At 71.6% G+C, this 55,739-nt stretch carries 53 protein-coding genes and 1 tRNA gene (1 of these 54 running past the window's edge); 27 read left to right on the top strand and 27 right to left on the bottom strand.

Going from position 1 to position 55,739, the window contains the following annotated elements; genetic code table 11:
* The 5 genes from ACVJ1F_RS12055 to ACVJ1F_RS12035 form a co-directional block, all read left to right on the top strand.
* A protein-coding gene (locus ACVJ1F_RS12055; protein ID WP_456886459.1) for a helicase-associated domain-containing protein crosses the window boundary here: on the top strand, positions 1 to 1,483 show its 3' portion. It extends 377 nt beyond the left edge of the window; the window shows 1,483 of its 1,860 coding nt (coding positions 378-1,860); its start codon lies off the left edge, out of view; it ends in the stop codon at positions 1,481 to 1,483.
* Positions 1,484 to 1,591: 108 nt separating this feature from the next.
* Complete coding sequence (locus tag ACVJ1F_RS12050) at positions 1,592 to 3,226, top strand: DNA repair helicase XPB (RefSeq protein WP_056043095.1); 1,635 nt, start codon at positions 1,592 to 1,594, stop codon at positions 3,224 to 3,226.
* Positions 3,223 to 3,786 carry a hypothetical protein gene (locus ACVJ1F_RS12045; RefSeq protein ID WP_056043098.1) on the top strand — a complete coding sequence of 188 codons (564 nt, stop codon included), beginning with the start codon at positions 3,223 to 3,225 and terminating at the stop codon, positions 3,784 to 3,786. The genes ACVJ1F_RS12050 and ACVJ1F_RS12045 overlap by 4 nt, the downstream gene beginning before the upstream one ends.
* Before the next feature lie 126 nt (positions 3,787 to 3,912).
* Positions 3,913 to 4,605, top strand: coding sequence for a response regulator transcription factor (locus ACVJ1F_RS12040; RefSeq protein WP_043593521.1), 693 nt, complete (start codon positions 3,913 to 3,915; stop codon positions 4,603 to 4,605).
* Positions 4,606 to 4,721: 116 nt separating this feature from the next.
* Positions 4,722 to 6,482 (top strand): sensor histidine kinase, encoded by a 1,761-nt coding sequence (locus tag ACVJ1F_RS12035; RefSeq protein WP_456886456.1) that lies wholly within the window; start codon positions 4,722 to 4,724, stop codon positions 6,480 to 6,482.
* Between the two features lie 230 nt (positions 6,483 to 6,712).
* On the opposite strand, the gene groL is transcribed toward ACVJ1F_RS12035, so the two are convergent.
* From groL to ACVJ1F_RS12010, 5 genes are all read right to left on the bottom strand, one after another.
* Entirely contained in the window at positions 6,713 to 8,332 is a 1,620-nt protein-coding gene (gene groL, locus ACVJ1F_RS12030; RefSeq protein WP_043593524.1) for a chaperonin GroEL, read from the bottom strand.
* 199 nt (positions 8,333 to 8,531) lie between these two features.
* A complete protein-coding gene (locus ACVJ1F_RS12025; protein WP_054146828.1) occupies positions 8,532 to 8,735 on the bottom strand; it encodes a cold-shock protein in 204 nt (67 codons plus the stop codon).
* A gap of 308 nt (positions 8,736 to 9,043) precedes the next feature.
* Positions 9,044 to 9,616, bottom strand: a complete 573-nt coding sequence (locus ACVJ1F_RS12020; RefSeq protein ID WP_123571693.1) for a LytR C-terminal domain-containing protein — start codon at positions 9,614 to 9,616, stop codon at positions 9,044 to 9,046.
* Positions 9,617 to 9,633: 17 nt separating this feature from the next.
* Positions 9,634 to 9,921: a DUF3263 domain-containing protein gene (locus ACVJ1F_RS12015; RefSeq protein ID WP_056043106.1), complete on the bottom strand. Its 288-nt coding sequence runs from the start codon at positions 9,919 to 9,921 to the stop codon at positions 9,634 to 9,636.
* A 27-nt stretch (positions 9,922 to 9,948) separates the two neighbouring features.
* Positions 9,949 to 11,031: a DUF2332 family protein gene (locus ACVJ1F_RS12010; RefSeq protein WP_456886453.1), complete on the bottom strand. Its 1,083-nt coding sequence runs from the start codon at positions 11,029 to 11,031 to the stop codon at positions 9,949 to 9,951.
* A gap of 91 nt (positions 11,032 to 11,122) precedes the next feature.
* Here ACVJ1F_RS12010 and msrB point away from each other — a divergent pair, with 91 nt between their 5' ends.
* Together msrB and ACVJ1F_RS12000 are read left to right on the top strand one after the other, a co-directional pair.
* Positions 11,123 to 11,524, top strand: coding sequence for a peptide-methionine (R)-S-oxide reductase MsrB (gene msrB / locus ACVJ1F_RS12005; RefSeq protein WP_043593533.1), 402 nt, complete (start codon positions 11,123 to 11,125; stop codon positions 11,522 to 11,524).
* Entirely contained in the window at positions 11,524 to 12,069 is a 546-nt protein-coding gene (locus ACVJ1F_RS12000; RefSeq protein ID WP_159827598.1) for a nitroreductase family protein, read from the top strand. Before msrB ends, ACVJ1F_RS12000 begins: the two co-directional genes overlap by 1 nt.
* Positions 12,070 to 12,115: 46 nt before the next feature.
* Here ACVJ1F_RS12000 and ACVJ1F_RS11995 read toward each other — a convergent pair whose 3' ends face one another.
* Entirely contained in the window at positions 12,116 to 12,298 is a 183-nt protein-coding gene (locus tag ACVJ1F_RS11995; RefSeq protein WP_055974590.1) for a hypothetical protein, read from the bottom strand.
* A 145-nt stretch (positions 12,299 to 12,443) separates the two neighbouring features.
* Here ACVJ1F_RS11995 and ACVJ1F_RS11990 point away from each other — a divergent pair.
* Positions 12,444 to 12,516: transfer RNA gene (locus tag ACVJ1F_RS11990), tRNA-Thr, on the top strand.
* Between the two features lie 11 nt (positions 12,517 to 12,527).
* Here the strand turns inward: ACVJ1F_RS11990 and ACVJ1F_RS11985 are convergent.
* The 3 genes from ACVJ1F_RS11985 to ACVJ1F_RS11975 are packed head-to-tail and all read right to left on the bottom strand — an operon-like array spanning position 12,528 to position 15,114.
* Positions 12,528 to 13,634 (bottom strand): acyltransferase family protein, encoded by a 1,107-nt coding sequence (locus ACVJ1F_RS11985; RefSeq protein WP_456886450.1) that lies wholly within the window; start codon positions 13,632 to 13,634, stop codon positions 12,528 to 12,530.
* Positions 13,635 to 13,683: 49 nt separating this feature from the next.
* Positions 13,684 to 14,559 carry a serine aminopeptidase domain-containing protein gene (locus ACVJ1F_RS11980; RefSeq protein ID WP_456886448.1) on the bottom strand — a complete coding sequence of 292 codons (876 nt, stop codon included), beginning with the start codon at positions 14,557 to 14,559 and terminating at the stop codon, positions 13,684 to 13,686.
* A 57-nt stretch (positions 14,560 to 14,616) separates the two neighbouring features.
* Positions 14,617 to 15,114, bottom strand: a complete 498-nt coding sequence (locus ACVJ1F_RS11975) for a MarR family winged helix-turn-helix transcriptional regulator (RefSeq protein ID WP_456886446.1) — start codon at positions 15,112 to 15,114, stop codon at positions 14,617 to 14,619.
* A 226-nt stretch (positions 15,115 to 15,340) separates the two neighbouring features.
* Between ACVJ1F_RS11975 and ACVJ1F_RS11970 the strand changes: the two genes are divergently transcribed.
* Positions 15,341 to 16,294 (top strand): FUSC family protein, encoded by a 954-nt coding sequence (locus ACVJ1F_RS11970; protein WP_456886444.1) that lies wholly within the window; start codon positions 15,341 to 15,343, stop codon positions 16,292 to 16,294.
* A 31-nt stretch (positions 16,295 to 16,325) separates the two neighbouring features.
* On the opposite strand, the gene ACVJ1F_RS11965 is transcribed toward ACVJ1F_RS11970, so the two are convergent.
* Positions 16,326 to 16,571 carry a hypothetical protein gene (locus ACVJ1F_RS11965; RefSeq protein WP_056043121.1) on the bottom strand — a complete coding sequence of 82 codons (246 nt, stop codon included), beginning with the start codon at positions 16,569 to 16,571 and terminating at the stop codon, positions 16,326 to 16,328.
* 64 nt (positions 16,572 to 16,635) lie between these two features.
* On the opposite strand from ACVJ1F_RS11965, the gene ACVJ1F_RS11960 reads away from it, so the two are divergent.
* The 5 genes from ACVJ1F_RS11960 (at position 16,636) to ACVJ1F_RS11940 (ending at position 23,320) form a co-directional block, all read left to right on the top strand.
* Entirely contained in the window at positions 16,636 to 16,917 is a 282-nt protein-coding gene (locus tag ACVJ1F_RS11960) for a hypothetical protein (RefSeq protein ID WP_056043124.1), read from the top strand.
* 183 nt (positions 16,918 to 17,100) lie between these two features.
* Positions 17,101 to 18,123 carry a 3-oxoacyl-ACP synthase III gene (locus ACVJ1F_RS11955; protein ID WP_056043127.1) on the top strand — a complete coding sequence of 341 codons (1,023 nt, stop codon included), beginning with the start codon at positions 17,101 to 17,103 and terminating at the stop codon, positions 18,121 to 18,123.
* A complete protein-coding gene (locus tag ACVJ1F_RS11950) occupies positions 18,120 to 20,897 on the top strand; it encodes an alpha/beta fold hydrolase (RefSeq protein ID WP_456886441.1) in 2,778 nt (925 codons plus the stop codon). Before ACVJ1F_RS11955 ends, ACVJ1F_RS11950 begins: the two co-directional genes overlap by 4 nt.
* On the top strand, positions 20,894 to 21,877 hold the full coding sequence (locus ACVJ1F_RS11945; RefSeq protein WP_456886439.1) for an NAD-dependent epimerase/dehydratase family protein: 984 nt from the start codon (positions 20,894 to 20,896) through the stop codon (positions 21,875 to 21,877). Before ACVJ1F_RS11950 ends, ACVJ1F_RS11945 begins: the two co-directional genes overlap by 4 nt.
* Positions 21,878 to 22,111: 234 nt before the next feature.
* The gene (locus ACVJ1F_RS11940) at positions 22,112 to 23,320 is read left to right on the top strand and encodes an alcohol dehydrogenase catalytic domain-containing protein (protein ID WP_456886437.1); all 1,209 of its coding nucleotides are present in this window, start codon (positions 22,112 to 22,114) and stop codon (positions 23,318 to 23,320) included.
* Between the two features lie 121 nt (positions 23,321 to 23,441).
* Here ACVJ1F_RS11940 and ACVJ1F_RS11935 read toward each other — a convergent pair whose 3' ends face one another.
* Positions 23,442 to 26,942 carry a bifunctional proline dehydrogenase/L-glutamate gamma-semialdehyde dehydrogenase gene (locus ACVJ1F_RS11935; protein ID WP_456886435.1) on the bottom strand — a complete coding sequence of 1,167 codons (3,501 nt, stop codon included), beginning with the start codon at positions 26,940 to 26,942 and terminating at the stop codon, positions 23,442 to 23,444.
* Positions 26,943 to 27,147: 205 nt separating this feature from the next.
* Between ACVJ1F_RS11935 and ACVJ1F_RS11930 the strand changes: the two genes are divergently transcribed.
* Complete coding sequence (locus tag ACVJ1F_RS11930) at positions 27,148 to 28,197, top strand: ATP-binding cassette domain-containing protein (RefSeq protein ID WP_456886433.1); 1,050 nt, start codon at positions 27,148 to 27,150, stop codon at positions 28,195 to 28,197.
* The gene (locus ACVJ1F_RS11925) at positions 28,194 to 29,048 is read left to right on the top strand and encodes an ABC transporter permease (protein WP_123571703.1); all 855 of its coding nucleotides are present in this window, start codon (positions 28,194 to 28,196) and stop codon (positions 29,046 to 29,048) included. The genes ACVJ1F_RS11930 and ACVJ1F_RS11925 overlap by 4 nt, the downstream gene beginning before the upstream one ends.
* Before the next feature lie 60 nt (positions 29,049 to 29,108).
* Here ACVJ1F_RS11925 and ACVJ1F_RS11920 read toward each other — a convergent pair whose 3' ends face one another.
* On the bottom strand, positions 29,109 to 29,801 hold the full coding sequence (locus tag ACVJ1F_RS11920) for a TetR/AcrR family transcriptional regulator (RefSeq protein WP_456886431.1): 693 nt from the start codon (positions 29,799 to 29,801) through the stop codon (positions 29,109 to 29,111).
* Positions 29,802 to 29,887: 86 nt separating this feature from the next.
* Between ACVJ1F_RS11920 and ACVJ1F_RS11915 the strand changes: the two genes are divergently transcribed.
* Positions 29,888 to 31,135: an MFS transporter gene (locus ACVJ1F_RS11915; RefSeq protein ID WP_456886429.1), complete on the top strand. Its 1,248-nt coding sequence runs from the start codon at positions 29,888 to 29,890 to the stop codon at positions 31,133 to 31,135.
* Here ACVJ1F_RS11915 and ACVJ1F_RS11910 read toward each other — a convergent pair.
* From ACVJ1F_RS11910 to ACVJ1F_RS11895, 4 genes are all read right to left on the bottom strand, one after another.
* Positions 31,128 to 31,364, bottom strand: coding sequence for a hypothetical protein (locus ACVJ1F_RS11910; RefSeq protein WP_043597179.1), 237 nt, complete (start codon positions 31,362 to 31,364; stop codon positions 31,128 to 31,130). The two genes, ACVJ1F_RS11915 and ACVJ1F_RS11910, sit on opposite strands and share 8 nt — an antisense overlap.
* 49 nt (positions 31,365 to 31,413) lie before the next feature.
* A complete protein-coding gene (locus ACVJ1F_RS11905; protein ID WP_456886426.1) occupies positions 31,414 to 31,623 on the bottom strand; it encodes a DUF2945 domain-containing protein in 210 nt (69 codons plus the stop codon).
* Positions 31,624 to 31,770: 147 nt separating this feature from the next.
* On the bottom strand, positions 31,771 to 32,535 hold the full coding sequence (locus tag ACVJ1F_RS11900) for an SDR family oxidoreductase (RefSeq protein WP_456886424.1): 765 nt from the start codon (positions 32,533 to 32,535) through the stop codon (positions 31,771 to 31,773).
* Positions 32,536 to 32,594: 59 nt separating this feature from the next.
* Positions 32,595 to 33,320, bottom strand: a complete 726-nt coding sequence (locus ACVJ1F_RS11895; protein WP_456886422.1) for a LysR substrate-binding domain-containing protein — start codon at positions 33,318 to 33,320, stop codon at positions 32,595 to 32,597.
* Positions 33,321 to 33,353: 33 nt separating this feature from the next.
* Here ACVJ1F_RS11895 and ACVJ1F_RS11890 point away from each other — a divergent pair, with 33 nt between their 5' ends.
* The 3 genes from ACVJ1F_RS11890 to ACVJ1F_RS11880 all read left to right on the top strand — a co-directional run bounded on the left by ACVJ1F_RS11890 (position 33,354) and on the right by ACVJ1F_RS11880 (position 35,896).
* A complete protein-coding gene (locus ACVJ1F_RS11890; RefSeq protein WP_123571708.1) occupies positions 33,354 to 33,791 on the top strand; it encodes a DUF5997 family protein in 438 nt (145 codons plus the stop codon).
* 27 nt (positions 33,792 to 33,818) lie between these two features.
* Positions 33,819 to 34,721 (top strand): KPN_02809 family neutral zinc metallopeptidase, encoded by a 903-nt coding sequence (gene ypfJ / locus ACVJ1F_RS11885; protein WP_192122889.1) that lies wholly within the window; start codon positions 33,819 to 33,821, stop codon positions 34,719 to 34,721.
* A gap of 167 nt (positions 34,722 to 34,888) precedes the next feature.
* Positions 34,889 to 35,896 (top strand): NADP-dependent oxidoreductase, encoded by a 1,008-nt coding sequence (locus tag ACVJ1F_RS11880; protein ID WP_456886420.1) that lies wholly within the window; start codon positions 34,889 to 34,891, stop codon positions 35,894 to 35,896.
* Between the two features lie 68 nt (positions 35,897 to 35,964).
* Here the strand turns inward: ACVJ1F_RS11880 and ACVJ1F_RS11875 are convergent, their stop codons facing one another.
* Complete coding sequence (locus ACVJ1F_RS11875; RefSeq protein ID WP_456886418.1) at positions 35,965 to 36,888, bottom strand: carbohydrate kinase family protein; 924 nt, start codon at positions 36,886 to 36,888, stop codon at positions 35,965 to 35,967.
* Positions 36,889 to 36,970: 82 nt separating this feature from the next.
* Between ACVJ1F_RS11875 and ACVJ1F_RS11870 the strand changes: the two genes are divergently transcribed.
* Both ACVJ1F_RS11870 and ACVJ1F_RS11865 read left to right on the top strand, forming a co-directional pair.
* Positions 36,971 to 37,912: an ROK family protein gene (locus tag ACVJ1F_RS11870; protein ID WP_456886416.1), complete on the top strand. Its 942-nt coding sequence runs from the start codon at positions 36,971 to 36,973 to the stop codon at positions 37,910 to 37,912.
* Positions 37,913 to 38,083: 171 nt separating this feature from the next.
* Positions 38,084 to 39,127 (top strand): NAD(P)-dependent alcohol dehydrogenase, encoded by a 1,044-nt coding sequence (locus ACVJ1F_RS11865; RefSeq protein ID WP_056043170.1) that lies wholly within the window; start codon positions 38,084 to 38,086, stop codon positions 39,125 to 39,127.
* 87 nt (positions 39,128 to 39,214) lie between these two features.
* Here the strand turns inward: ACVJ1F_RS11865 and ACVJ1F_RS11860 are convergent, their stop codons facing one another.
* The 3 genes from ACVJ1F_RS11860 to ACVJ1F_RS11850 all read right to left on the bottom strand — a co-directional run bounded on the left by ACVJ1F_RS11860 (position 39,215) and on the right by ACVJ1F_RS11850 (position 43,120).
* Complete coding sequence (locus tag ACVJ1F_RS11860; RefSeq protein WP_173153175.1) at positions 39,215 to 39,796, bottom strand: MarR family winged helix-turn-helix transcriptional regulator; 582 nt, start codon at positions 39,794 to 39,796, stop codon at positions 39,215 to 39,217.
* Entirely contained in the window at positions 39,777 to 41,684 is a 1,908-nt protein-coding gene (locus ACVJ1F_RS11855) for an MDR family MFS transporter (RefSeq protein ID WP_456886413.1), read from the bottom strand. The genes ACVJ1F_RS11860 and ACVJ1F_RS11855 overlap by 20 nt, the downstream gene beginning before the upstream one ends.
* A gap of 302 nt (positions 41,685 to 41,986) precedes the next feature.
* Entirely contained in the window at positions 41,987 to 43,120 is a 1,134-nt protein-coding gene (locus ACVJ1F_RS11850) for an AI-2E family transporter (RefSeq protein ID WP_159827634.1), read from the bottom strand.
* Between the two features lie 194 nt (positions 43,121 to 43,314).
* Between ACVJ1F_RS11850 and ACVJ1F_RS11845 the strand changes: the two genes are divergently transcribed.
* Positions 43,315 to 43,866, top strand: coding sequence for a metallophosphoesterase family protein (locus tag ACVJ1F_RS11845; protein WP_456886410.1), 552 nt, complete (start codon positions 43,315 to 43,317; stop codon positions 43,864 to 43,866).
* On the opposite strand, the gene ACVJ1F_RS11840 is transcribed toward ACVJ1F_RS11845, so the two are convergent.
* On the bottom strand, positions 43,863 to 44,825 hold the full coding sequence (locus tag ACVJ1F_RS11840) for a DsbA family protein (RefSeq protein WP_159827640.1): 963 nt from the start codon (positions 44,823 to 44,825) through the stop codon (positions 43,863 to 43,865). The two genes, ACVJ1F_RS11845 and ACVJ1F_RS11840, sit on opposite strands and share 4 nt — an antisense overlap.
* A 273-nt stretch (positions 44,826 to 45,098) precedes the next feature.
* Here ACVJ1F_RS11840 and ACVJ1F_RS11835 point away from each other — a divergent pair, with 273 nt between their 5' ends.
* Positions 45,099 to 46,199, top strand: coding sequence for an ABC transporter ATP-binding protein (locus ACVJ1F_RS11835; RefSeq protein WP_043597318.1), 1,101 nt, complete (start codon positions 45,099 to 45,101; stop codon positions 46,197 to 46,199).
* 143 nt (positions 46,200 to 46,342) lie between these two features.
* Positions 46,343 to 47,635: a DUF4032 domain-containing protein gene (locus tag ACVJ1F_RS11830; RefSeq protein WP_456886409.1), complete on the top strand. Its 1,293-nt coding sequence runs from the start codon at positions 46,343 to 46,345 to the stop codon at positions 47,633 to 47,635.
* A gap of 74 nt (positions 47,636 to 47,709) precedes the next feature.
* Here ACVJ1F_RS11830 and rlmB read toward each other — a convergent pair whose 3' ends face one another.
* Genes rlmB through ACVJ1F_RS11810 form a run of 4 tightly spaced genes read right to left on the bottom strand, consistent with a single transcriptional unit; the run spans position 47,710 to position 51,968 of the window.
* On the bottom strand, positions 47,710 to 48,756 hold the full coding sequence (gene rlmB / locus ACVJ1F_RS11825; protein ID WP_056043187.1) for a 23S rRNA (guanosine(2251)-2'-O)-methyltransferase RlmB: 1,047 nt from the start codon (positions 48,754 to 48,756) through the stop codon (positions 47,710 to 47,712).
* Positions 48,753 to 50,171 carry a cysteine--tRNA ligase gene (cysS, locus tag ACVJ1F_RS11820; RefSeq protein WP_173153182.1) on the bottom strand — a complete coding sequence of 473 codons (1,419 nt, stop codon included), beginning with the start codon at positions 50,169 to 50,171 and terminating at the stop codon, positions 48,753 to 48,755. The genes rlmB and cysS overlap by 4 nt, the downstream gene beginning before the upstream one ends.
* On the bottom strand, positions 50,168 to 51,496 hold the full coding sequence (gene ispD, locus ACVJ1F_RS11815) for a 2-C-methyl-D-erythritol 4-phosphate cytidylyltransferase (RefSeq protein ID WP_456886407.1): 1,329 nt from the start codon (positions 51,494 to 51,496) through the stop codon (positions 50,168 to 50,170). Before ispD ends, cysS begins: the two co-directional genes overlap by 4 nt.
* The gene (locus tag ACVJ1F_RS11810; RefSeq protein ID WP_043597211.1) at positions 51,486 to 51,968 is read right to left on the bottom strand and encodes a CarD family transcriptional regulator; all 483 of its coding nucleotides are present in this window, start codon (positions 51,966 to 51,968) and stop codon (positions 51,486 to 51,488) included. The genes ispD and ACVJ1F_RS11810 overlap by 11 nt, the downstream gene beginning before the upstream one ends.
* Positions 51,969 to 52,104: 136 nt before the next feature.
* Here ACVJ1F_RS11810 and ACVJ1F_RS11805 point away from each other — a divergent pair, with 136 nt between their 5' ends.
* Positions 52,105 to 52,701 carry a hypothetical protein gene (locus ACVJ1F_RS11805; protein ID WP_456886405.1) on the top strand — a complete coding sequence of 199 codons (597 nt, stop codon included), beginning with the start codon at positions 52,105 to 52,107 and terminating at the stop codon, positions 52,699 to 52,701.
* 129 nt (positions 52,702 to 52,830) lie between these two features.
* Here the strand turns inward: ACVJ1F_RS11805 and ACVJ1F_RS11800 are convergent, their stop codons facing one another.
* Together ACVJ1F_RS11800 and ACVJ1F_RS11795 are read right to left on the bottom strand one after the other, a co-directional pair.
* The gene (locus tag ACVJ1F_RS11800) at positions 52,831 to 53,511 is read right to left on the bottom strand and encodes a response regulator transcription factor (protein WP_056043202.1); all 681 of its coding nucleotides are present in this window, start codon (positions 53,509 to 53,511) and stop codon (positions 52,831 to 52,833) included.
* Positions 53,512 to 53,524: 13 nt separating this feature from the next.
* Complete coding sequence (locus tag ACVJ1F_RS11795; RefSeq protein ID WP_056044479.1) at positions 53,525 to 54,718, bottom strand: sensor histidine kinase; 1,194 nt, start codon at positions 54,716 to 54,718, stop codon at positions 53,525 to 53,527.
* Between the two features lie 238 nt (positions 54,719 to 54,956).
* Here ACVJ1F_RS11795 and phoU point away from each other — a divergent pair, with 238 nt between their 5' ends.
* A complete protein-coding gene (phoU, locus tag ACVJ1F_RS11790; RefSeq protein ID WP_043597221.1) occupies positions 54,957 to 55,610 on the top strand; it encodes a phosphate signaling complex protein PhoU in 654 nt (217 codons plus the stop codon).
* Positions 55,611 to 55,739: the final 129 nt, after the last annotated feature.

Raw genomic sequence — 55,739 nt, 5'->3', positions numbered from 1 at the left:
CCTGGCCCTCGAGGTCCTGACCTCCGAGCGACCGCCGGTCGTGCTCGAGACCGTCCTCGACCAGGCCCGCGACGACGCCGACGCCCGCTCGGCCGAGCGGCTGTACGCCGTCGTCATCGAGGTCGCCGAGATCCTCCGTGCCCTCGAGCAGTCACCTGCCCGCGAGCTCGCGAAAGGGGGCCTGGCCCTGCCCGAGTCGAGGCGCCTCGCCGAGGCCGCCCGCATCGACGTCGACGACGTCGCGACCGTGCTCGCCATCGCCGTGCGGGCCGGGTTGGCCGCGCCGAGCCCGGACGGCTGGGTCGTGGCCGCCGACGCGACCGACTGGCTCCGCGCCTCCTGGCCCGACCGGTGGCAGACGCTGACGCGGGCCTGGCTCGCATCGCTGCCGACCGAGATCCTCGCGGTGCTCGAGCAACGCGTCGACACGTCGTGGGGACTGCCGCTGCGCGAGTTCTCCGACTGGTCCTACCCGGCCGGCGGCAGCTGGATCACCGAGCGCATCGCCGCGTTCTCACGCAGCGCCGAGGTGCTGGGCCTGACCTCCGACGACACCCCCACCTCGGCGGCCGTCGCCCTGTTCCGCGACGGTCCGGCCGCCGCCCGCACCCGGGTCGCCGCCCTGCTGCCCGACGCGGTCGAGCAGGTCTACCTGCAGCACGACCTCAGCGTCGTGTCGCCCGGGCCCCTGTCGCCCGCCATCGACGCCCGGCTCCGCGTCATCGCGGTGGTCGAGAGCGCAGGCCTCGCGGCCACCTACCGCATCACCGAGGGCGGACTGCAACGGGCCCTGAGCGAGGGCGAGTCCGCCGATTCGCTGCGCGAGTTCCTCGGCGGCATCTCGTCGACGGGCATCCCCCAGCCGCTCGACTACCTGATCCAGCAGAGCGCCGAACGACACGGGCGCTACCGCGTCCGCGCGATCGCGCCGGGCGGCGCCCCCGCGGGCGTGCCGGGCGACGCACTGTCGCTCGTGGTCGCGGACGACCGCGCGAGCCTCGACACCCTCGAGGTCGACCAGTCGCTCTCACCCCTGGCCCTGACCCGGGTCGACGCGACGACCGTGGCGAGCCGGTTCGAACGCGACACCGTCTTCTGGTCGTTGAGCGACGAGCGCTACCCCGTCGTCGTGGTCGACGAGGGCGGTGCCGAGGTCGTCCCGCCGTCCCGACGCCGACCCCGACGGCCGGCCCCGGTCGAGACGCGTGACCCGCTCCGCGAACTCGTCCAGCGTCTGCACACCGACCCCGGCTCCGGTGACGAGTCCACCGACCGTGCCTGGATCGCCCGCCAGCTCGACGCCGCCGTGAAGGGCCGTCTGACGGTCACCGTGACGGTCGCGATGCCCGACGGCAGCACCACCACCCTCGACATGGAGCCCACCGGCATCGGCGGCGGACGCGTCCGCGGTCGCGACAAGAAGTCCGACGTCGAGCGCACGCTGCCGCTGAAGAACGTGGTGGCGGTCGCGAGTCGCGACTGAGGCGGGCGCCCCTCGTCGGCCGAGCCGCGCCTCCTCGTCCTGCCGGGTGGGCGCCGACCGGTGCCCGGCTGTGAGAGTCGAGACCGGGCGCGCCTAGACTCGACCCTCATGACCGGACCCCTGATCGTGCAGAGCGATCGCACCGTCCTGCTCGAGGTCGCGCACGAGCAGGCGGAGGACGCGCGGCACGACCTGAGCGTCTTCGCCGAGCTCGAGCGCGCTCCCGAGCACGTGCACACCTACCGCATCACTCGCCTCGGACTGTGGAACGCACGGGCGGCCGGGCACAGTGCCGACGACATGCTCGGCACGCTCGAGAAGTACAGCAAGTTCCCGGTGCCGCAGAGCGTCAGCGTCGACATCGCCGAGACCGTCGCCCGCTACGGCCGCATCGTCATCGAGCGCGACGGCGACCAGTTGCTGCTGCGCGGCACCGACAGCTCCGTGCTGAGCGAGGTGACCCGGGCCAAGAAGGTCGGCGAGCTGCTCGGCGTCAAGCGGGCCGACGACCTGTGGGAGCTCCTGCCGTGGGCGCGCGGCGAGGTCAAGCAGCAGCTCGTCAAGCTCGGCTGGCCCGCCGAGGACCACGCCGGTTACACGCCCGGCACCCCGCACGCCATCGACCTCGACGAGAGCGACTGGCACCTGCGCGACTACCAGCAGAAGGCGATCGACAACTTCTTCGAGGGCGGCTCGGGCGTCGTCGTGCTGCCGTGCGGCGCCGGCAAGACCCTCGTCGGGGCCGGGGCCATGGCGGCCGCCGGCACCACCACGCTGATCCTCGTCACGAACACCGTCTCCGCGCGACAGTGGCGGGACGAACTGCTCAAGCGCACCTCCCTGACCGAGGACGAGATCGGCGAGTACTCCGGCTCGGTGAAAGAGGTCAAGCCGGTCACCATCGCCACCTACCAGATCCTCACGGCCCGCCGCGGGGGCAAGTACACCCACCTCTCGTTGCTCGACGCGCTCGACTGGGGCCTGGTCGTCTACGACGAGGTGCACCTCCTGCCCGCGCCGGTCTTCAAGCTGACGGCCGAGCTGCAGGCCCGCAGGCGCCTCGGCCTCACCGCCACGCTGGTCCGCGAGGACGGCCGCGAGAGCGACGTCTTCAGCCTGATCGGCCCCAAGCGCTTCGACGCCCCGTGGAAGGAGATCGAGGCCCAGGGCTTCATCTCGCCGGCCTCGTGCTACGAGGTGCGGGTCGACCTCCCCCAGGAGGCGCGGCTCGAGTACGCGGCCTCCCCCGACGACGAGCGCTACCGGTTGGCCGCGACGGCCCCGGCCAAGCTCGACGTGGTCAAGCACCTCGTGGCCCGGCACGACGGCGAGCAGATCCTCGTCATCGGCCAGTACCTCGACCAGCTCGACGAGCTCGCCGCGGTGCTCGACGCCCCCACGCTGACCGGCAGCACCGCCATCGACGAGCGCGAGCGCCTCTACCAGCGCTTCCGCGACGGCGACCTCAAGGTGCTCGTCGTCTCGAAGGTGGCCAACTTCTCGGTCGACCTGCCCGAGGCGACCGTGGCGATCCAGGTCAGCGGCTCGTACGGGTCGCGGCAAGAAGAGGCACAGCGACTCGGCCGCCTGCTGCGGCCGAAGAAGTCGGGGTTGCCGGCCTCGTTCTACACGCTCGTCAGCCGCGACACGGTCGACCAGGACTTCGCCCAGAACCGTCAGCGGTTCCTGGCCGAACAGGGTTACAGCTACACGATCCTCGACTCGCCGGTGGTCGCCGCTTGAGCGACGCCACGGACGCCGACCTCCCCCTGGGCGACGACGAGCTCTGGCGCGACAGCCTGCGAAGGGTGTTCGCGGCCGACCAGGCCCCGTTCGCGACGTTCGGTCCGCTCGTGGCCTCCCTCGACCACGACGCCATGGAGTTCCGCGGCCAGGTCGCCCGGTTCGCCGAGTGGGACCCGTCCGTCGTCGTGTCGGTCGCCCGCACCTACGAGGTGCAGGGCGGCCTCCACGCGGGCGCGACCCTCAGCATCGTGACCTGGAGCCCCGACCCCGAGGTGATCGAACGCAGCGACCTGCTCGCCGGGTCGCCGGTCAAGGACCACCTGTTCGCCGGCCTCACCGCGATCGGCGCCACCGACGACGCCTCCGAGGCTCAGGTCGTCGCCGCGTCGGTCGAGGAGTTCCCGGGGTGGCAGATCACCCGGGCCTCGGGCTACACCGCGGTGCTCGAGCGGCGCGAGGGCGTCGACTTCACGCTGGCCGTGCCCGACGAGCTGCTCGAGCTGACGACGCGCGTCGCCCTGGTGCCCAACGTCGAGTGGTCCGCCCCCGACGCCTGAGCGTCCGCCTCCACGATCATGCGTCCCGCTGTCTCGGCCACCTGAGGGCTGCCGCTCCGGCAGCGTGCGGGTGGCGTGCCTCCGGCTCACAGGAAACACCGAGGAGGCGCGCAGATACTTGGGCGCATGAGTGACGGCCCCAAGATCCTGATCGTCGACGACGAACCGAACATCCGCGACCTGTTGACCACCAGCCTGCGTTTCGCCGGCTTCGCCGTCCGTGCGGTCGGCAACGGCGCGCAGGCGATCTCGGCGGTCCTCGAAGAAGAACCCGACCTGATCATCCTCGACGTGATGCTGCCCGACATGAACGGGTTCGGCGTCACCAAGCGCCTCCGCTCGTCGGGCTACACCTCGCCGATCCTCTTCCTCACGGCGAAGGACGACACCGAGGACAAGATCACGGGCCTCACGGTCGGCGGCGACGACTACGTCACCAAGCCGTTCAGCCTCGACGAGATCGTCGCGCGCATCAAGGCGATCCTGCGTCGCACGATGAACGAGGACGAAGACGCCATCATCCGTGCCGGTGAGCTGACGATGGACCAGGACACCCACGAGGTCACCATCGGCGAGACGGCCATCGAGCTCAGCCCGACCGAGTTCAAGCTGCTCCGGTACCTCATGCTCAACCCGAACCGCGTGCTGTCGAAGGCCCAGATCCTCGACCACGTGTGGGAGTACGACTTCAACGGCGACGCCGGCATCGTCGAGAGCTACATCTCGTACCTGCGTCGCAAGCTCGACCAGTTCTCGACGGAGCCCATCATCCAGACCAAGCGGGGCTTCGGCTACATGCTCAAGGCCACGAAGGCCTGACCACCAGCCCTGGTGCGTGAACACGACGACGCCCGACCGCCCCGAGCGGTCGGGCGTCGTCGTGCGTGCTCCGACGGGCGGGGTGCGCCCAGCCGGTTCCGCTAGCGTCTGACCTCATGCACGCTCGCCTCTCGCAGTGGTGGAACGAGATCTCCATCCGCACCAAGATCACCGGCATCACGGTGACCCTGGTCACCCTCGGCCTCGTCGTCGCCGGCCTGGGCACGATGACCGTCCTCAGCACCTATCTCATGGGTCAGGTCGACACGTCCCTGCGGAACTCGGCGACCAACTTCACCAGCGCCTCGTTCGACCAGGCGGACTCCCGTTCGTGCACCGTGAACTTCGCGGGCCTGACCAGCAGCTACGTCGCGATCCTCGACGACGAGGGCGATCTCATCTGCGACACCCGCTCGCAGCTGTCGAGTGCCACCGACGCCCCCGACCTCACGGGCGTCGGCGTCGCCGGCGCTCCCCTCGACGAGGCCTTCAACCGGTACAACTCGAGCCGCGACAACGAGTGGCGCCTCTTCGCCCACGCGGCCGCCCTGCGCTCGACCGACGCCCAGGGCAGCGTGACGACCGTGCCCGCCGTCATCGTGGCCGGAACGAACCTGGCGGGCACCAATGCGACGATCGGGCGCTTCGGCGGCATCTTCCTGGGCTTCGGCCTCTCGGTCGTCGTGCTCGGCGCCGCCCTCACCCGCCTGCTCGTCACGTCGACCTTCGCGCCGCTGCGTGACGTCGAGGCCACGGCGGCCCGCTTCGCCGACGGCGACTTCACCCAGCGGCTCGACTCGACGACGCCGAACACCGAGGTCGGGCGTCTCAACCGATCCCTCAACACGATGCTCAACCGGATCGACAGCGCCTTCGACGACCGGGCCAAGACGATCGACCAGATGCGCCGCTTCGTCGGCGACGCCAGTCACGAGCTCCGGACGCCGCTCGTCTCCCTCCGCGGCTACGCCGAGCTCTACCGCATGGGTGCCCTGACGAAACCCGAGGACGTGGCCCAGGCCATGGACAGGATCGAGAAGGAGGCCATCCGCATGGGCGTCCTGGTGCAGGACCTGCTCGCCCTCGCCCGTCTCGACGAGTCCAAGCCGCTCGAGCTCGGCCCCGTCGACCTCGTCCAGCTCGCCCGCGACTCGGCCCTCGACACCATGGCGTCGAACCCCGATCGCGACATCGACGTGATCGTGCTCGAGCCCGTCCTCGCGCCGTCGCCCACCCCCGCCGACGGCGACGAGACCCCGGCCGACGGACGTTCCCCCGAAACGGCCTCGCTCGCCGCGAACACCCCCGCGACGGGCACGGCGCTCACGGGCGCAGCCGTCGGCGCGACGAGCCCGATCTCGTTCGCGGGCGCGACCCTCGCGCGCCTCCGCAGCCTGAGGGCTCGGGCCGTCCGCAACGGCGACACGGCGACGGCCGCCCAGCTGCAGGACGAGGTGCAGAGGTTCGAGGCCCCGGCCATCGTGCACGGCGAAGAGAACAAGATCCGTCAGGTGATCACCAACCTGATGGGCAACGCCATGCGGTTCACCGAGCCGGACAGCCCGATCGAACTCGTGGTGCAGTCCGACCCCGGACGCGGTGTGGCCACCGTCGCCATCGTCGACCACGGCGAGGGCATCCCGCCGCAGATCCGCGAGAAGATCTTCCAGCGGTTCTGGCGTGCCGACTCGTCCCGCACGCGCGACACCGGTGGCAGCGGCCTCGGCCTGGCCATCGTCTCGGGCATCGTCGCGGCCCACGGCGGCTCGGTGGACGTCGACGACACCGCCGGCGGTGGAGCCACCTTCCGTGTCGCCCTGCCGCTGATGCCCGCCGACGCCGTCATCGCGGCCGAGCCCGCCGGCGTGACCGCCTAGCCCGACCGGCACGGCCCGCACCCCGCGCCCTGGACACGACGCCACGACGTGGGCACTGCACCATGTTTTCTCGTGGCGTCGCGACCACCTCCTGGCGTGTTCCACGGACGCGGAAGCGGCCGAACCACCGAGCACGAGGCGCGCCTCTCCCCCGGCGACGCCGAAGGGCGGCTCCCCCGGAGGGGAACCGCCCTTGAGCGAGTGCGCGGCGTGAGCCGCGCGGCTGCGGACTAGAAGTCCATGCCACCCGAGGGGTCGCCGGCCGGGGCCGGGTTCTTCTCGGGCTTGTCGGCGACGACGGCCTCGGTCGTGAGGAACAGACCGGCGATCGACGCGGCGTTCTGCAGAGCCGAGCGCGTGACCTTGGCGGGGTCGATGATGCCGGCGGCCAGCATGTCGACGTACTCGCCGGTCGCGGCGTTGAGGCCCCAACCGATGTCGAGCCCGCGGACCTTGTCGGCCACGACGCCGGGCTCCATGCCGGCGTTGAAGGCGATCTGCTTCAGGGGAGCGTCGATCGCGACGCGGACGATGTTCGCACCCGTCGCCTCGTCGCCCTCGAGCTGCAGGTTGGCCAGAGCGGTCTTGCCGGCCTGGATGAGGGCGACGCCACCACCGGCGACGATGCCCTCTTCGACGGCGGCCTTCGCGTTGCGCACGGCGTCCTCGATGCGGTGCTTGCGCTCTTTCAGCTCGACCTCGGTCGCGGCACCCGCCTTGATGACGGCGACGCCACCGGCGAGCTTCGCGAGGCGCTCCTGGAGCTTCTCACGGTCGTAGTCGCTGTCGGTCGCCTCGATCTCGCTGCGGATCTGACGGACGCGGCCGGCGATCTGCTCGTCGTCGCCGGCACCCTCGACGATGGTCGTCTCGTCCTTGGTGATGATGACCTTGCGGGCACGGCCGAGCAGGTCGAGCGTCGCGTTCTCGAGCTTGAGACCGACCTCTTCGGCGATGACCTGACCACCGGTGAGGATGGCGATGTCCTGGAGCTGAGCCTTGCGACGGTCACCGAAGCCGGGGGCCTTGACGGCGACCGACTTGAAGATGCCGCGGATCTTGTTCACGACGAGCGTGGCCAGGGCCTCACCGTCGACGTCCTCCGCGATGATCAGCAGCTGCTTGCCCGACTGGATCACCTTGTCGACGATCGGCAGCAGGTCCTTGATGTTCGAGATCTTCGAGTTGACGATGAGCACGTAGGCGTCTTCGAAGACGGCCTCCTGACGCTCGGGGTCGGTGACGAAGTACTGCGACAGGTAGCCCTTGTCGAAGCGCATGCCCTCGGTGAGCTCGAGCTCGGTGCCGAAGGTGTTGCTCTCCTCGACGGTGACGACGCCCTCTTTGCCGACCTTGTCGATCGCCTCGGCGATGAGCGCACCGATGGTGGGGTCGGCGGCCGAGATCGAGGCCGTGGCAGCGATCTGCTCTTTGGTCTCGATGTCCTTCGCGTCGGCGAGCAGCTGGTCGGAGACGGCCTGGGCGGCCTTCTCGATGCCGCGCTTCAGCGAGATGGGGTCGGCACCGGCCGCGACGTTGCGCAGACCTTCGCGGACGAGGGCCTGGGCCAGCACCGTCGCGGTGGTCGTGCCGTCACCGGCGACGTCGTCGGTCTTCTTCGCGACCTCTTTGACGAGCTCGGCACCGATCTTCTCGAAGGGGTCGTCGAGCTCGATCTCTTTGGCGATGGAGACGCCGTCGTTCGTGATGGTGGGGGCGCCCCACTTCTTCTCGAGCACGACGTTGCGACCACGCGGGCCGAGCGTGACCTTCACCGCGTCGGCCAGGATGTTCAGGCCACGCTCGAGGCCACGACGGGCCTCTTCGTCAAAAGCAATGATCTTAGCCATGTGTGTTTTTCGTCCCTCCCGGACGTCATGAAGCAGAAGCATTGGCACTCACGTGTCGCGAGTGCCAGCAACGATTCTGGCACTCGCCCGATGAGAGTGCAAGTGACGTGACGGGGCCCGGACGCACGAGCACGCCGCCACGGTGGACCGTGACGGCGTGCGACGTGGGAGTGGGCGCGGCGAGGCGCTCCGGCGGGCCTCAGGCGAGCCGGACGGACTCCGCCTGCGGCCCCTTGTCGCCCGTGCCGACCTCGAACACGACGGCCTGGCCCTCTTCGAGCACCTTGTACCCGCTCATGTCGATGGCCGAGTAGTGCACGAAGACGTCCTGGCCGTCACCCTCGACGGTGATGAAGCCGTAGCCCTTCTCCGCGTTGAACCATTTCACGGTCCCGTTTGCCATGGTGTCGCTCCCCTTTTGCTGTGGTGGTACGGCGCGTGCGGTGCTGCAGGGCCGGGTCGTCGACGCAGCGACCTGCGAACCCGGACGGGACAGCGTCACTCGTGCAGAACACCAGGTCGGCGAGCCGTGAGGGGCGACCAATTCCAGATGGTAACCACGGGAAAAGCGGAAAAGCGCGCCCCGACCCAGAAACACCCGCAGAAAACGAGGATTTCACCGGTTATTAAACGTGGGCGTAACACGGGAGGTGCGGTGAGGGCCCGACGGGACCCGCGCCTCCTCGGATCGATGCCGCGGGAGCGGCGCCTTCAGGCGCTGTAGTCGGCCCCGAGGACGACGGTGACCGCTGCCCCGGGGAACGCCTCGGTGAGCTCGACGTCCGAGATGCCGAGCTGCTGGGCGAGCCCGAGCGCCACGGCCTCGTCGACGGCCGCCGAGTAGTAGACGGTCGACGTCGCGACGCGCTCGCTGGCGTTGCCCTGGGTGCCGACGACCCAGCCGGCGGTCTCGAGCCGCTCGGAGGCCGAACCCGCGAGCCCGGCCGTGGCGGTGCCGTTCAGGACGGTGATGGTCGTCACCGAGGGGTCGACCTGTGAGGGGTCGGTGAGGGGGGTGACCGACGGCGTGGCCGTCGGGGTCGGCGTGTCGCTCTCGGGAGCCCCGGCCTCGGCGGTGCTCGACGACGAGGGGTTGACGAACTGGAAGCTGTTGTTCGCGACGCCGAGGTAGACCACGCCGGCACCGACCAGGACGCCGACGGCCAGCGCGGCCCAGGCGAAGGCGATCCAGCCGCTGCCGGGGCGCTTCTCGGCCCGGTGGGCTCCGACCCGGTCGAGGTCGGCGGGGACGTCGTCGAACCGGTCTCGGTCGAATTTCGGCATGCGTGGTCTCTCGTGGGTCAGCGGGTCGGACCGAACGAACGGGTCGATCGGGCGTCGCGGCGGGCGACTCGCAGGCGCTGCAGGCGGCCGACGAGCATGGGTGCGTAGGCCAGTGCAGCGGGTCGGTCTATGAGCGAGTTGAGCAGTTGCTGGTAGCGGACGATCCCGAGGCCGAACTCGCGACGGACGGCGGCCTCCCGGGCACCGGCGGCGGCCGGGGCGTGCTGCTCGAAGTCCAGGACGGCACGGTCGAGCTCGGACAACGCGCTCGAGCGCACGTCGTCACCTGTCGCCTTCTCGTCCATCGTCGAGGCCCTCCCCTGGGTTCCGGGTCATCCTATGGGCGGCGCCCCGACCGATCGCGGAGGCCGGGGGCGTGGTCCGACAACCCGTCCACCCGCTCGGGGAACCGCCGGGTGTCGCGAGCTCCCGACCCGCGGTAAGGCAGTGAGGTGCAGCCGCGTGCCGTGGGCGTCCCCCACGCCCAGCACCCGGCCGTCGAGGGCGAGGGCCGCGAACGCGTCGTCGGGAGACACCCCCGTCGGCACCTCGGCGACCACGTCGCTCAGCAGGTCTCGTCGTTCGTACGAGATCCACCGCGCGCCCAGCCGGCCGACCTCGTCGACGAAGGCCTGACGTCGGCGACCCGGCAGGTAGACGAGCGTGCCCGTCGAGACGACGACGAGCGTGACGCCCGTCGGGGCCTCGGCCGCGAGCGGGGCGAGACCGTCGACGGCGTCCGCCGCCACGAGACGAGGAGGCGCGGTGCGGGCGAGCGCGACGGCCCGCCCCAGCAGGTCCCGCCGATCGGCGCGCTCGGGGGGCAGCAGCGTCGCGAGCCAGGCGACCTGGTCGGGGTCGCGGACGTCGACCGGGTCGAGGTCGATCCCCGCCCGCCAGACGATCTCGGGAAGCGGGGCCGTCGGCAGCTCCGCCTCGGACCGGGCCGCGCCCTCGACGACGACGTCGATCCCGAGCTGCACCGTGCTCGACGGATCGCCCCAGCTCCGGTCACCCGAGCGGTAGCCGTAGCGGTCGACACCGAGGCAGAGCCCGGCCGAGGCGCCGACCTCGATCAGGGCGATCGGGCCCGGCACGCGGGCCAGCGCGATCGACAGCGGCGCGCAGCGGCGCACGTCGTTGGTCTGGGTGAGCCGTCGGCCGAGTTCGGCCACGACGTCGTCGGAGCGGGCGAGCAGCCAGGGCCGCAGCACCGACCAGGGGCCGTGCGGCGCACCCAGCCACCGGCAGACCGCGAGGACGAGGACGGGCTGGCGCCGCGCCTCCTCGGCTCGATCGACGACGGCGAGCGCCGCCGGATCACCCGCGACGCCCTGCGCGAGTTCTGCCTGCGACGGCGACCCCTCGCGGTCGAAGGCGAGGGCCGCGGCCAGGAAGCGGTCGGAGGTGCGCACGAACAGGAGTCTGACAGCCCGGTGGGGGCCGGGGAATCGTGCACCGGTCGACCGTGTTGAATGAGGAGTCCCGACAAGCAAGGAGATCATCGTGGCGTACAAGATCGAGAAGACCGACGAGCAGTGGCGCGAAGAGCTCGACGCCGAGCAGTACTCCGTCCTGCGGGAGGCCGCCACCGAGCGCCCGTGGACGGGTGAGCTGCTCGACGAGAGCCGTGCCGGCGTCTACGCCTGTGCGGCGTGCAGCGCCGAACTGTTCAAGAGCGGCACCAAGTTCGACAGTGGCTGCGGCTGGCCCAGCTTCTACGAGTCGGTGAACCCGGACGCGGTCCAGCTGATCGAGGACAACTCGCTCGGCATGACCCGCACCGAGGTCCGGTGCGCGAACTGCGGTTCGCACCTCGGCCACGTGTTCCCCGACGGTTTCGGCACGCCGACCGGCGACCGTTACTGCATGAACAGCATCTCGCTCGACTTCAAGGCCGCCGAGTAGTGAGCGCCGTCGCCGACGCCGCCCGGCGTCGTCGGTCGCGGTCGAAGGTCACCGACGTCGCGCCGACGCACGAGCAGTTGCTCGACGCGGTGCGGTCGGCGGCGACGGTGGCGGACCACTCCGAGCTGAGGCCCTGGCGCCTGATCGAGTTCCGCGGGGACGACCGGCTCGTCGTGGGTCGGTCTCTGGCCGACGCGGGTGGGGCCGAGGGCCACGCCCGCGACAAGCTCACGCAGAAGGCGCTGCGGGCGCCGCTGATCGTCGCGGTGGTCGTCTCGCCCCGCGACAGCCGCAAGGTGCCCTACTGGGAGCAGGAATCGGTCGCCTCGGGCGTCGCGCACCTGCTGTCCCTCGTGCTCGACGACGAGGGCTGGGGCGTGTTCTGGCGCACGGGCGTCCTGACCCGGGCTCCCGAGGTGGCGGCTGCACACGGCCTGCGTGAGGGCGAGCAGTTGCTGGGCTGGCTCTACGTGGGCGGACGCGACGGTGACGACGCCAAGCCTCGCAAGCTGCTCGACCCCGAGCAGTTCGTCAGCACGCCGTAGCGGGTCGACCGCCCTCGGCGGCACCCGGTCGCGGGTGCCGCGCCGGTCACCAGGTCTTGTGGCTGTTGCCGATCACCGTGATGGGCAGCCAGAACGACCCGGTCATCAGGACGATGCCCCCGAAGAAGACGAAGGCGTTGGGCTCGCCCGAGCCGAACGAGTAGGCGAACAGGGCGAAGCTGACGAAGAGCATGGCGAGCGAACCGAGCGCGGTCAAGATCGTGGACAAGGGGGCTCCTCAGGTCGGTGCGTCCGGCGGGCGCGGTGCGCTGCCTCTACTTCACCACTTCTCGGCCTCGGAACGCCAATCCTGCACCGACCGCATGCACCACGCCGGGTGAGGAGGCGCGGGCTGGGTAAGATGGGCGAGCCTCGCCGGCCTGGCGCAATTGGTAGCGCATCCGACTTGTAATCGGAAGGTTACGGGTTCGAGTCCCGTGGCCGGCTCTGAGGGGACGTCAGTCGACGATGTCGCTGCTGACGAGCGTCTTCGGGCTCGAACTCGCCCGTCGTCGCCCGCGGGCGGGCACCGTCGACTCGAACCTCGTCTTGAGCTTCAGGGCCGGCGCCTCGATCAGGTGCCAGGACGCGACCGAGAGGGCCGCGGTCACGGCGACGACGATCACCAGGTTCACGGTGAGGCTCCGCACTCCGATCGTCGCGAAGACCATCTGCTGGACCGGGAACGCGTAGATGTACATCCCGTACGAGAAGTCACCGAAACGGGACGCCCGACGGATGATCGGCGAGGACGCGAGCCCGACGGCCAGCACGGCGTAGGGCAGGACGACCCACATCACGACGTGGCCGAGAGACGGTCGGACCGCTTCGACGACGGTGAGGGCGAACAGGCCGAGCAGTGCGGCGTCGAGCCGGAAGAGGTGACGCTCGAGGAGGAGCGCACAGAGCATGCCTCCGGCGAAGAAGACCCACGGCTCGGCCGCCGTCACGAGCAGGTAGAAGCCGAAGACGTTCTGGGCGGGCGTCGCGAAGAAGACGGCGGCGACGCAGGCGAGGCCGAAGACGACCACCACCGGGACGCGGGCCCGACGGGGGACCACCATCATCAACGGGACGAACAGGTAGCAGGAGAACTCGATGGGGAGCGTCCAGAGCGAACCGTTCACCACGTTCGGGTACGGGACGGTCGTGAACACGCCCGACAGACCGAAGACGGGTTGCAGGAAGAGGTTCCGGAGGTACAGCCACGTGTTCGGATCGGTGAAGTAGGCGTGCAGGTCGATGACTGTGAAGACGGGCCCGAGGACGAAGACCGAGAGCAGCACGGCGACGATCAGCGCCGGGAAGATGCGGAGCGACCGCGCGGCCAGGTAGCTCTTCCACTGCGGTCGTCGCAGCCAGCTCTTGGTGATCAGGTAGCCGCTGATGATGAAGAAGACGAAGACGCCGAGGGTGTGGATCGGCACGTCGAAGATGACCGGCGGGGCGACGGGTTTGCCCGAGAGCACGTACGAGTGCCCGAGGACGACCATCAGCGCACCGCCCAGGCGGATGGCGTCGAGGTTGTTCCGCCGGCGGGCCAGCTCGGTCGACGCGTCACTCACAGGACGAGCATAGTCATCGCCGAGGAGACCTCATGGACCGGTCCTCCGTTCAGCGATGTGCGTCGAAGAACGCGGTGACGGAGGCACCGTCGAAGTTCGACGCGTCGCCGTGCTCGCCCACCGTGGACGTGAAGACGCCCGACACCCGCTCGGTGCAGGACCGACCGTTCGCCTCGGCGTCGACGATGGTGTCGTCGGGAGACGCCCAGGTGGCCACCGGCACGTCCGGCCACGAGAGGGGCGAGAACCGAGCAGGCGGGTCGGTGCCGTGGACCGAGCGGATCTGCGCCCGGAGGCCGGGTTCCGAGATGGTCGACAGGTCGCAGACCGGATAGATCGCGACCCAGGCCGCCACGTCGGCGCGTCCGGCGACCTGTGCCGCCGCGACCGCACCCATGGACTCGGCGACCAGGAAGATCCGTGCACCCGGCGACGAGCGCTGAAGATCGCCGACGAGGTCGAGGTAGTCCCGCACGCTCGGCCCGTCACCCCACGAGTTGCCGCCCGCGTCTCGGGCCGCGACCGTGTAGCCGTCCGCCACCAACTCGTCGACCAGCCCGCTCGTCTCGGGATCGTCGACGATCGTCGACGCGGTCTGGCCGGCACCGTGGAAGTACACGACCACGTCGCCGCGGGGGCGCTGGGGTCTGACGACGACCGTGCCGTCCGACGTCTCGACCGTCGAGCCCGCGACCGCGCCCGGGCCGACGGTGGGCTGCCCGGCGGACGGGGAGTTCGAGGGAACGGGTGTGACCGACGGAACCGAGGCCTGTGGCGGCACGGGTCCCCCGGCGGCCAACCCGAGGGCGACCAGCGCCGCGGAGCCCCACAGCCCGGCCGTCATCACGGCGAACCTGCGCCATCGGGTCTTCTCGTCGCGGCGGCCCACGCCCGTGGAGCTCTGCCGGGTCGTCGTCGGTCGCACGTCAGGAGCGTATCCAGGGTCGACCGACCATCCGCCGAGAGCTCCGGCCCCCCGAGGTCACCCCTCGAGGGCGACGAGCAGGTGACGCAGGCCGTCCGCGACAGCTGGGCGCGCCTCCTCGGGCAGGGCGGCGAGCACGGCCCGCTCGTCCGCGAGCTGGACCTCGAGCACGCGGTCGATCAGACGGCGCCCGGCCGCGGTCGGCGCGACGAAGTAGCCACGGTGGTCGGCGGGGTTCGCCGAGCGGTCGACGAGGCCCGCCCCGAGCAGCCCCTTGACGCGCTTCGTCACGGCCGGCGGTGAGAGCAGGGTCTCGTCCGCCAACTGCGTCGGACTCATCGGTCCGCCGCGGCGCGTCAGGGCGGCGAGCAGGTCGAAGTCCGCGCGCCCCAGGCCGAACTGGGCCAGCAGGTCGTCGCTGCGACGCTGCACGATGCGGGCGAGCCGGTTCACTCGGCCGACGACCGGGATCGCCGAGACGTCGAGGTCGGGCCGGAGTTCGCGCCATCGGTCGTGGACGTCGTCCATCACGTCTCGGAGCCCGGGATCGGTCATGCCCTTGAGCCTAGCGATGCTTCACGAGTAAAGTAATGAACGGATCATTCACCCGTGAAGCAGTTCGACGACGAGCGCCCACGCCGCGCCGACCAGAGGACCGCCCATCACGACCACGACCTCCCCCCACCGCCTGCTGCCGCACCCTCGCGACCTGGTCCGCTTCGGCCCGCACGACGGCGCCCACCGACCGGCAGCCCGCGTCGCCGCGTCCGTCCTGGCACCGATGGTCGTGCTGGCCCTGATCGGCCACGTGGAGTGGACGCCCTACGCGGTGTTCGGGGCCTTCGCCTCGGCTTTCGGCCGGGGGCTGCCCCGCTTCCAGCGGCTCGAGATGCAGCTCGAGGCCGGGCTCGTCCTCGTCGCCTGCGTGGTGCTGGGCACCGCGCTGGCCGCCTCGGCGGCCCCGGTCTGGCTGCTCGTCGTCACGATCGGCGTCGTGGCCGGCATCACCTCGGCCCTCTCCGACCTGCGCCGCTGGAGCCCGCCCGGGCCGCTCTTCTTCGTCTTCGGCCTGGGCGTCACCGCGTTCGTGCCCGCGACCGGGTCGACCGTCGCCGTCGCGGCCGTGGTCGCCCCGGCGAGCCTCGCCCTCGCCCTGCTCGCGTCGCTCGCGGGCGTGCTGCTGCCCGCCGGTCGTCGCGCGCTCGCGACCGTCGACGGACGCCGATGGAGGCGCGGGCCCCGTCCCCTGGACGGCCGGCGGACGGTCGTCCACGCCGCCGTCTGCCTGGTCGCGTCGATCGCGGCCGGGCTGATCAGCCTCGGTCTCGGCGTGCAGAGCCCGTACTGGGCCATGGTGTCGGCCGTGGTACCCGTCGCGGGGACCGCGACGGCGGGCCAGCTCGTGCGGGCCGGGCACCGCCTCCTCGGCACCCTCGTCGGGGTGGGCCTCGCCGCTCTGCTGCTGGCGTGGCACCCCGGGGTCACGGCCCTGATCGTCGCCTTCGGCGTGCTCCAGTTCGCGACCGAGCTGCTGATCGTCCGCAACTACGGGCTCGCGCTGGTCACCATCACGCCCATGGCGCTCGGCATGCGGGCACTCGGCGGCGCACCCGTCGACGTGGGAGCCCTCGTGGCGGCCCGGACGGCCGACACCGCCATCGGGGTGGGCGTGGTGGTCGTCGTGCTGCTCGCGACGCACCGGCTGCGGAGGCCCCGGCCGGAGGCGTCCGTCTGACCCGAGGGGCCGGGTGGCCCCGGCCGAGCGGTCAGGCCTGGCGCGCCCTCGCCCGGCGGCCGTCCTTGCTCCACCAGATCAGGTCGGCCACGCCCTGCGCGACGAGCAGCACGGCGACGATAAGGATGATGACGGTGATCGCCTGGACCGGCACCCCCGAGGCGATGTTGAGCACCTGCACGACGAGGCCGAACAAGCCGATCAGCACCTCGAACACGGCGGGCACAACGGCACCCGTCTTCGTCAGGGTGAACCAGGGTCGCCGCAGGTCGCTCATGCACCCGAGGGTACAAGGTGCGCGGGCTACGATCGCCGGGACCCCGATCCGCCGAGGAGGCACCGTGCGACGACGCGACGTCCACGTCGATCCCGACGTGCCGAACTGGCTGCTCACCAAACGCGGCGGCCTCGCCCTGCCGCTCGTCACGTCGTTCTGCGCGCTCGTCGTGATCGCGAGCATCGTCGCCGCCCTGACGGTCGGCGGCGGCCACGTCACCGTCGTCACCGTCGTCGTCGTCGCCGCCGGCCTGGGTGCCGTCACCTGGGCGGTGGCCGACCTCGTCTGGTGGACGCGCGACGACCGCCGCCGCATCGTCCGGCTGCCCCGCGACCCCGGGGCCTGACGCCGGAACCCCCGGTCACATGCCGTTCAGGGCATGGACGTGCCCCGTCAACCTGGCAACCACCCAGCGTGCGCCGCCGTAAACTGACTGATGCACCGAACCGGTGCCCACGACGTTCGGCTCCGCTCGCGACCCCGCGCGCGCGTGCAGCCCCACCCCGCCACAACTCGACAGGGAGTTCCGTTGAACGGAAACGCTACGACCCGGCACAGCAACGTCGCGTTGCTGTCGGTCACCAGCACCATGGCCGACCGGGTCACCACCTCCGAGAGCATCGACGAGAAGCTCGGCCCCGTACTCAAGCGCCTCAAGCTGCCCACGGGCCTGCTGCAGCGCGTCGCCGGCGTGTACGAGCGCCGCAACTGGAGCACCGAGCAGAGCTTCGACGCGGCGGCCATCGACGCCGGCAAGCGTGCGTTGGCCGAGGCCGGCATCCGCCCCGACCAGGTCGGCCTGCTGATCAACACGTCGGTCACGCGCCCCCACCTCGAGCCCTCGGTCGCCGTGCGCCTGCACCACGGCCTCGGCCTGCCCTCGTCGGCCACGAACTTCGACATCGCCAACGCCTGCCTCGGCTTCGTCAACGGCATGACCCTCGCCGCCCAGCTGATCGACGCGGGTCAGATCGACTACGCCGTCATCATCGACGGCGAGGACGCCGACGACGTCCAGGTCAACACGATCGACCGCCTCCTCACCAAGGGCTACGGCCGCGACGACTTCATGAGCGAGTTCGCCAGCCTCACCCTGGGCTCCGGGGCCGCCGCCGCCGTCATCGGCCGCGCCGACCTCCACCCCGAGGGCCACCGCATCGTCGGCGGCGTCACCCGCGCCGCCACCGAGAACTACGACCTCTGCGTCGGCAGCGTCGACGGCATGTTCACCGACGCCAAGGCCCTGCTCAAGCGCGGCATGGAACTCGTCGTCTCGGCCTGGAAAGAGGCCAAGCGCGACTGGAACTGGCAGCGCATGGACCGCTACATCATGCACCAGGTCAGCGACGTGCACACGGGTGCCTTCGTCAAGGCCGCCGGCATCGACAAGAAGCTCGTCCCGCTCACCTACCCGACCCTCGGCAACGTGGGCCCGGCGTCGATCCCGATCACGCTGGTCGAAGAGAGCAAGACCCTCAGCAAGGGCGACCGCGTCCTGTTGATGGGCGTCGGCTCGGGCATCAACACCGCGATGATGGAGCTCGCCTGGTGAGTCGGCTCCCGCGGTCCGCCTCCGCCACGGCGCCGGCGTCACGTCCCCCCGCGGGTCTCGACGGGCTCGACCCGTCGTGGTCGCGTCTCGTCGACGTGCCGTACGGGCTCGGCGCACACCGCGCCTCCCGCACCTGGCACGTCCTCGACAACGCCGAGGCGCTGGCCGAGGTCGGCGCCGAACCGGTCGGCACCATCCTCTGCGTGCACGGCAACCCGACCTGGTCGTACCTCTGGCGCCGCCTCGTCGCCCGCACGGTCGAGACGGCCGTCGCCGGGGGGCCCGCGTGGCGCGTCGTCGCGGTCGACCAGCTCGACATGGGCTTCTCCGAGCGCACGGGCTCGCCGCAGACGCTGGCCCGCCGCGTCGCCGACCTGGGCGACCTCACCGACGCCCTCGAGGTCACCGGGCCCGTCGTCACCCTCGGCCACGACTGGGGCGGCGTCGTTTCGATGGGCTGGGCGGTCGACCACCCCGACCAGCTGGCCGGGCTCATGCTGCTCAACACCGCGATCCACCAGCCCGAGGGCGAGAAGATCCCCGCTCCCCTGCGCCTCACCCTCGCCCGCGGCGTGCTGGGCCGGGCGACCGTCGGCACCACCGGGTTCCTCGACGTGACCCTCGGCCTCGCCCACCCGCCGCTCTCGCCCGAGGTGAAGGCCGGCTTCCGCGCTCCGTACCGCCAGGCCGACCGCCGCGGCGGCATCGGTGGCTTCGTGGCCGACATCCCGGTCGACGACGGGCACGTCAGCAGCCCCGAGCTCGACCGCATCGCCGAGGGCCTGCGCGCACTCACCGTCCCGGCCCTGATGCTCTGGGGCCCGCGCGATCCGATCTTCTCCGACCGGTACCTCGACGACCTGGTCGGCCGCCTGCCGCACGCCGACGTGCACCGCTTCGAGGGTGCGGGCCACCTCGTCGCCGAGGACGTCGACTACGCCGGAGCCGTGCTCACCTGGCTGGGCGACCGGCTGCCCGGCGGGACGGCCGCCGTCGACGCCCCGGCCCGAGCCGCCACCGAGGCCCGAGTCGCCGCCCCGGTCGGAACCGAGGAGGCGCGGGTCGCCTCCCCGCAGGACCGCCCCCTCTGGTCGTACCTTGACTCCCTGGCCGACAGCCCGGCCACCGCGCTCGTCGAGATGGCACCCGCGGGTGCCGACGGCCCGCGTTCGATCAGCTGGAGCCTGCTCGCCCGTCGCGTCCACGAGATCGCGCTCGGTCTGCGGAAGCACGGCGTGCGCCCCGGCGACCGCGTCTCGCTGCTCGTCCAGCCCGGTGCCGACCTGACCGCGGTGCTCTACGCCTGCGTCCGCCTCGGTGCCGTCGTGGTCGTGGCCGACGCCGGTCTCGGCGTGCGCGGCCTGACCCGCGCCGTCCGCGGCGCGTGGCCCGACCACGTGATCGGCCAGCTCCCGGGACTCACGGCGGCCACCGCCCTCGGTTGGCCGGGCCGCAAGATCTCGACGACGAGGTTGTCGCCGGTCGCCGCCCGGGCACTCGGCGTCGAGGCCTCGCTGCCCGAGATCGCCGCCCTCGGCCGCCGCGCCCGCGGTGCCCTCGCCGAGCTGCCCGACGCCCCCACGGCCGACGCCGAGGCCGCCATCCTGTTCACCTCGGGCTCGACCGGACCCGCGAAGGGCGTCGTCTACCGGCACGGCCAGCTGACGGCCCTGCGCGACGCCCTGGCCGAGCAGTACGACGTCGGTCCGGGCACGGGCCTGGTGGCCGGCTTCGCCCCGTTCGCCCTGCTGGGCCCCGCCCTCGGGGCGACGAGCGTCACCCCCGACATGGACGTCACGAGGCCGCGCACCCTCACCGCCCGGGCCGTCGCGGCCGCCACGGCGGCGGTGGACGCCACCGTGGTGTTCCTCTCCCCTGCCGCGCTCACCAACGTCGTCGCGACGTCGGACGACCTCGACGACGCGGACCACCGCGCGCTGGCCGGCGTCGAGACCTTCCTGTCGGCGGGCGCGCCCGTCTCCGAGGCGCTGCTGGCGGCGGCCGGCGACCTCATGCCGAACGCGACGCCCCACACGCCCTACGGCATGACCGAGGGCCTGCTGATGACCGACGTCACGCTCGAGGGCGTGCGCTCCGCGGCCGCCGACCGCGAGGCAGCCGTCGCCGCGGGTGCGCCCGACGCCGGCGGGGTCTGCGTCGGGCTGCCCGGCGCGACCACGACGGTGCGGATCGCTCCCCTCGACGACGGGGGCCGCGCCTCCTCGGCGTTCACCGACGCCCCCGGCGTCACGGGCGAGATCGTCGTCTCGGCGCCCCACGTCGAGGACCACTACGACCGCCTCTGGCTGACGCACCGCCTCAGCCGCCTGGGCTCGACCGCCGAGACCCGCTGGCACCGCACCGGCGACGTCGGGCACCTCGACGCGCAGGGTCGACTCTGGGTCGAGGGCCGCCTGCCCCACGTGATCACGACGTCGACGGGCGTGCTGACGCCGGTGGCGTCCGAACAGGCCGTGGAGGCGCGGGCCGCCATCGCGCGCGCCGCCGTCGTCGGCGTCGGTCCGGCCGGCACCCAGCAGGTCGTCGTCGTGGCCGAGACCGTCCCCCCGGCTCGTCGCCCGGGGCTGGCGTCCGCGGCCCTGGCGGCTTCGGTCCGCTCGGCCGTCCGGTCGGCGTCGGGTCGACCCGTGGCCGCGGTGCTCGTCGTGCCGCAGCTGCCGACCGACGTGCGGCACAACAGCAAGATCGACCGCACGGGCCTGGCCGCGTGGGCGACGTCCGTGCTGTCCGGCGGCCGGATGCGTCGCCCGTGAGGGTGCTGGTCACCGGCGCGAGCGGCCTGCTCGGCGGTGCCGTCGCCCGCGCCGTCACCGACGCCGGACACGAGGTCACGACCTTCCAGCGTCGGCCCTCGGGCGTGCCCGGTGGCCGCGACGTGCTCGGGTCGATGACGAACCCCCGGGCCGTCGCCACCGCCGTCCGCGACCAGGACGCCGTCGTCCACCTCGCGGCCAAGGTGTCGCTCACCGGTGAACCGGCCGAGTTCGAGGCCGTCAACGTCGGGGGCACGCGCTCCCTGGTCGAGGCGATGCGCGCCTCCTCGGTGCCCCGGCTGGTCTTCGTCTCGTCGCCGTCCGTGGCTCACGCCGGATCGTCGATCGTCGGTGACGACGCCCTGCCCGCCTCGCCCGGACACGCTCGAGGCGACTACGCCCGCACCAAGGCCGCGGCCGAGCGGGTCGCCCTCGGGGCCGCCGACGCCGACCTGCGAGTGGTGGCCGTCCGCCCCCACCTCGTCTGGGGACCGGGCGACACGCAGCTCGTCGAGCGCATCGTCGACCGTGCGCGCTCCGGCCGCCTGCCGCTGCTCGACCACGGCGCCGCCCTGATCGACTCCACCTACGTGGACAACGCGGCGTCCGGCATCGCCGCCGCGCTCGAACGCGTCGACGAGGTCAGCGGCGAGTCGTACGTGATCAGCAACGGCGAGCCCCGCACCGTCGCCGACCTGATGGCCGGCATCTGCGCGGCCGCCGGCGTGCCCGCGCCTCGTCTGCGGGTGCCGGCCGGGATCGCCCGTGCCGCGGGGTCGTTGGTCGAGCGCGTCTGGGCCGTGCGGCCGGGCACCGACGAACCACCCATGACGAGGTTCCTCGCCGAGCAGCTGTCCACGGCGCACTGGTTCGACCAGCGGCGCACCCAGCGCGACCTGCGGTGGACACCGGCCGTGAGCGTCGACGAGGGCCTGAGTCGTCTCGCCGCCTGGTACGCCGCCGGGCAGCCCGCCGTCTGAGGCCCGCCGCCCGGCCACACTCGGGTCGGCGGGTTCCCGTCGTGCCCGGCGGGTCGGCGATGACCCGCCCGGGGTGACGGGAGCCCGCCGACTCCCCCGGGCGGAGGGAACCAGGGCGAGGCGGCGTCCCCCGTTCTCTGTGTGAGGGCACACGTCGCTCCGGCATCGTGCCGCCTACCGTCGCACGGGTACGGGGCAGCTCCGGTGCCCAGGGCTCAACGGAAGGACCATCCCATGAAGGCAGTCGTCTGGCACGGCATCGGCGACATCCGACTCGACGAGGTCGCCGACCCCACGGTCGTCGACCCGACCGATGCGGTCGTCCGCATCACCCGGAGCGCGATCTGCGGCACCGACCTGCACTTCGTGCGCGGCACGATGGCGCCCATGGCCGAGGGCACGATCCTCGGTCACGAGGCGGTGGGCGTCGTCACCGCGGTCGGCGACGACGTGCGCGGCTTCAGTGCCGGTGACCGGGTCGTCATCAACTCGACGGTGTCGTGTGGCACCTGCCGTTACTGCCGCCGGGGCCAGACCGCTCAATGCGACGTGGCGAACCCCAACGGCCCCGACGCCGGCACCTGCTTCTTCGGCGGCCCGGCCTCGACCGGCCCGGTGAACGGCCTGCAGGCCGAGCAGGTGCGCGTCCCGTTCGCGCAGAACACCATGCACCGCCTGCCCGACACGGTCAGCGACGAGCAGGCCATCCTGTTGAGCGACATCTTCCCCACCGGCTGGTTCGGCGCCGAACTCGCCGGGGTCACCCGCGGCGACGTGGTCGCCGTCTTCGGTGCGGGGGTGGTGGGCCAGTTCGCGATCGCCTCGGCCTTCAAGCAGGGCGCGAGCCGCGTGATCGTGGTCGACCGCGAGGAGACCCGCCTGGCGCAGGCGCTCGCCCAGAACGCCGAGATCGTGAACTTCGACGAGGAGGACCCGGTCGAGACCATCAAGCGCCTCACCGGTGGCGCCGGTGTGGACGCCGTCATCGACGCGGTCGGCGTGGACGCACAGCACGCGAGCCACGGTCCCGCCGCCCCTGACGCCGACACGGCCGCCGAGTTCGCCGCCGAGGTCGAGCAGGTCGCCCCCGACGCGAACCCGCAGGGCGACCAGTGGGTGCCCGGCAACGCGCCGACCCAGGCCCTGCGCTGGGCCGTCGAGGTCGTGGCGAAGTACGGCCGCATCGGAGTCATCGGCGTCTACTCGCCGACCGTGACGTCGTTCCCCTTCGGTGAGGCGATGCTGAAGAACCTCACCATCCGCATGGGCAACTGCGACCACCACTCGGTGACCCCGCCGCTGATCGACCTGGTCGCGTCCGGCCAGTTCGACCCCACGGCGTTCATCACCGAGCACGAGGGCATCGGCTCGGCCATCGAGGCCTACGAGGCGTTCGACCGCCGGGAGCCCGGCTGGACCAAGGTCGAGGTCGTCCCCGGCTAGGGCCTCGGGCCGGCGGTTCCCGTCGCTCCCGGCGGGCCGTCGCCGGACCACCGTGGACGACACGAACCCGCCGGTTCCCGAAGGGTCCGGCGGGTTCGGGCGTCTGCGTGCGCCGGCGGGGTCAGATGACCGAGGCGCTCCAGTCGTCGGGGTTGCCGAAGCGGTGGGCCGTGATGGCGACGGCCTGCTCGCGCAGGAACGGCAGCAATTCGAGGCGGCCGGTCGGCGTGACCGGGGCCGCGAACACGGCCACCGCCGGGTCGCCGCCCAGGGCGTCCGCCAGGGCCGAGGAGGCGCGGGTCGCGTCACCGGCGCCGGTCACCAACCGCACGCGCTCGGTCGACAGGCGACCCGCACGCACCCGGTCGTGCCACGTGGCGTCGTCCTCGTGCACGACGTCGGATGCCGCGAGGCCGAGCGCACGGACGAGGGCGCCGGGCAGCTCGACCGACGACGACACCGTGAGCGGCGCGCCCGAGCGCCGTCCGGCGAGCAACACGCGGACCACGTCGGCCGGGGCCGCGCCGTCGGCGGCGCGGATCGTCACGGGCAGGGGACGGTAGCGCAGCAGGTCGCGCTCGAGGCCGAGGTCGCTGACGTCACGGGCGACGCCGAACTCGGCGGCCCAGAAGTGCTCGTCGCTGGCGGCGGCGGCCCGCAGGTCGTCGGAGGCCGACGCACCCGACGCCCCGAGCAGGGGCGACGCGGCCTCGAGGGCGGCCAGGGCCTCGCGACCCGGGCGCGCCTCCTGCGGTTCGGTCAGCGTCGTCGGCTGCCAGGACCCCAGGTGCACGAGGTAGTTCGGCCCGCCCGCCTTGGCGCCGGCACCGACCGACGACTTCTTCCAGCCGCCGAACGGCTGGCGACGCACGATCGCCCCGGTGATGCCGCGGTTGACGTAGAGGTTGCCCGCCTCGACGCGGTCGAGCCAGGTCGACAGCTCGGCGGGGTCGAGGGTGTGCAGACCCGCGGTCAGGCCGTAGTCGGTCGCGTTCTGCAGTTCGATCGCCTCGTCGAGCGTCTTCGCGGTCATGACGCCGAGCACCGGTCCGAAGTACTCGGTGAGGTGGAACTCGCTGCCCGCGGCGACGCAGGCGCGCACGCCGGGCGACCAGAGGCGCCCGGCGTCGTCGAGTCGCTTCGGCTCGACGAGCCAGGTCTCTCCCGCGCCGAGCGTGGTGAGCGCACGTTCGAGCTTGCCGTGGGCCGGCTCGACGATCGGGCCCATCTGCGTGGTGGGGTCGGAGGGCAGTCCGACGCGCATGGTCGACGCCGCGTCGACGAGCTGACGGCGGAAGCGGTCGGAGGTGGCGACCGAGCCGACCAGGATCACCAGGCTCGCCGCCGAGCACTTCTGACCCGCGTGGCCGAAGGCCGACTTGATGACGTCGGACGCGGCCAGGTCGAGGTCGGCACTGGGGGTGACGATGATGGCGTTCTTGCCGCTCGTCTCGGCGAGCAGGGGCAGGTCGGTGCGCCAGCTGGTGAACAGCGCGGCCGTCTCGAAGGCGCCGGTGAGGATCACGCGGTCGACCGACGGGTGCGACACCAGGTGACGACCGAGGTCGCCCTCGTCGACGTCGACCAGCTTCAGCACCTCGCGGGGCACGCCGGCGTCCCAGAGCGCCTGGACCATGACGGCCCCGCTGCGCTTGGCCTGGCCCGCCGGCTTGACGACGACGCTGCTGCCCGCGGCGAGCGCGGCGAGGGTCGAGCCGGCCGGGATCGCCAGGGGGAAGTTCCAGGGCGGCGTGACGAGGGTGAGTCGCTCGGGGACGAACGTCGCACCGTCGACCCGGTCGAGTTCTTCGGCGAGGTGGGCGTACCAGTTGGCGAAGTCGATGGCCTCGCTGACCTCGACGTCGCCCTCGGCGACCGTCTTGCCTGTCTCGCTCGCGGCGACCTCCATCAGGTCGGCGCGGCGGGCCGACAGCGTGGCCGCGGCCTCGCGCAGGATCGCGGCACGACCCGCGCCTCCGCGGGCAGACCAGGCGGCGGAGGCGGCGACGGCCTCGGCGACGATCGCGTCGAGCGTGGCCTCGTCGGTCACCCGGGCGGACTCGATCAGCTCGACGCCGAGGCGCGAGTCGGCCGAGCGGGCGGCGATCTCACGACCCCAGGCGCGGTTGTCGGCCAGGGCGGGGTCGGTGTCGGGCTCGTTGTCGAAGCCGCTGCCGGCCGCGCGGGGCTGCAACGCCTGGGCCGCGTCGAGGCGGCTCTGCACGCGGTGCGGTGCCGGGGTGTCTCCGTCGACCTCGGCGAGCGAGGCGAGGAACCGGCCCTTCTCGCGCTCGAACATGGCCTCGTTCGAGGCGAGTTCGAACACGGCGGACATGAAGTTCTCGCTCGACGCGTTCTCCTCGAGGCGGCGGATCAGGTAGCTGATGGCGACGTCGAACTCGCGGGGGTGCACGACGGGCGTGTAGAGCAACAGCCCGCCGACGTCGGCCTTGACCAGCTCGGCCTGCCCCTCGGCCATGCCCAGCAGCATCTCGAACTCGACCCGGTCGCTCACGCCACGGGCCTCGGCCAGAAGATGGGCGAAGGCGATGTCGAAGAGGTTGTGGCCGGCGACGCCGACGCGGACGGCACGGGTGCGTCCGGGGGTGAAGGCCCAGGTGAGGACGCGCTTGTAGTTGGTGTCGCTGTCCTGCTTGGTGCCGTAGGTGGCGAGCGGCCACTCGTGCACCGTGGCGTCCACGGTCTCCATCGCGAGGTTCGCGCCCTTGACGATGCGCACCTTGATCGCGGCCCCGCCGGCGTCGACCCGCTCGGTCGCCCAGGCGGTGAGGTGCTGCAGGGCGCCGAGGGCGTCGGGCAGGTAGGTCTGCAGGACGATGCCGGCCTCGAGGCCCTTCAGCTGCGGCTGGTCGAGGAGGCGCGTGAAGACCGCGATCGTCAGGTCGAGGTCGCGGTACTCCTCCATGTCGAGGTTGATGAACTTCGGCTTCGGCGACCGGGCGGCGAGTTCGTACAACGGGGTGAGCTTCTCGACGACGCGCTCGACGGTCTCGTCGAAGGCCCACATCGAGAGCTGGCTGACGATGGACGAGACCTTGATCGACACGTAGTCGACGTCGTCGCGGGCGAGCAGCGCCCGGGTGCCGGCGAGGCGGTGCTCGGCCTCGGCGTCGCCCAGGACGGCCTCGCCGAGCAGGTTGAGGTTGAGCCGCGTCCTGTCTTTCTTGATGTTCGCGATGGCCGCACCGAGCTTGGCGGGGCGGGCGTCGGCGATGAGGTGGCCGACCATGCCGCGCAGGACGCGACGGGCGATCGGCACGACCACGCCGGGGAGCACGGGTGCCATGACGCCGCCGAGACGCACGGCGGAACGCATGTGCCAGGGCAGGAAGGCCGGTGCCTGCTTCGCCAGGGTCGACAGGTTGCGGGCGGCGACGCCGAGGTCCTCGGGCCGGACGACCCGGTCGACGAAACCGATCGTGAAGGCGAGGCCCGACTCGTCCTTGAGGACCTGGGCGAGCAGGTGGGCCGAACCGGTGCTCGGGGCGCCGGACGCCTCGTGCGCCCAGCGGCGGGCGAGGGCGACGGCGTCGTCGCCGATGCCGACGGGCAGGAGCTGTTCAGCGGTGGACGGCCCCGCCGTCTCGTCGATGGTGGTCATGGGATGAATGTAGGGCGGAACTTGCCACCTGGCAAGGTTTGACACGAGACCGTAACGTGCGCCGCGCCTCCTTCTCCACGAGGGGTCGATGGGCACTGGCGGCGAGGGCCGGACAGCGCTACCTTGGGCGCGTTCAGGCGGTGCCCAGCGGCCGCCAAGACGGACCCGTCTGCGGATGGACGGGCCCCCTGCACCGGGAGCACCCATGGCGATGATCGAGGCCCGCGGCCTCACGAAGACCTACCGGTCGAAGTCCGGCCCGGTCCACGCACTGACCGGCCTCGACCTGATCGTGCCCGAGGGCACCGTCAAGGCGCTGCTCGGGCCGAACGGCGCGGGCAAGACCACGGGCGTCAAGATGCTCACCACCCTCGAACGTCCGGACGCCGGCACGGCCACGATCGCCGGGCTCGACGTCGTCGCCGACGCCCAGGCCGTGCGCCGCTCGATCGGCGTCTCGGGGCAGTACGCCGCGGTCGACGAGAACCTCACCGGATTCGAGAACCTCGACATGATCGGGAGGCTTTACCACCTGGGCAGCCGCGTGAGTCGGGACCGCGCCCGCGAGCTGATCGAGGTCTTCGACATCACCGCCGCGGGCGACCGGCCGGTCAAGGGCTTCTCCGGCGGCATGCGCCGACGGATCGACCTCGCCGGGGCGCTCGTGACCAACCCGCGCGTGCTCTTCCTCGACGAGCCGACGACGGGGCTCGATCCCCGCAGCCGCCTCGCCCTGTGGGACATCATCACCGGGCTGGTCGACGGTGGCACGACGGTGCTGCTGACCACGCAGTACCTCGAGGAGGCCGATCGCCTGGCCGACGACATCTCGGTCATCGACGGTGGCGCCGTCATCGCCGAGGGCACGGCCGACCAGCTCAAGGCCCAGGTCGGCGGCCACCGCCTCGTCGTCGCCCTCGTCGACGAGGCGCGGGGCGACCAGGCGGTCGAGGTGCTCCGGCGGCACGGCGACTCCGAACCGGCCGTCGGGGCCGACGGTCGCCAGCTCGAGGTCGCGGTCACCGACGGCCCGACCGCTCTGCAGCGGACGCTCGCCGACCTCGGGGCGGCCGGCATCGAGCTGCACGACGCCGGCATGCGACGCCCCACCCTCGACGACGTGTTCCTCCAGCTCACCGGCCACCGCGCGGCCGACGACGACGCGGGCGACGACCACGACTCCCCCGACGACGACCCGGCCGGCGGTCGAGGTCGCGGTCGGCGCGGTGCGAAGAAGAGAGAGGCACGGGCATGACCACCACCGGAACCACCTCCGCCCTGGCGCAGACGCTCGTCCCGTCGACCGACACGGGCCTCGGCACCTGGGCCTCGGACGGCTGGACGGTCACCAAGCGCAACCTAATCAAGGTGAAGCGCTCGCCCGACATGCTGATCTTCGCCGTGCTGCAGCCGATCATGTTCGTCCTGCTCTTCAGCCAGGTCTACGGCGGGGCCATCGCGGTCCAGGGCACCGACTACACGCAGTTCCTCATGGCGGGCATCTTCGCGCAGACCGTGGTCTTCGGCTCGACCTTCTCCGGTGCCGCCATGGCCCAAGACCTGAAGGAGGGCATCATCGACCGGTTCCGCACCCTGCCGATGAGCCCGTCGGCCGTGCTGATCGGTCGCACGAACAGCGACCTGGCGCTCAACACGATCTCGATGGTCATCATGATGCTCACCGGTCTCGCCGTCGGCTGGAGGGTGAACGCCTCACCTGCCTCGTTCGTCGGCGGGGTCGCCCTGCTGCTGCTGTTCAGCTACTCGTTCAGCTGGGTGATGGCCCTGCTCGGCATGAGCGTCAAGACGCCCGAGACCATCAACAACGCGTCGTTCATGATCCTGTTCCCGTTGACCTTCGTCTCGAACGCGTTCGTGCCGAGCGACACCCTGCCGACCGTGCTGAGGGTCTTCGCCGAGTGGAACCCGGTGTCGTCGCTCGTGCAGGCCGCCCGCACCTCGTTCGGCAACCTGGGCGCCACCCCGGTGCCCGACATCTGGACGATGCAGCACCCCTACGCGACCGTCCTGCTCGGCATCACCGTGATGCTGGTGGTCTTCGTGCCGCTGTGCATCCGCAAGTTCCAACGCATCAGCGCGAAGTAGCGGACGCCGGACGCCCGTCGCCTGCCGCCGGCCGTCGCCCGTCCGCCGAGGAGGCGCGGGTCAGCCCGCGTGACCGGCCGCCTCGCGCACGGCGGCGTCGAGTTCGCTCGTCGGCACCGCGAGGACGCTCGCGATCACGAGGCGCATCAGGGCCGGGACGTCCACGGCGTCGCGCTCGTACAACCACTGCAACTGCAGACCGTCCTGCACGGCGAGCACGACGCGGGCCGCCGACTCGGCGGTGTAGCCGTCGCGCAACCAGCCGCGGGCCTGGGCGAGCCCGAGGTAGGCCGACGTCGACGAGACGATGCGCTCGTAGTAGTCGGCGTAGTACCGGTGCGCCGGGTGGTCGGGCGAGGTGGCCTCGGCGGACGCCGTGATGAACAGCGAGATGACGACCGGCACGTCGACGTTGTACTCGGCGAGCGCGACGAGCTCGTCGACGCGCATGCCACCGTCGTCGTCGAAGTGGCGTCGCAGTCGTTCGTCACGCCGCCGGAGCACGGCCATCAGCAGTTCGTCCTTGGTCGGGAAGTAGTGCATGAGCGACTGGTGCGAGACGCCGCACCGCCGCGCGATCTCGCGCAGGGTGGCACCGTGGAACCCGACCTTGCCGAAGACCGGCAGGGCCGCGTCGAGGATCGCCTCGCGCTTGGCGATGCCCTTGCGGTATCGGCCGGGTTCGCGCACCGCGGCGACCGGCGGGACGTCGGTGACGTCGGCGCGGGTCGTGTCGGGCTCGGGGGCGTCCATCGGGGTCAGCCTAGGTCGTCCCCACGCGGATGACGACGCCGCGGGACGCGGCGTCCGCACACGGTGCGTCGGCATAGAGTTCAGCGGTGCCGTGGTCGCTGCTGAGAACGCCTGCCTTCCGGGCCCTCTGGGTCGGGCGCCTGTTCTCGTGGGTGGGCAGCGGCTTCGCGCCCCTGGCCATCGTCTTCGCGGCGATCGACCTGGGGGCCGACGCCGTCGACCTCGGGCTCGTGGTCGTCGCCCGGTCGGTGCCCAACATCGCCCTGGTCCTGGTCGGCGGGGCCCTCGCGGACCGCTTCTCGAAACGCACCGTCGCGATCGCCTCGTCGGGGCTGTCGGCGGCGTCGCTCGTCGTCGCGGCCACCCTGATGCTGACGCAGACCGAGACGTTGCCCACCCTCGCGGCGGTGGGCGCGGTGAACGGCGCCGCGGCCGCCTTCTTCGGCCCCGCCACGAGCGCGCTGCTGCGCGAGACCGTCCCCGACGACCGGCTCCGGGACGCGACGGTGCTCAGCCGCGTCGGCATGAACGTCGGGTTGGTGATCGGCACGGCGGTGGGCGGGGCCGTGGTGGCGACCGCCGGGTCGGGCGTCGCCCTGGCCGTCGGCGCGGTCGTCTTCGTGGTCGCGGCGGCCGTCTTCGTCTGGTTGCCCCGGGACGGCGCCCGCGCCTCCGGAGGGACTTCGGTGCTCGAGGACCTCGGCAGCGGACTCGGCTTCGTCTGGCGCACGCGCTGGCTCGTCTCGACCGCGGCGCTCGCGTTCACGTTCCAGTTCGCCTTCGCGGGCGGGGTCCAGGTGGTCGGTCCGCTCGTGGCCGACCAGTCGTTCGGACGTCTGCTCTGGGGTTTCGCGGGTGCCCTGCAGACCCTCGGCCTGATCGTCGGGGCGTACTGGGCCGGGGCCCTCCGCGGGCGGCTCCGGTTGTGGGCCGCCTGCCTCGGCGCCGCGGCGCTGGCCCTGCCGCTCGTGCTGCTGTCGTTCGCCTACGGCACCGACCCGGTGGTCTTCGACCCGCTGCACTGGTTCTTCTGGATCAGCCTCGGCCTCTTCGCCGCCAGCGTCGGGCTCGAGGTCTTCACGGTGCCGCTGGACGTGGTCGTCCAGCGGCAGGTGCCGGGGGCCTACCTGGGGCGCGTCTTCTCGTGCCTGACACTGGCGTCGTTGGCGGGCGTGCCCGTCGGCGAGGTGGTGGTCGGACCGCTCACCCAGGTGATCGGCACCCCGGCCACCCTCGCCGCCCTGGCCGGCCTCGTGGTCGCCGTCGCGGTGGCCGTGGCGCTGAGCTCACGGGTGCGACGGATCGACGCCGGCCAGGGGGCGCGGGTCAGCTGAAGTCGCCGCGCTCGATCGCCTCGGCGTACTTGCGGACGTCCGGGCCGGGCTCGTAGTCGATGAAGCGGTCCTTGACGGCGTCGTTGATCGCCTTGAAGGACTCCTCCCACGACTCGCCCGAGTGGGCTGCGGCCGCGTCGCGGACGGCGTCGCGCAGCACGTTGTCTGCGTCGGTCAGGATCTTGTCACGCGCTTCGTCGTTCCAGCGCACGTCGTTCAGGTCGGCCATGGTGTTCTCCTCGTGGGGTGGGGCGGTGGTGGGTGGGGTGCGGCTGGTGCTACTTCTTCTTCGGGCTCAACGACGAACCCTTGTGGGCGGCCTTGGCCCCGCTCTTGTCACTCTCGACGACGAAGTAGGGCTCGTCGTCCGAGGCCTTGAACTTCTGCCCGTCGAGCTGGAACTCCTTGACGCGCTTCTTCACGACCGTGCCGTGGGTCTCGCCCTGGGGGGTGTTCCAGGTGACGTGATCTCCCTTGCTGAACGACATCGCGCCTCCTTGGTGTGTCGATCCGTCCGTCGGCGTCCGGTGCCGCGCGGTGGTGGCGTGGACGGTACCCCGCCCGTGCCGACCCGTCACCCAGCGACGCGGGGTACAGGGCGCGGCGATCCGTGGTCGGGCGGCGGGCCGGGCCGGTCAGACCGAGAAGCCGCCGTCGGCCTTGATCAGCTGGCCCGAGATCCAGCGTCCCTCGGGAGACAGGAGGAAGCGCACGACCCGACCGAGGTCGGCGGGCGTGCCGAGACGGCCGGTCGGTTGCCGCTCGGTGCCGCTCGCGCGGATCTCGTCGTCCATCCAGCCCGTGTCGATCGGCCCGGGGTTCAGGGCGTTCGACGAGACGCCCAGGTGCCCGAGTTCCCGGGCGGCCGCGATGACGAGCCGGTCGAGGGCGCCCTTGCTCGAGCCGTAGGGCAGGTTGTGCACGACGTGGTCACTCGTCAGGGCGACGATCCGGGCACCGTCGTCGAGCAGGTCGACCGGGGGCAGCTGCTCGGCGAACGCCTTGATCGCGAGCCACGCCGCCCGCACGTTGACGGCGTAGTGCGCGTCCCAGCTCTCGAGCGTCGTGTCGAGGATCGACGAGTCCACGCCGTGCGAGTGCGACAGCACGAGCGCCGTCACCGGCCCCAGGTCGTCGTTCACCGCCCCGAGGAGGCGCGCGGGGGTCGCGGGGTCCGCCAGGTCCGCCGGGTACACGGCCACGCGCGCACCCACGGCCTCGAGCTCGGAGACGAGCGAGCCCACGTCGACGGCCGCGAGCCCCCAGGGCATGGCGGCGTCGTAACCATCCCAGGTGGTCAGCGCGAGGTCCCAGCCGTCGGCGGCGAGCTCGTGGGCGATGCCGTTCGCGATCGAGTTCGTGCGGCCGGCACCGGTGAGCAGACAGATCCTCTTCGACATGCGGGTCTCCTTCGACACCCGCTCAGCTTGGCAGACCGGCCGGCCCGTCGGCGAGGGGGTCAGCGCCCTCGGCGCGGTCGGCTGCGACCGGTGCCGCGCTGGGGCCCTCGGCCCTTCGGCGGCGTGCGCTTCGGCTTCGCCCCACGCGGGTCGGGAGCCGACCCCTTGCGGGCCGGGGCCTCCTGCTCGGGCTCGTCGCGCCTCCTCGACCGGGAGCTGCGGGCCGTGCGACCCCGCACGACGCCGATGAAGTCGTCGAGGTCGTCGGTGAGCTCGCCCTCGGGCCAGACCAGCGCGATCGTGGTCGGCGGCAGGTCGGCGACGTAACGGTAGGTGACCTCCTTCCGGGCGTGCAGCCGTGCCAGCGACTGCGGCATGACGGCGACGCCGGCCCCGGTCGCGACGACGGCCACGGCGTCGGCGAGCGACAGGGACGGGTCGAGGTCGTGCCGGTGCTCGTCGGCGAACGCCGCGGCCTCGACCTCGTCCTCGGCGCCGGCCGCGGCGACGGCGTGGTCCTTCGGCACGACGACGACGGCCCGCTCGTCGTAGAGCCGGATGACCGACAACCCCTCGACCTCGATCGGCAGTCGGGCCAGGACCATGTCGACCCGGTCGTCGCCCCGGTCGTCGTCGAGGGCGGGCACCGCGTCGAGGTCGGCGAGCGGCACGAAGGCCAGCGGGGTCTCGGGGCGGCGCTCCTCCCAGAGCCTCGACCACTTCGACAGGGTCACGCCGGGCACGACCCCGATGCGGAACGGGGCGCGGGTCGGCTCGGTCGTCATGGGTCGAGGGTATCGGCCCGGTACCCTGGGCAGATGACCTCCGACGCGCCGTCCGGCAAGCAGCCGCAGACCCTCAAGCCCTTCACGGCCGCCAAGAAGCTCGGCGTGTACCTGCCGGCCACGCCCGCCGAGTTCCAGGCCGCCCCCGTCACGCGCGAGGCCTTCGCCGAGCTCAGCACGAACCCGCCCGAGTGGTTGTCCGACCTGCGCCGCACCGGTCCGCACCCGCGGCCGGTCGTCGCCCAGAAGCTCGGCATCTCGACCTCGGGCCTCGCCCGTGCCGGCGTCGACGACGTCATGACCACCGACGAGATCCACGCCCTGCTCGACGAGATGCCCGACTGGCTGCGCACCGAACGCGGCATCCACGCCGACGTGCGCGAAGAAGAACTGCGCGTCAAGGAGCGCAACGCCGGCCGCGAGGTCCTCCGCAAGGAGCGCGAGGCGAAAGAAGCCGCCGAGGGGCACTGACCCCCGCCCTGCGCTACCGTCGGCGACATGTCCTTCAACGATGACGCGCGCCTCGACGGCAGCAAGGTCAAGCGACGCGGTCGCGGTCGCACGGTGGGTGTCGCCGGCGGCGGCATCGGCATCGTCGGCGTGATCGCCGTCTTCCTCATCAGCCAGGTCACCGGCGTCGACGTCTCGGGGCTGCTCGGCGGCGGCACGGCCGGCGGAGGCGCCCAGCCGGTCAGCGAGGGCGACCTGTCGTCCGAGTGCACCACCGGCGCGCAGGCCAACGACAGCGTCGACTGCCGCATGGTCGGCGCGGCCGACTCGCTCGACGCGTACTGGGCGGCCGAGGCCCCGGCACTCGGCGTCACCGACTACCGCACCCCCGACTTCTTCCTCTTCAGCGGCTCGACCGACACCGGCTGCGGTGGGGCGACGAGCGCCACCGGCCCGTTCTACTGCCCGCCCGACGAGGCCCTCTTCGTCGACACCGACTTCTTCGAGCAGCTCCGGTCGCAGTTCGGCGCCAGCGGCGGCCCCCTCGCGCAGATGTACGTCGTCGGTCACGAGTGGGGCCACCACGTCCAGCAGCTGACCGGGGCCTTCGACCGCGCCGACCGCAGCGACACCGGGCCGGGCTCCGACACCATCCGGCTCGAGGTGCAGGCGGATTGCTACGCCGGGGCGTGGGTCGGCTCGGCGTCGACCATCGCGGACGCCGACGGCACCACGTTCCTCGAGCCCGTCACCGACCAGCAGGTCGCCGACGCGCTCGACGCGGCCGCGGCGGTCGGCGACGACCGCATCCAGTCCGCGAGCGGCGGCCAGGTCGACCCCGACACCTGGACGCACGGCTCGGCCGAGCAGCGTCAGAGGTGGTTCGAGACCGGGCGCAGCCAGGGCGCGACGGCCTGCGACACCTTCTCGGTGCCGACCGACCAGCTCTGACGACGAGGCCGACCCGCGCCTCCGGACGGTCGACGCCGCACCGCGGCACGGTGCGTCCAGGCAACTCGAAGCGCGTCCTCCGGGCGACGGCGGTCCGGAGGGCGCACACTTCACTCACCCTCGCGACGGCACTGGCGCCGCCGCGACGACAGCAGTGGAGGCGCGTCATGGCACGACCGGGCAAGGCCATCGAGTTCGACGGGTACGGAGACGTCTCGCAGCTGCACTTCGTCGAGCAGCCGCTGCCGACGCCCGCCGACGACGAGGTCGTCGTCGAGGTGATCTGCGCCGGCCTCAACCACATCGAGAACTTCATCCGGCAAGGGGACTTCGTCGACCGGCTGCCCCTCGACTTCCCGGCCCGCGAAGGGTCGTGCTTCGCCGGCATCGTCAAGAAGCGCGGGGCCGCGGTGCGCAACCTCTCCGTGGGCGCCGAGGTGATCGGCCACGCGGTGGGCGGCGGCGCGCACGCGACCTACATCGCCGTGCCGGCCAGCGCCGTGGTGCCCAAGCCGCAGCACGTCCCGTGGGAGGTCGCCGGTGGGCTCTACCTCGCCGGGGCCACCGCCTACGACACGGTCCGCAGCCTGCACCTCGGGCCCGACGACGTCGTGGTCATCACGGCCGCGGCGGGCGGCGTCGGCCACATCGAGTGCCAGCTCGCCCTGCAGCTCGGAGCCAAGGTGATCGGCACCTGCAGCCCGGGCAACCACGACTACCTCCGCTCGATCGGGGTCGTGCCCGTCGACTACGGCGAAGGCCTCCGCGAGCGCATCGACAAGGCCGCGGGCACCGACCGCCACGTGACGGCGTTCATCGACAACTTCGGCGGGGACAACCCCGCCCTCAGCACCGACCTCGGCGTGCTGCCGGCGCGCTTCAGCTCGAGCGAGGACCGCCTCGAGCGCGAGATCCGCTTCATCGGCGCCGAGCGCGACGACACCGAACCCGCGATGATCCTCTCGGCCCTCGCGAAGCTCATCGCCGAGAACAAGCTGCGCGTGCTCGTCTCGGGCTTCTACCCGTTCGACTACATCGCCCAGGCGTTCGAGGACCTAGCCGAGCAGCACTCGCGCGGCAAGGTCGTCGTCGGCATGCAACCGGTCGAGACCGGCGCCCGCTCGCACTGGTACCTGTCGGGCAAGGCACGGGCGGTCGCCGAGTCGCTGGGCTGAGCCTCCCGCCCGGCGGGCGAGGCGGGCGGGCAACGCGCAGGAGGCGCGCACCACCGGACCCGCCGACGTCACCGGGGCAGCCGGAGGAGCGCTCCCGGAGCCCTGACCGTCGCCGCCGCCACGTCCATGGCCCGCCCGAGGGCGGCCGCCCAGTCGACCGAACCGGGCCCGCGCCGCTCGGCGAGCAACGAGGCGACGATGGACGCGAAGGTCGCGTCGCCCGCCCCCATCGTGTCGACGACCTCGCCGTCGGCGTCCGAGATGCCGCGGGTGAGCGAGGTGCCCGCCGTGTCGTCGGCCGACGGGGCCAGCACCAGGCCCGCCCCGGCCGAGCCGCGGGTCGCGAGGACTCCCCCGGCGCCCGCCGCGAGCAGCGCCTCCTGCCAGTCGTCGAGCGAGCGGCCGGCGACGAGCTCGGCGTCGTCGTCACCGATCTTGACGAGCAACGTCGACGCGGCCACCCGCTCGAAGCCGGCGGCGAAGTCGGCGATCTGCGCGGCCCCGCCGGGCAGGAACCCGGGGCGGGGGTTCGGGTCGACGACCAGTCGGACCGGGTCGCTGCCGACGATCCGCAGCAGCCGGTCGGTGAGCGCGGCGTCGTCGAACGGGTACGAACTCACGGCGACCACGGGGGCGGCGTCGAGCACGGCCCGCTGCGCGGGCGAGAAGTCGAGACCGCGGGCGACGGCGGCGTCGGTGAAGACGTAGGTCGGCTCGCCGGCCACCCGCAGCGAGACCGCCCGGCCGGTGCCGAGGGGGTTGATCGTCGGGACGAGCTCGACGCCGTGCTGGGCGAGGAACGACCGGATGGCCTCGCCGTCGGCGTCGTCCCCGATCGAGGCGAGCAGGGTCGTGGGCACGCCGAGGCGAGACAGCCCGACGGCGACGTTGAGGCCGGCCCCGCCGACGTGGTCGGTCGAGCCCTCGTCGGTGCGGAGCTCGTCGATGAGGGCGTCGCCGAGCACGGCGACCCGACCGTCGGTGGTGTCCATGGGGGTGCCTTTCGTCAGCGTGCCGGCAGCCACCCTATTCCGGCACGCGGTCGGGCCGCACTCCCCCGCTACGCTGGCCGACGTGACCGATTACGCACTGGCCGTCGACGTGGGCGGAACGAAGGTCGAGGCGGCGCTGGTCGCCTCCGACGGAGCCCTCCTCGACGGAAGTCGCGACCGACGCCCCACCGGTGCCGGGTCGACGTCCGACGAACTCGCCGAGGCGGTCCGCGCGGTCGTGGCGCACGCCCTCGACGCCCTGCCCGACGGTGACGCCCTCGTCGGGGCGGGCATCGGCAGCGCCGGGCCCGTCGACCTCGTTCACGGCACCGTCTCGCCGATCAACCTGCACGCCTGGCGCGGCTATCCGCTGCGGGAGCAGGTCGCGGCCCTGGCGGCGTCGACCCTGCCCGACGCGGCCCCGGTCACCCTGCGGCTCGACGGCGTCAGCCTCGCCCTCGCCGAGCACTGGGTGGGTGCCACGCAGGGGGCGGACAACGCCCTCGCGATCACCGTCTCGACCGGCGTCGGCGGCGGCCTGATCGTCAACGGCCGGCTGCTCTCGGGAGGCACGGGCAACGCCGGTCACATCGGCCAGATCCAGATCGCGGACCGCCCCGCGGGCGAGAGCGCCTGGGCCGCCACGCTCGAGGTCATCGCCTCGGGGCCGAACGTCGTCGCCTGGGCCCGGGAACGAGGCTGGACGGGCGAGCGCGGCGAGGACCTCGCCGCCGGCTACGTCGCCGGGGACGCGATCGCCGTCGCGGCGGTGCGTCGCTCCGCGAACGCCGTGGGCGAGGCGATCTCGTCGGTCACGACCCTCCTCGACCTCGACGTGGTCGCCATCGGCGGCGGCTTCTCGCGCGTCAGCGACGACTACCTCGACCTCGTCCGGGCCGCGGTCCAGGAGGCGCCGGTCAACGAGTACGCCCGTCGCGTCCGGGTCGTCCGCTCCGGGTTGAGCGACGAGAGCCCCTTGGTCGGGGCCGCCGCGCTCGTCTGGCAGGCCGAGCTGCTCGGCTGAGCCGCGCCTCCTCGGGTCGACGACCCGCGCCTCCTCCGGTCCGCCGCTTCTCTGGGAGCCGGTGTCGGAGGTGCCGCCTAGGCTGGGTTGCATCCCACAACGTCGTCGGAATCCGTCGCGCCCGCGGGGCGCGCACCACCACCGCACCACCACTCGCAGAGAGGTCATCTCATGCCCACCACCGTCCCCGTCCTGCTCACGCCGTCCGCCGGCGCCCCCTTCGAGCACTCCACGGTCGAACTGCGCGACGTCGGCCCGAACGACGTCCAGATCGACATCGCGTTCGCCGGAATCTGCCACAGCGACATCCACCAGGCCCGCGAAGAATGGGGCAAGGCCATCTTCCCGATGGTGCCCGGCCACGAGATCGCCGGCATCGTCACCGAGGTCGGCTCCGACGTCACGAAGCACAAGGTCGGCGACCGTGTCGGCATCGGCTGCTTCGTCGACAGCTGCCGCGAGTGCGAGAACTGCCTCGCGGGCGAGCAGCAGTTCTGCGTCAAGGGCAACGTCGCGACCTACAACGGCCGCCAGTACTCGGGCGAGCCCACCTACGGCGGCTACGCCAAGCAGATCGTCGCCGACGAGAACTACGTGCTGTCGATCCCCGAGGGCATCTCGCTCGACGAGGCCGCGCCGCTGCTCTGCGCCGGCATCACGACCTACTCGCCCCTCAAGCACTGGGGTGCCGGTCCCGGCAAGAAGGTCGCCGTCGTCGGCATGGGCGGGCTCGGCCACATGGCCGTCAAGATCGCCCACGCTCTGGGCGCCGAGGTCACCGTCATCAGCCAGACCCTGTCCAAGCAGGAGGACGGCCTGAAGCTCGGTGCCGACCACTACTACGCCTCGAGCGACCCCGAGACGTTCACGCAGCTGCGCAGCTCGTTCGACCTGATCATCAACACGATCTCGGCCGACATGGACATCGACGCCTACGCCCGCACCCTGCGCCTGAACGGCACCATGGTGTTCGTCGGCCTGCCCGAGAACCCGCAGTCGTTCAGCGCCGGCTCGCTGATCGGTGGCCGTCGCAGCCTCGCCGGCTCGAACATCGGCGGCATCCCCGAGACGCAAGAGATGCTGGACTTCTGCGCCGAGCACCACATCGGAGCCGAGATCGAGACGATCGGCGCCGACGAGGTCGACGAGGCCTACGAGCGCGTCGTCGCCAGCAAGGTCCGCTACCGCTTCGTGATCGACACCGCGACCATCTAGCACCCGCCTGCACGCACGAAGGCCCCCTCCCGTCACGGGAGGGGGCCTTCGTCGTCGCGGGGCGGGGCGCTGCCGGACGGCTTGGCGCTACCCGGCGGGGGTGTTGAACCGGCGCAGCCAGCCGGCGAACTCGGCGAGCTCGTCGTCGGACCAGCCCTCGACGTGGTTGCGGAACACGGCGCGGTTCTCGTGGCGCACCTCGAGCATGCGGCTCTCGGCGCGCTCGGTGCTGCGCAGGGTCATGACCCGACCGTCGGCCGCGTCGGGCACCACGTCGACGAACCCGGCCTCGCGCAGCAGGGTGACCTGCCGGCTGACCGCGCTCTTGTCCATCGCCATCGCCTTGACGATGTCACCGGCGCTGCACGGCTGGTGCTTCATCACGTAGCGCAGCACGTAGAAGGCCGTGGGCGGCACGTCCGGGTCGAAGCGCGACGCCGCCGCGGCGATCGTGCGCTTGGCCTCGACCATCATCGAGCCGATCTCGTCGACCACGCCGGCCATGAGGCCCTCGCGGCCGTCGTCGTCGGGACCCGGGAGGTGCGGTGCGGCCTGCCCCGCGGCCTCGAGGAGGTGCGGTGCGGCCTGGTCGGCAGGGTCGCCCCCCGAGGGGCGCGGCGCGTCGAGCACCGCACCCTCGGGCTGGCCGTCAACGGTCGGCTGCGACATCTTTCTCCTCGACCAGGGACGAGAACACCGGGCTCTCGGCCAGTTCGTCGGCGGGCACCGGGTGCCCTGCCACCTCGGCGGCGCCCGTCGCGATGATCGTGTCGATGGTACCGGTGGCGGTCGTCGTGTGGCTGTGGTGACGGCGCTGGCCCTCGGCGGGATCGCGCCCTTCGGCGGGATCGCGTCCTTCGTCGATCGGTGAGACCGGTGCCGGCGTCGACTCCGTGGCCGGAGCGCTCGACACGGCGGGGGCCAGGCCGGCCGTGGCCGCGGCTCCCTTGGCGGCCGGGGACGCGGCGTTCGCGTCGACCGGAGCCGCGCCTCCGTCGTGCTCGACCGAGGCCGAGGCAGCGCCGTCCGCCGGGTCGTCCGTCTTCGCCGCCGCACGCTGGAGGCCGGTCTTGGTGCCGAGCTCGACGTTGGGCAGCAGGCAGACGAACACGATGGTGATGATCGCCAGCGGGGCCGCGATCAGGAACACGTCGGCGACGCCCTGACCGTAGGCCGATTCGATGATGGTCCGGATCGGGCCGGGCACGGTGCTGAGGTCGGGGATGCTCGTCGAGCCGCCGCTGCCGAGCGCGCTGGGGTCGACCCCGGCGTCGGTGAGGCCGTCGGTGATGTAGCCCGAGACCTTGGTGCCGAGGACGGCACCCATGACCGAGACGCCGATCGTGCCGCCGAGGCTGCGGAAGAACGCGACGCTCGACGAGGCGGCACCGACGACGCTGACGTCGACCGAGTTCTGCACGACGAGGACGAGGTTCTGCATGACCATGCCGATGCCGAGCCCCATCATGGCCATGAAGACCGAGACGATGGCGAAGTTCGTGTCGTACTCGATGGTCGACATGAGGAAGAGACCGGCGGCGAGAAGGATCGACCCGACGATCATGTAGGGCTTCCACTTGCCGTACTTCGAGATGAGCGCACCGGCGACCATCGACGAGATCAGCAGGCCGAGCACCATCGGCAGGGTCAGGATGCCGGCCATGGTCGGCGACTGGCCGCGCGCGAGCTGCATGTACTGGCCGAGGAAGACGCTGGTGCCGAACATCGCGACGCCGACGCTGAGCGAGGCGATCACCGCGAAGGTGAAGGTGCGGTTCGTGAAGAGCGTCAGGGGGATGATCGGCTCCTTCGAGCGGAACTCCACGACGACGGCGAGCGCGAGCAGGACGGCCGCGCCGACGCCCATCAGCCAGCTGGTGGTCGAGTTCCAGTCGAACTGCTTGCCGCCGAGCGACACCCAGACGAGCAGCAGCGAGACGCCTCCGGCGATCAGGCCCGCGCCCCAGTAGTCGACGACGACGGCCTTCTTGGGCTTCGGGGGCAGGTGCAGGGTGCGCTGGATGACGATGAGGGCGGCGACGCCGACGGGCACGCCGACGAAGAAGTTCCAGCGCCAGCCGATCGAGTCGGTGAGCACCCCGCCGAGCAGCGGCCCGCCGATGGTGCCGACGCTCATCACGGCGCCGAGGTAGCCCATGTAGCGTCCGCGCTCACGCGGGCTGATGATGTCGCTCATGACGACCTGCACCAGCGCGGTGAGGCCACCGGCGCCGAGCCCCTGGAAGACGCGGAAGGTGATCAGCGTCGCGGTGTTCTGCGAGAAACCCGCGGCGACGGAGGCGAGCACGAACAGCACGAGGGCGACCTGCAGCAGCACCTTGCGGTTCGTCAGGTCGCTGAACTTGCCCCACAGCGGGGTGCTGACGGTGGTGGCCAGCAGGGTCGCGGTGATGACCCAGGTGTACGAGGTCTGGCTGCCGTTGAGGTCGCTGACGATGCGCGGCAGCGAGGTCGACACGACGGTCGACGAGAGGATCGCCACGAGCATGCCCATCAACAGGCCCGACAGGGCCGTGAGGACTTCGCGGTGGCTCATGCCGGGCGCTTCGCCCGGTTCGTGGGGTGCCGCGGGCTTCGTGCCCGCGGCGGTCGTGGTCTGCGACAAGGTGCGCTCCGGTGGTTCGAGATGGTGAGGACTGACCGCCGTTGGCCGGGTCCGTTGGTTGCCGAATGTCAACCATACGCTTTCGTTGACGATCCGCAACCATTTGAGTGCAGTTGCTGCACATTTCTCTCGAACGCCCGCGCGAAGGGGCTCCCGACTGCAGACGCGCAGGAGGCGCGGTGCGAGTCGTCCTCGCACCGCGCCTCCTGCGGGCCCTGCCTCGCCCGTGAGCGCTAGCGGACCTCTTCGGGCCGCTTCTGGCGGAACATCTCGGCCGGTTGGTGGTCACCGTTCCAGACCTGGGTGATGCCCCAGACGACGGCCATGAGCGGCACGGCGATGACGGCCCCGACGACGCCGCCGAGGATCGTGCCGGCGGTCAGGGCGACGAGGATGACGAGGCCGTGGAGCTGCAACGTGCGGCCCATCAGAACCGGCTGCAGGAAGTTGCCCTCGAGCTGGTTCACGACGACCACGATGCCGACGACGATCAGCGCCTGGACGGGGCCGAGCGCGACGAGGGCGACGAGCGCCGCGAGGATGCCCGCGGCCGTGGCGCCCACGAGGGGGATGAACGCCGTCAGGAACACGATGACCGCGAGCGGCAGGGCCAGCGGCACGCCGACGATCCAGAGGCCGACGCCGATCCCGATGGCGTCGACGGCGGCGACCGTCGCCGTGCCGCGCACGTAGCCGCCGAGGGTGGTGACCGTCTTGTCGCCGATGCGACGGGCGCGGGCGTAGTTCTCACCCTTGAACGGGCGCAGCAGGAACTCCCAGATCGCCGGGCCGTCCTTGAGGAAGAAGAACAGCACGACGATCATCAGCACGAGGCCCGTCGCGAAGCTGCCCACGGCCGAGGCACCGGCGAGTGCGCCCGAACCGAACTGCGAGCTCGTCACGAAGTCGACGGCCGTGTTGCGGACGTCGTCGATCTGCTGGTCGCTGATCGAGAACGGAAGGGTCGTGACCCAGTCCTGCAGCTTGTTGAAGCCCGAGGTGGCCGAGTCGGCGAGCGAGCTGGCCTGGCTCTCGACGGCCCAGACGATCAGCCAGGCGACGAGCCCGAGGATGATCAACACGGCGAAGAGGCAGATCAGGGTCGCGAGCACCGAGGGCACCTTGTGGCGCCGCAGGAAGGCGACGACCGGCAGCATGGCCGAGGCGAAGATCAGCGCGAGCAGCACCGGCAGGGTGACGAGGCTCAGGCTGAGGAAGACGTAGATGACGCCGATCGCGACGACGAGCACCGCGATGATCTGCACGGCGCGCGTCGCGAGCGTGCCGAACGCGTCGGCCCAGAGGGAGTGCCGGACGGCGGCGTCCTGTTTGGCCACCTCGGCTTCTTGGCTGCGGAAGAGTGCCACGGTGTCGTCCTCGTTTCTGGGGGTGCGGGGGTCGAGAGGGGCGCCGGGAAGGGCACGGCCGGGCACGGTCGCGTGCCGGTGCGCCGACGGAGGCGTCGGGGGTGATCGGCCCGACTAGGACAGCCAACCCCGTCACGAGAATATCGGGCCGGATCGGTGCCCCCACGACCCGACGCGCGCCTAGCGTGGGAGGCATGCCGACCTCCGTCCTCGTCGTGTCCGACACCCACGTGCCGCAGAAGGCCAAGGCCGTTCCGGGTGCCGTGTGGACCGCGGTCGAGAGGGCCGACGTCGTCGTGCACGCGGGCGACTGGACCGGCGAACCGCTGCTCGACGAGTTCGAGGCCCGCGCGCGCCTCCTGATCGGGGTCCGGGGCAACAACGACGGCGACGCGCTGCGCGCCCGGTTGCCCGAGGTGGCCCGCACGACGATCGAGGGCGTGCGCCTCACCGTGGTGCACGAGACGGGAGCCAAGGAGGCGCGCGAGCGACGCATGGACCGCGACTTCCCCGAGACCGACCTGCTGCTGTTCGGGCACAGCCACATCCCGTGGGACACGACGACCCCGGCGGGCCTGCGCCTGCTGAACCCGGGGTCGCCCACGGACCGCCGTCGCCAGCCGCACGCCACCTACCTCACGCTGACCCTCGACGCGGGCAAGGTGCGCGACGTGGTGCTGCACGAGCTGCCCGTGGCCGCCCGGGACCGCACGGGGGTGCTTCCGCACCCCCGCATGACGACCTAGCCGGCCGGCGTCTCGGCCGGGGCCGACTCGGCAGGAGCCGACTCGGTCGGGGTCGGCGACGGGCTGGCCGTGCCCGACTCGGTGTAGCTGTTGCCGGCCGCCGTCACGACGAAGCTGCGGAACTCCTGCACCGTGAACGGACGGCTGCCGTCGTACTTCTGCCCGTTGACGAGGACAGTCGGCGTGCCCGTCAGGGCGTCGAGGTCGCTGTTCGGCAAGGGACCGTCGATGGCCCGCTGGGTCGCCGCCGTCACCCACGACCCGAACTCGTCGTCGTCGATGCACCTGGTGATGTCGCTCGCCTTCGTCACCCCGTCGACGCCGGTCGCGATGTCGGCGAGCTGCGAGTCGTCGAGACCGCGCGTGCCCTCTTCGGGTTGCTGCTCGAACATCGCGGTGTTGAAGTCGAAGAACGAGTTCGGCGAGTAGTTCGCCACGCAGGCCGCCGCGTTGGCCGCCCGGTTGCTGTACTTCGTGCCGAGGGACTGGTTCGTGAGGATGGCGACCGGGTGGTACTCGACCGTCGCCGCCCCCGACTCGACGAGGCCGCTGATGTAGTCGTTGTTCGCCTGCTCGAACTCGCCGCAGATGGGGCAGAGGTAGTCGAGGTAGACGACGATGTCGACCGTGTCGCTCGACGCCGTGGACGCCGACGCCGTGGGCTCGTCGTCGGGGCCGAGGGCCCCGGTCTGCACGGCCTCGAAGCCCTGGCCGATCTTGATGCCGTCGCTGGCCATGTTGGCGGGGCCGGGGCCGGCCGGGCGGATGCTGTTCGTGATCACCAGCACGACGCCGACGACGATCGCGATCACCACGAGGGCGAGACCGCCCTGCAGCGCCCACTTGCCCGCGCGCTGGCGCCGCTTCTGCTTCTGGCGCGCCAGCTGGGCCTTCTGGCGGGCCGCCGCGCGCCGCTGGTTCTTGGTCAACGACGAGTCGTCGGGATTCAGGTCAGTCATGGGGCTCCGGTGCGCGACGGCCTCGCATGGTCGCGTCGAGCGGGTGGTGGGGACGGTCGCCACGAGTCGTGGCCACGAAACATGGTACGAGGCGAGCCTGGCAGAAGTCCGCCAGGCGCGGGCGAGAGCGGGTGGAGAAGAGGCGCTCCCGTGGCGATCCGAGAGATTTTCATGGCATGCTGATCGGTGGTGGTCACCGCAGACCTCTGAGGTTGATCACCGTCCATTCACAACGGATCGTCCGGCACGTACCTGCCGGTGAAGGAGAAGATCATGGCGTCAGTCACGTTCAGCAAGGCAACTCGTCTCTACCCCGGCAGCACCCGCGCCGCGGTCGACGGCATCGACCTCGAGGTCGCCGACGGCGAGTTCCTCGTCCTCGTCGGCCCCTCCGGCTGCGGCAAGTCGACCACCCTGCGCATGCTCGCGGGCCTCGAAGAGGTCAACTCGGGTGACATCTACATCGGCGACCGCAACGTCACCGACGTCCCGCCGAAGGACCGCGACATCGCGATGGTCTTCCAGAACTACGCGCTCTACCCGCACATGACGGTCGCCGAGAACATGGGCTTCGCCCTGAAGATCGCCGGCGTCGGCAAAGAAGAGCGGGCCACCCGCGTCCTCGAGGCCGCGAAGCTGCTCGACCTCGAGCCCTACCTCTCGCGCAAGCCCAAGGCCCTCTCGGGTGGTCAGCGTCAGCGCGTCGCCATGGGCCGCGCCATCGTGCGTCAGCCCCAGGTGTTCCTCATGGACGAGCCGCTGTCGAACCTCGACGCCAAGCTGCGCGTGCAGACCCGCACCCAGATCGCGTCGCTGCAGCGCCGACTGGGCGTCACCACGGTCTACGTCACGCACGACCAGACCGAGGCGCTCACCATGGGCGACCGCATCGCCGTGCTGAAGGACGGCGTCCTGCAGCAGGTCGGCACGCCGCGCGACCTGTACGAGAAGCCGCAGAACGTCTTCGTCGCCGGCTTCATCGGCTCGCCCGCCATGAACCTGCTGCCCGCCGACGTCGTCGACGGTGGCATCCAGTTCGGCACCGCCGTCACCGCGGTCGACCGCGACACCGTCGGCCAGGCCAACGGCAAGAGCGTGACCGTGGGCGTGCGTCCCGAGGACGTCGTGGTCAACACGACCGGCGAGGGCCTCGCGGTCACCGTCGACGTCGTCGAAGAGCTCGGCGCCGACGGGTACCTCTACGGCCACACCGAGGTCGACGGCAACCGCGTCGACGTCGTCGTCCGCGTCGACGGTCGCAACCACCCCAAGCTGGGCGAGACGATCTACGTCACCCCGCAGGCGCACCACGTGCACGTCTTCGACACCGAGAGCGGCGAGCGCCTCGGCGACAAGGCCGTCGTCAGCGCGTAGCACCCCGTCGGGTCGGCCCGTCGAGTCCGCTCGGAGCACTCCTCCGATCGACCCGGCGGGCCGTCCCGCGTTCCGGCCCCGCGCCTCCCGAACCTCCCCCGCCGCCTCGCCTCAGGCGGTGCTCCCCCGCACGAGAGGCCCTCATGCCCGACTCCCTCAACATCACCTCGGCCACGGCCGACCCGGCGCTGCTCGACCTGCCCTGGGCCCTCCCGCTCGAGGAGTGGCCCGACGAGGCCATCGCGACCCTGCCCAAGGGCATCTCGCGCCACCTCGTCCGGTTCGCGCACCTCAGCGGCTTCGTCATCGCCATCAAGGAGACGTCGGGCGAGATGGCCCGCGGCGAGTACGAGATGCTGCGCACGCTGCAGCGCATGGACATCCCGTGCGTCGACCCGCTCGCGGTCATCACCAACCGCCAGGACGCCGACGGGTCGCCGCTGAACCCGGTGCTCGTCACGCGGCACCTGAAGTTCTCGCTCCCCTACCGGGCGCTGTACTCGCAGACGTTGCGCCCCGACACGGCTCGTCGCCTCGTCGACGCGCTCGCCCTCCTGCTCGTCCGGCTGCACATCATCGGCTTCTACTGGGGCGACGTATCGTTGTCGAACACGTTGTTCCGCCGGGACGCCGGTGCGTTCGCGGCGTATCTCGTCGACGCCGAGACGGGCAAGCTCTACCCGGGCGGCCTCTCGAACGGGCAGCGCGAGAACGACCTCGAGGTCGCCCGCGTCAACATCGCCGGCGAACTGCTCGACCTCGAGGCCGGGGGTCGCCTCGACGACAACCTCGACCCGGTCGACGTGAGCAACGGCATCGTCGCCGCGTACCGCAGCCTCTGGACCGAACTGACCGGGGCCGAGACCTTCGACAGCTCGGAGCGCTGGCGCATCAACGACCGCGTCGAGCGCCTGAACGACCTCGGCTTCGACATCGAAGAACTGGCCATCAAGACGGCCGAGGGCGGCAGCCAGGTCAAGATCCAGCCCAAGGTCGTCGATGCGGGGCACCACTCGCGCCGCCTGCTCCGACTCACCGGCCTCGACGTCGAAGAGAACCAGGCCCGTCGACTGTTGAACGACCTCGACGCGTACCGCATGCGCACCGACCAGTCGGACTCTGACGAAGAGATGATCGCCCACGAGTGGGCCTCGCGCGTCTTCGAGCCCGTCGTGCGCTCGATCCCCCGCGACCTGCGCGGACGGCTCGAACCCGCCGAGGTCTTCCACCAGCTGCTCGAGCACCGCTGGTACCAGTCGCAGGCCGAGAACCGCGACGTGCCGATCGCCGAGGCCCTCACCTCGTACATCAACGACGTGCTGCGCCACCGTCGCGACGAGCAGATGGTGATCGAGCCCGCGACCGAGTCCCTCACGCTGCCCGAGGCCGCCCAGCTCGAGGCCGACGCGGACGAGGACTGGCGCAGCAAGGTCTGAGAACGCAGGAGGCGCGGGCCGGCGACCAGCCGACCCGCGCCTCCTCGAGGCCCCGCGTCTCGCGGGCGCCCTCGCTACTTCTTCTTGCGCTCGGCGCGGAGCTTCGAGATCTCGTACAACGTGACCGAGGCCGCGATGCCGGCGTTCAACGATTCGACGGCACCGGTGATCGGCACCGACACGATCGCGTCGCAGGTCTCGGCGACGATGCGCGACAGGCCCTTGCCCTCGCTGCCGACGACGACCACGATCGGGCGGTCGGCGAGCTCCAGCCCCGGCAGCATGACGTCGCCGTCACCGTCGAGGCCCACGACGAACACGCCCTGCTCCTTGAACGACTTGAGGGTCTGGGTCAGGTTCGACGCCATCGCGACGGGGATGCGCGCGGCCGCACCGGCCGAGGTCTTCCAGGCCGACGCCGTCAGGCCGACCGAACGACGCTGCGGGACGATGACGCCCTGCCCGCCGAACGCGGCCACCGAGCGGATGATCGCTCCGAGGTTGCGCGGGTCGGTGATGCCGTCGAGCGCGACGAAGAGCGGCTTCTGCTGGCGCTTGACCGCGGCCTCGAGCATGTCGACGGGGTGCGCGTACTCGTACGGCGGCACCTTGAGCGCGACGCCCTGGTGCACGGAGTCGTGCCCGGTGATGCGGTCGAGCTCGGGGCGCATGACCTCGAGGATCGGCAGGCCGCGGCGGGTGGCGAGCTGCAGGATCTCTTTCGTGCGCTCGTCCATCTCGATGCGGGCGGCGATGTAGAGCGTCGTGGCGGGGATGCGCGTCCGGAGGGCCTCGACGACGGAGTTGCGACCGGTCACCATCTCGTGGTCGTCGGCCGACTTGGGGCGACGACGGGGGGCGTCCGGTCCGCCGCGACCGGCGATCGGCGACCCGGCACGGGGACCTGCTCCGCCACGACCACGGGCCGCCTCGAGTCGCTCACGCGCCGCCTTGGCCTTGCCCGCGGGGTGGTACGGGCGGTCCTCCGCCGCGGGGGTGGGCTTCTTGCCCTCGAGCGCCTGGCGCCCCTGGCCGCCGCTGCCGACCTGCTTGCCCTTGCTGCCCTGACGCACGGCACTGCTGCCGGGACGGCCCTTGCGTGCTCCGCTGGTGTTCTTCACTGTTCGAGGCTCCAATGCGACCCGCTGGGGGTGTCTTCGATGGTGATGCCGGCGCCCGTCAGGACGCCTCTGATCTCGTCGGCCCGCGAGAAGTCGCGATCGGCCCGGGCTTGCTGGCGTTCGGCCAAGAGTACGTCGACGAGCGTGCCGAGCGCGCGGTGCGCGTCGACCTCGTCACCGGCGCGCCACTCGGGCGCCGTCGGGTCGATGCCGAGCACGGCCACCATGGCGGCCACGTGCTGCCAGGAGCGCGCGGCGGTGTCGAGGTCGCCGTCGTCGAGGGCCACGTTGCCGGCGCGCACCGTGTCGTGCAGCACGGCCACGGCCTGGGGGACGTTGAGGTCGTCGTCCATCGCCTCGCCGAACTCGTCGGGCACGACACGGGCACCGACCCCGGCGAAGCGCGTGTCGGCGAGGCGACGCTGAGCCCGTTCGAGGAACGTCTCGACGCGGTCGAGGGCTGCCTCGGCCTCGAGCAGCGCGCCCTCGTGGTAGTCGATGGTCGACCGGTAGTGCGCGGCGCTGAAGAAGTAGCGGACGACGACGGGCCGGGCCTGCGCCAGGAAGTCGGCGGCGAAGATCGAGTTACCGAGGGACTTCGACATCTTCTGGCCCTCGACGGCGACGAGGCCGTTGTGCATCCAGTACGAGGCGAAACCCATGCCGGCCGCGGTCGACTGCGCCAGCTCGTTCTCGTGGTGCGGGAACCGCAGGTCGAGCCCGCCGCCGTGGATGTCGAACGCCTCGCCGAGGTAGCGGGCCGACATCGCCGAGCACTCGATGTGCCAGCCGGGTCGCCCGTCACCCCAGGGCGAGGCCCACGAGGCGGACTCGGGCTCGTCGGCCTTGTGGCCCTTCCAGAGGGCGAAGTCGCGGGAGTCGCGCTTGCCCCGCGGGTCGGCGTCGGCCGCGGGTGCCATGTCGTCGATCGACTGGTTGGTCAGGGCACCGTAGGTCGGCCAGGCGGCGGTGTCGAAGTAGACGTCGCCCGAGCCGTCCGGGGCGACGTAGGCGTGCCCCTTCTCGAGCAGCGTCGTGATGATCTGCTGCATCTCGCTGACGCTGGCGGTCGCCCGGGGCTCGTAGGTCGGCGGCAGGATGCCGAGCGCCTGGTAGCCGGCGGTGAACTCGAGTTCGTAGCGGTAGGCGCGCGCCCACCATTCTTCGGTCGTGTCGGCGGCCAGCGCGAGGATCTTGTCGTCGATGTCGGTGACGTTGCGCACGAGGGTGACGTCGAGGCCACGGTAGGTGAACCACCGACGCCAGAGGTCGTAGACCAGAGCCGAGCGCAGGTGCCCGATGTGGGGCGACGACTGGACGGTGGGTCCGCAGACGTACAGCCCGACCTGGCCGGGCACGAGCGGGACGAAGTCGACGAGCGTCTGCTGACGGGAGTCGTAGAGCCTGATGGTCACGTGATCAGCCTATTTGACGCGGCTTCGGTCGCGTCGCCCGGGGACGCCCCGTGGCCCGTGGACGACCCGTCGCGCGTGACGAGTGCCGTCGCGATCACGGCCACGCCCTCGCCCCGACCGGTGAAGCCGAGCCCGTCGGTCGTCGTGGCCGACACGCTCACCGGGGCGCCGACCACGCGCGTCAGCCCCGCCTGCATCTCGACGCGTCGGGAGGACAGCCGGGGCCGGTTGCCGACGACCTGGACGGCGACGTTGACCGGAGCGGCCCCCGCCGCCGCGAGCAGCTCGAGGGTCGCCGTGAGGAAGACGTCGCCGGACGCCCCGGCGAACCGGGGGTCGTCCGTGCCGAAACTCGACCCGATGTCGCCGAGGCCCGCGGCCGAGAGCAGGGCGTCGACGATCGCGTGGGCGACCGCGTCGCCGTCGCTGTGGCCCGCGAGGCCCGCCTCGCCCGGGAAGTGCAGCAGCCCGAGGTGCATCGGCTGGGCCGCGTCGAACGCGTGGACGTCGGTGCCGACCCCGGTCAGGAGGCGCGGGGCCGGTCGAGCGCTCGCGTCAGGACCCGGCCGGGTCGCCTCGCTCTCGGCGACGATCGTCTCGGCCCGGCGCAGGTCCCACGGGGTGGTGATCTTGAAGGCCACGGGGTCGCCCGCCACGACGCGGACGCGGTGACCGGCGGCGGCGAAGAGCGCCGCGTCGTCGGTGTGCTCGACGGACGCCGTCGCGTAGGCGTGGTCGAGGGCGGCGCGCGGGAACCCCTGCGGCGTCTGCATGGCGACGAGTTCACTGCGGTCGACGGTGTCGACGACGAAGGCGGCGTCAGCGTCGACGCGTTTGATCGTGTCGGTGACCGGCAGCCCCGGGACGACGCCGTCACCGCTCGCCTCGACGGTCGTCGCGACCAGGTCGAACTGGGCGGTGGGCGTGAACGGCCGGGCGCAGTCGTGGACGAGCACGGTCTCGACGTCGGGCCCCAGGGCCGTCAGGCCGGCGGCGACCGATTGCTGGCGGGTGGCACCGCCGACGACGACGGAGGCGTAGTCACGGGCCGGGCCGGCGAGGGCGTCGACGAGGGTGCGGGACTCGTCGACGAGCGCCTCGGGCACGACGACGACGACCTGCGTCGGCACGGCCGAAGCGAAGACGGCGTCGAGCGAGCGTTCGAGGATGCTGCGCCCGGCCACCTCGACGAAGGCCTTCGGCTTGCCGAGGGCGAGGCGCGTGCCGCTTCCGGCCGCAACGACGACGACCGCCCGACCGGCGGCGGACGGGGTGTGGACCCCGCCGTCGTCGACCGAGCGGTCGTCGGGAGTGCTAGGACGCAAGGACCTCGTCGAGGACGCTCGACGCCTTCTCTTCGTCGGTCTTCTCGGCGAGCGCGAGCTCGCTGATCAGGATCTGACGAGCCTTGGCGAGCATGCGCTTCTCGCCGGCCGAGAGGCCACGGTCCTGATCGCGACGCCAGAGGTCGCGGACGACCTCGGACACCTTGATGACGTCACCGCTGGCGAGCTTCTCGAGGTTCGCCTTGTAGCGGCGCGACCAGTTGGTCGGCTCTTCGGTGAAGGGGGCGCGGAGCACGTCGAAGACGCGGTCCAGCCCTTCTTTGCCGATGACGTCTCGCACGCCGACCAGGTCGACGTTGTCTGCGGGTACTTCGATGGTCAGATCACCCTGGGTGACGCGAAGCTTGAGGTACAGCTTCTCTTCGCCCTTGATGATCCGCTTCTTGACTTCTGAGATTGTCGCTGCCCCGTGATGCGGGTATACAACGGTCTCGCCGACCTCGAACTGCATGAATCAGGCTCCATTCTGCGACACCCAGGATACCATAAGCCGTCGTTGGTAAGGCTGCCCTAAGGAACCGACCCCTGCGGGCGCGGATAAGCTGGACGACGTACGTTTGTCGTGACGCTGATCCTGGAGGACACCTGTGCGAGCCCCAACCCTGAAGTCGCGTGGCTTGACGACGCGGCTCGTCTCGGCCGCCGCCGTCGGTGCCGTGGTCGTCCTGACCGCCGCCGGCTGCAACTTCATCAGCCCCCAGGCCACCACCAAGCAGTACGACGCGAGCGACGGCACGAGCGTCAACGTGGGCGCCATCCAGGTGCGCAACGCGATCGCCCTCACCGCGAGCGAGGGCGACGGCGGCACCGCCAGCCTCAGCATGGTCGTGCTCAACACGAGCGACGAGGCCGCCGAGGTCTCGTTCGAGTACCCCACGACCGACGGCAAGAAGACCCAGACCGTCGACGTCGACGGCTCGTCGCAGGTCTCGTTGGGCACCGAGCCCGGTCAGGACCAGTTCCTCATGGAGTCCCTCGACTCCGACCCGGGTGCCCTCGTGACGATCTTCGTCCAGTACGGCACCGAGACCGGCAAGTCGTTCGTCGTACCCGTCCTCACGGGCGCGCTGGGCGAGTACGCCACCCTGCTGCCCTCGCCCACGCCGTCCGGCGAGGCCACGCCGTCGTCGACGCCGTTGCCCGAGGCGACCCAGCAAGCACCCTCCTCGTCGCCGACGCCGTAGCGTCTCCCTCACGTCAGCCGAGAGGCCCGGCCCGCCGAGTGCGGTGCCGGGCCTCTCGCGTCCTCCGTACACCGCGCCTCCTCGGGGCCGTCGGCGCGGTGGGGACGGGCCGACGGCCCGCCCTCGGGATCAGGCCTCGATGCGGTAGCCGAGACCGCGCACCGTGACGAGCGCCTTCGGCTCGGACGGCACGGCCTCGATCTTCGAGCGGATGCGCTTGATGTGCACGTCGAGCGTCTTGGTGTCGCCGAAGTAGTCCGAACCCCAGACCCGGTCGATCAGCTGACCGCGGGTGAGCACGCGGCCGGCGTTGCGCATGAGCAGTTCGAGCAGCTCGAACTCCTTGAGGGGCATGGCGACGTCGTCCCCGCGGACCGTCACCACGTGACGCTCGACGTCCATGCGGATGTCGCCTGCCTCGAGCATCGAGTCGGACAGGTCGTCGGGGTCGACGCGGCGGCGCAGCACGGCCCGGATGCGGGCGAGCAGCTCCCGGGTCGAGTACGGCTTCGTGACGTAGTCGTCGGCACCCAGCTCGAGGCCGACCACGATGTCCACCTCGCTGTCCTTGGCGGTGAGCATGACGATCGGCACCTGGGACCTGGTGCGGATCACGCGGCAGACCTCGGTACCCGGGATGCCCGGGAGCATGAGGTCGAGCAGCACGAGGTCGGCACCGGTCTTGTCGAACGCCGCGACGGCGGCCGGGCCGTCCTCGGCCACGCTCACCTGGTAGCCCTCGCGCTGCAGGATGTAGGCGAGCGGCTCGCTGAGGGACTCTTCGTCCTCGACGATCAAGATGTGGGTCATCGGGTCTCCATGGTCATCGTGTCTCCTGGTGCTCGGGTGCCGAGGCGGCCGTGGTCGGGATCGATCGGGTGACGGGGTCGACGTCCGCCGCCGGCAGGCGCAGGGTGAAGGTCGACCCCTTGCCGACCTGCGACCAGACGCGCACGTCGCCGCCATGGTTCTGCACCACGTGCTTCACGATGGCGAGTCCGAGTCCCGTGCCGCCGGTCCGTCTCGACCGGGCCGGATCGACCCGGTAGAACCGCTCGAACACCCGGTCGAGCTCGTCGTCGGGGATGCCGTAGCCCTGGTCCGTCACCGAGATCTCGACCACGCCGGCCTGGTCGAGGGTGGCGCCGATGCCGACCCGCGAACCGTCCGGCGAGTAGTTGATCGCGTTGGCGACCAGGTTGTCGACGGCCGTGACGAGCATCGCCTGGTCGCCGATCACGTGCGCGTGCTTGCCACCCCGGACGACGAGGTCGATGCCCCTCGCCTCGGCACCCACGCGGTTGCGGTCGACGGCGGTGTCGACCACGTGGCGCACGTCGACCGACTCGCTGGTCTCGAGGGCGTCGGTCGCCTGCAGACGCGACAACTCGATGATGTCCTGCGTGAGGCGGCCGAGGCGGCCGGCCTCTCGGGTCAGCCGAGCGGCGAAGTGGCGCACCTGCTCGGGGTCGGACGACGCGGACTCCAGCGCCTCGGCGAGCAGGCCGACGGCCCCGATCGGCGTCTTGAGCTCGTGGCTGATGTTCGCGACGAAGTCACGGCGCATGTCGTCGAGCCGACGACCCTCGGTGCGGTCCTCGGCGAGCACCAGCACGAATCGTCCACCGAGTGCGGCAGCCCGCACGTGCACGGCGATGGTGGCCTCGCTGCCGGGCAGGCGCGGGAGGGTGAGCTCTTCGACCACCGGGTCGCCGTGCCGACGCACCGCGTCCACGATCGTCTCGACCTCGGGGTGCACGAGGTGCTGTTGGGCCGAGACCAGGCCGAGCTGACGTGCCGCCGCCGAGGCCTTGAGCACGTTGCCCGACGGGTCGACCACGAGGCCCGCCGACTCGAGTGCGTCGAGCACGGCGTCGATGCCGTCGGGCAGGGCGACGTCGACGAGTGCCGCGGCACGCACGGCTCGTCGGTGGGCCGAGACGACGACCACCACGATCGCGGCGCCGACGACGACCCCGAAGGCCAGCGACAACGGCACCAGCCAGGCGGATTCCATGTCGTTCACAGTAGTGACCCCCCAGCGGGCGGATGAACGGGAGGTCGTCCCATCCGCTGTACTTTGGTCAGAGTTCAGGCGGTGATCACCGGTCGTTAACCTTCACCGGAGACCATCGTCGGGACTGTGCGGGCGACTCTGCCCCACGTCACGAGCCGACCGTGCGACCCGCACGTCGCTCACAGCCACCGTGCTCCCAGGGCCACCGAGCCCCCACGACGAGAGGGTCGAACACGACATGCGCGAGGTATTCCAGCAGGAACTCCTGGAGGTGCAGGAGCGTCTCGTCGAGATCGCCGGCCTCGTCGCCGTCTCGATCGCGAACGCGACCACGGCCTTCAACGAGTCGAACGTCTCGTTGGCCGAGCAGGTCATCGCCGACGACGACAAGATCGACGAGCGCGCCATCGCCCTCGACGAGCTGGCCATCGACATCCTGGCCCGCCAGAACCCGGTCGCCCGCGACCTGCGCATCGTGGTCAGCGCGCTGCGCATCAGCGCCTCGCTCGAGCGCATGGGCGACATGGCCGAGCACATCGCCCAGCTCGCCCGCTACCGGTTCCCCGAGAAGGTCGTGCCCAAGTCGCTGCGTCCGACGTTCAAAGAGCTGGGCGAGCTCGACGTCGCCATCGCGAACAAGCTCACCGAGCTGCTCACGACCGAGGACGTCCGCCTGGCGGAAGAGATCCGCAACGACGACGACCGCATCGACGAGCTGCACCTCAGCGTCTTCGACAAGGTGCTCGGCGAGACCTGGAAGGGCGCGGCCGTCGACACGGTCGACTCCACCCTCGCGTCGCGCTACCACGAGCGCTTCGCCGACCACGCCGTCTCCATCGCCAAGAAGGTCCAGTACCTCGCGACCGGCGACTGGGTCGCGCCCGAGGTCTGATCGACCCTCGGACCACAGGAGGCGGGGGGGGGGGGGGGGGGGGCCCCCCCCCCCCCCCCCCCCCGCCCGGGCCCCCCCCCCCCCCCCCCCGGCGGGGGGGGCGGGGGGGCGGGGGCGGGCGGCCCCCCC

The organism is Frigoribacterium sp. 2355, assembly GCF_054060695.1.
The sequence above is the reverse complement of the archived record's forward strand: the minus strand, read 5'-3'. Positions and strand labels throughout refer to the sequence as shown.

Bases quoted from the DNA above. Each gene is read 5' to 3' on its own strand.
- ACVJ1F_RS11800 (WP_056043202.1), bottom strand. From the start codon at position 53,511: ATGACCCACATCTTGATCGTCGAGGACGAAGAGTCCCTCAGCGAGCCG.
- ACVJ1F_RS11865 (WP_056043170.1), top strand. From the start codon at position 38,084: ATGCCCACCACCGTCCCCGTCCTGCTCACGCCGTCCGCCGGCGCCCCC.
- ACVJ1F_RS11895 (WP_456886422.1), bottom strand. From the start codon at position 33,320: ATGACGACCGAGCCGACCCGCGCCCCGTTCCGCATCGGGGTCGTGCCC.
- ACVJ1F_RS11965 (WP_056043121.1), bottom strand. From the start codon at position 16,571: ATGAGCGACCTGCGGCGACCCTGGTTCACCCTGACGAAGACGGGTGCC.
- ypfJ (WP_192122889.1), top strand. From the start codon at position 33,819: ATGTCCTTCAACGATGACGCGCGCCTCGACGGCAGCAAGGTCAAGCGA.
- ACVJ1F_RS12050 (WP_056043095.1), top strand. From the start codon at position 1,592: ATGACCGGACCCCTGATCGTGCAGAGCGATCGCACCGTCCTGCTCGAG.
- ACVJ1F_RS11975 (WP_456886446.1), bottom strand. From the start codon at position 15,114: ATGACCGATCCCGGGCTCCGAGACGTGATGGACGACGTCCACGACCGA.
- ACVJ1F_RS12020 (WP_123571693.1), bottom strand. From the start codon at position 9,616: ATGCCGAAATTCGACCGAGACCGGTTCGACGACGTCCCCGCCGACCTC.
- ACVJ1F_RS12015 (WP_056043106.1), bottom strand. From the start codon at position 9,921: ATGGACGAGAAGGCGACAGGTGACGACGTGCGCTCGAGCGCGTTGTCC.
- ACVJ1F_RS11795 (WP_056044479.1), bottom strand. From the start codon at position 54,718: ATGGAATCCGCCTGGCTGGTGCCGTTGTCGCTGGCCTTCGGGGTCGTC.
- ACVJ1F_RS11935 (WP_456886435.1), bottom strand. From the start codon at position 26,942: ATGACCACCATCGACGAGACGGCGGGGCCGTCCACCGCTGAACAGCTC.
- ACVJ1F_RS11905 (WP_456886426.1), bottom strand. From the start codon at position 31,623: ATGTCGTTCAGCAAGGGAGATCACGTCACCTGGAACACCCCCCAGGGC.
- phoU (WP_043597221.1), top strand. From the start codon at position 54,957: ATGCGCGAGGTATTCCAGCAGGAACTCCTGGAGGTGCAGGAGCGTCTC.
- ACVJ1F_RS11970 (WP_456886444.1), top strand. From the start codon at position 15,341: ATGGTCGTGCTGGCCCTGATCGGCCACGTGGAGTGGACGCCCTACGCG.
- ACVJ1F_RS12040 (WP_043593521.1), top strand. From the start codon at position 3,913: ATGAGTGACGGCCCCAAGATCCTGATCGTCGACGACGAACCGAACATC.
- ACVJ1F_RS11900 (WP_456886424.1), bottom strand. From the start codon at position 32,535: ATGTCGAAGAGGATCTGTCTGCTCACCGGTGCCGGCCGCACGAACTCG.
- ACVJ1F_RS11875 (WP_456886418.1), bottom strand. From the start codon at position 36,888: ATGGACACCACCGACGGTCGGGTCGCCGTGCTCGGCGACGCCCTCATC.
- ACVJ1F_RS12035 (WP_456886456.1), top strand. From the start codon at position 4,722: ATGCACGCTCGCCTCTCGCAGTGGTGGAACGAGATCTCCATCCGCACC.
- ACVJ1F_RS11890 (WP_123571708.1), top strand. From the start codon at position 33,354: ATGACCTCCGACGCGCCGTCCGGCAAGCAGCCGCAGACCCTCAAGCCC.
- ACVJ1F_RS11810 (WP_043597211.1), bottom strand. From the start codon at position 51,968: ATGCAGTTCGAGGTCGGCGAGACCGTTGTATACCCGCATCACGGGGCA.
- ACVJ1F_RS11845 (WP_456886410.1), top strand. From the start codon at position 43,315: ATGCCGACCTCCGTCCTCGTCGTGTCCGACACCCACGTGCCGCAGAAG.
- ACVJ1F_RS11930 (WP_456886433.1), top strand. From the start codon at position 27,148: ATGGCGATGATCGAGGCCCGCGGCCTCACGAAGACCTACCGGTCGAAG.
- ACVJ1F_RS12025 (WP_054146828.1), bottom strand. From the start codon at position 8,735: ATGGCAAACGGGACCGTGAAATGGTTCAACGCGGAGAAGGGCTACGGC.
- ACVJ1F_RS11855 (WP_456886413.1), bottom strand. From the start codon at position 41,684: ATGAGCCACCGCGAAGTCCTCACGGCCCTGTCGGGCCTGTTGATGGGC.
- ACVJ1F_RS11925 (WP_123571703.1), top strand. From the start codon at position 28,194: ATGACCACCACCGGAACCACCTCCGCCCTGGCGCAGACGCTCGTCCCG.
- ACVJ1F_RS11940 (WP_456886437.1), top strand. From the start codon at position 22,112: ATGAAGGCAGTCGTCTGGCACGGCATCGGCGACATCCGACTCGACGAG.
- ACVJ1F_RS11835 (WP_043597318.1), top strand. From the start codon at position 45,099: ATGGCGTCAGTCACGTTCAGCAAGGCAACTCGTCTCTACCCCGGCAGC.
- ACVJ1F_RS11880 (WP_456886420.1), top strand. From the start codon at position 34,889: ATGGCACGACCGGGCAAGGCCATCGAGTTCGACGGGTACGGAGACGTC.
- ACVJ1F_RS11910 (WP_043597179.1), bottom strand. From the start codon at position 31,364: ATGGCCGACCTGAACGACGTGCGCTGGAACGACGAAGCGCGTGACAAG.
- groL (WP_043593524.1), bottom strand. From the start codon at position 8,332: ATGGCTAAGATCATTGCTTTTGACGAAGAGGCCCGTCGTGGCCTCGAG.
- ACVJ1F_RS11840 (WP_159827640.1), bottom strand. From the start codon at position 44,825: ATGACTGACCTGAATCCCGACGACTCGTCGTTGACCAAGAACCAGCGG.
- ACVJ1F_RS11830 (WP_456886409.1), top strand. From the start codon at position 46,343: ATGCCCGACTCCCTCAACATCACCTCGGCCACGGCCGACCCGGCGCTG.
- ACVJ1F_RS11920 (WP_456886431.1), bottom strand. From the start codon at position 29,801: ATGGACGCCCCCGAGCCCGACACGACCCGCGCCGACGTCACCGACGTC.
- ACVJ1F_RS11860 (WP_173153175.1), bottom strand. From the start codon at position 39,796: ATGTCGCAGCCGACCGTTGACGGCCAGCCCGAGGGTGCGGTGCTCGAC.